The organism is Pseudomonas sp. B16(2017) (assembly GCF_002113205.1).
Classification (GTDB): Bacteria; Pseudomonadota; Gammaproteobacteria; order Pseudomonadales; family Pseudomonadaceae; genus Aquipseudomonas; species Aquipseudomonas pharyngis.
In genome coordinates this window covers 453,238-510,908 of sequence record NZ_NEKA01000001.1, presented here as the reverse complement: position 1 = coordinate 510,908, position 57,671 = coordinate 453,238, and the positions used below count along the sequence as shown (strand labels likewise).

Annotated in this window: 52 protein-coding genes (2 of these 52 only partly in view); 36 read left to right on the top strand and 16 right to left on the bottom strand. The window is 59.5% G+C overall.

The features are described 5' to 3' along the window. The 4 genes from glyQ to CAG25_RS02355 all read left to right on the top strand — a co-directional run. Positions 1–38: the end of a glycine--tRNA ligase subunit alpha gene (gene glyQ, locus CAG25_RS02370; protein ID WP_003187265.1), read on the top strand. The gene continues 916 nt to the left of window position 1, outside the view; only the last 38 of its 954 coding nucleotides appear in the window; the start codon falls outside the window, past its left edge; it ends in the stop codon at positions 36–38. Continuing rightward, positions 35–2,089: a glycine--tRNA ligase subunit beta gene (gene glyS / locus CAG25_RS02365; protein ID WP_085612486.1), complete on the top strand. Its 2,055-nt coding sequence runs from the start codon at positions 35–37 to the stop codon at positions 2,087–2,089. Before glyQ ends, glyS begins: the two co-directional genes overlap by 4 nt. A gap of 4 nt (positions 2,090–2,093) precedes the next feature. Then, complete coding sequence (gmhB, locus tag CAG25_RS02360; RefSeq protein WP_164872121.1) at positions 2,094–2,633, top strand: D-glycero-beta-D-manno-heptose 1,7-bisphosphate 7-phosphatase; 540 nt, start codon at positions 2,094–2,096, stop codon at positions 2,631–2,633. An 82-nt stretch (positions 2,634–2,715) separates the two neighbouring features. Next, on the top strand, positions 2,716–3,495 hold the full coding sequence (locus CAG25_RS02355) for a 1-acyl-sn-glycerol-3-phosphate acyltransferase (RefSeq protein ID WP_064592402.1): 780 nt from the start codon (positions 2,716–2,718) through the stop codon (positions 3,493–3,495). Between the two features lie 157 nt (positions 3,496–3,652). Here the strand turns inward: CAG25_RS02355 and CAG25_RS02350 are convergent, their stop codons facing one another. After that, entirely contained in the window at positions 3,653–5,194 is a 1,542-nt protein-coding gene (locus CAG25_RS02350) for a HAMP domain-containing sensor histidine kinase (RefSeq protein ID WP_085612484.1), read from the bottom strand. Between the two features lie 166 nt (positions 5,195–5,360). On the opposite strand from CAG25_RS02350, the gene CAG25_RS02345 reads away from it, so the two are divergent. Next, on the top strand, positions 5,361–6,077 hold the full coding sequence (locus CAG25_RS02345; protein WP_085612483.1) for a response regulator transcription factor: 717 nt from the start codon (positions 5,361–5,363) through the stop codon (positions 6,075–6,077). 63 nt (positions 6,078–6,140) lie between these two features. Here CAG25_RS02345 and gyrB read toward each other — a convergent pair whose 3' ends face one another. Genes gyrB through dnaA form a run of 4 tightly spaced genes read right to left on the bottom strand, consistent with a single transcriptional unit; the run spans position 6,141 to position 12,348 of the window. Beyond that, positions 6,141–8,558: a DNA topoisomerase (ATP-hydrolyzing) subunit B gene (gene gyrB, locus CAG25_RS02340; protein WP_011331734.1), complete on the bottom strand. Its 2,418-nt coding sequence runs from the start codon at positions 8,556–8,558 to the stop codon at positions 6,141–6,143. A gap of 5 nt (positions 8,559–8,563) precedes the next feature. Beyond that, positions 8,564–9,667 (bottom strand): DNA replication/repair protein RecF, encoded by a 1,104-nt coding sequence (recF, locus tag CAG25_RS02335; protein ID WP_085612482.1) that lies wholly within the window; start codon positions 9,665–9,667, stop codon positions 8,564–8,566. A gap of 14 nt (positions 9,668–9,681) precedes the next feature. After that, positions 9,682–10,785 (bottom strand): DNA polymerase III subunit beta, encoded by a 1,104-nt coding sequence (gene dnaN, locus CAG25_RS02330; protein ID WP_011331733.1) that lies wholly within the window; start codon positions 10,783–10,785, stop codon positions 9,682–9,684. A gap of 39 nt (positions 10,786–10,824) precedes the next feature. Continuing rightward, complete coding sequence (dnaA, locus tag CAG25_RS02325) at positions 10,825–12,348, bottom strand: chromosomal replication initiator protein DnaA (RefSeq protein ID WP_085612481.1); 1,524 nt, start codon at positions 12,346–12,348, stop codon at positions 10,825–10,827. Between the two features lie 567 nt (positions 12,349–12,915). On the opposite strand from dnaA, the gene rpmH reads away from it, so the two are divergent. From rpmH to mnmE, 5 genes are all read left to right on the top strand, one after another. Continuing rightward, a complete protein-coding gene (rpmH, locus tag CAG25_RS02320; RefSeq protein ID WP_003213577.1) occupies positions 12,916–13,050 on the top strand; it encodes a 50S ribosomal protein L34 in 135 nt (44 codons plus the stop codon). Positions 13,051–13,066: 16 nt separating this feature from the next. Then, positions 13,067–13,468, top strand: a complete 402-nt coding sequence (rnpA, locus tag CAG25_RS02315) for a ribonuclease P protein component (RefSeq protein WP_218191696.1) — start codon at positions 13,067–13,069, stop codon at positions 13,466–13,468. Beyond that, positions 13,461–13,706: a membrane protein insertion efficiency factor YidD gene (gene yidD / locus CAG25_RS02310; protein ID WP_010465488.1), complete on the top strand. Its 246-nt coding sequence runs from the start codon at positions 13,461–13,463 to the stop codon at positions 13,704–13,706. The genes rnpA and yidD overlap by 8 nt, the downstream gene beginning before the upstream one ends. A 2-nt stretch (positions 13,707–13,708) precedes the next feature. Further along, positions 13,709–15,391, top strand: coding sequence for a membrane protein insertase YidC (gene yidC / locus CAG25_RS02305; RefSeq protein WP_085612479.1), 1,683 nt, complete (start codon positions 13,709–13,711; stop codon positions 15,389–15,391). 81 nt (positions 15,392–15,472) lie between these two features. Further along, positions 15,473–16,843: a tRNA uridine-5-carboxymethylaminomethyl(34) synthesis GTPase MnmE gene (mnmE, locus tag CAG25_RS02300; RefSeq protein ID WP_085612478.1), complete on the top strand. Its 1,371-nt coding sequence runs from the start codon at positions 15,473–15,475 to the stop codon at positions 16,841–16,843. A 43-nt stretch (positions 16,844–16,886) separates the two neighbouring features. Here mnmE and CAG25_RS02295 read toward each other — a convergent pair whose 3' ends face one another. From CAG25_RS02295 to CAG25_RS02285, 3 genes are all read right to left on the bottom strand, one after another. Continuing rightward, positions 16,887–19,322: a TonB-dependent siderophore receptor gene (locus CAG25_RS02295; RefSeq protein WP_085612477.1), complete on the bottom strand. Its 2,436-nt coding sequence runs from the start codon at positions 19,320–19,322 to the stop codon at positions 16,887–16,889. Between the two features lie 120 nt (positions 19,323–19,442). Beyond that, on the bottom strand, positions 19,443–20,390 hold the full coding sequence (locus CAG25_RS02290) for a FecR domain-containing protein (protein ID WP_085612476.1): 948 nt from the start codon (positions 20,388–20,390) through the stop codon (positions 19,443–19,445). Continuing rightward, positions 20,390–20,896, bottom strand: a complete 507-nt coding sequence (locus CAG25_RS02285; RefSeq protein WP_085612475.1) for a sigma-70 family RNA polymerase sigma factor — start codon at positions 20,894–20,896, stop codon at positions 20,390–20,392. The genes CAG25_RS02290 and CAG25_RS02285 overlap by 1 nt, the downstream gene beginning before the upstream one ends. Positions 20,897–21,467: 571 nt before the next feature. Here CAG25_RS02285 and mnmG point away from each other — a divergent pair. From mnmG to CAG25_RS02180, 20 genes are all read left to right on the top strand, one after another. Then, positions 21,468–23,366: a tRNA uridine-5-carboxymethylaminomethyl(34) synthesis enzyme MnmG gene (gene mnmG, locus CAG25_RS02275; RefSeq protein ID WP_085612473.1), complete on the top strand. Its 1,899-nt coding sequence runs from the start codon at positions 21,468–21,470 to the stop codon at positions 23,364–23,366. After that, positions 23,363–24,007: a 16S rRNA (guanine(527)-N(7))-methyltransferase RsmG gene (gene rsmG / locus CAG25_RS02270; protein WP_007911906.1), complete on the top strand. Its 645-nt coding sequence runs from the start codon at positions 23,363–23,365 to the stop codon at positions 24,005–24,007. Before mnmG ends, rsmG begins: the two co-directional genes overlap by 4 nt. 18 nt (positions 24,008–24,025) lie before the next feature. Continuing rightward, positions 24,026–24,823 carry a ParA family protein gene (locus CAG25_RS02265; protein ID WP_007954142.1) on the top strand — a complete coding sequence of 266 codons (798 nt, stop codon included), beginning with the start codon at positions 24,026–24,028 and terminating at the stop codon, positions 24,821–24,823. A 9-nt stretch (positions 24,824–24,832) separates the two neighbouring features. Beyond that, the gene (locus tag CAG25_RS02260; protein ID WP_064600630.1) at positions 24,833–25,705 is read left to right on the top strand and encodes a ParB/RepB/Spo0J family partition protein; all 873 of its coding nucleotides are present in this window, start codon (positions 24,833–24,835) and stop codon (positions 25,703–25,705) included. Between the two features lie 148 nt (positions 25,706–25,853). After that, positions 25,854–26,261: a F0F1 ATP synthase subunit I gene (locus CAG25_RS02255; protein WP_003229783.1), complete on the top strand. Its 408-nt coding sequence runs from the start codon at positions 25,854–25,856 to the stop codon at positions 26,259–26,261. Between the two features lie 16 nt (positions 26,262–26,277). Further along, a complete protein-coding gene (gene atpB, locus CAG25_RS02250) occupies positions 26,278–27,147 on the top strand; it encodes a F0F1 ATP synthase subunit A (protein WP_042607991.1) in 870 nt (289 codons plus the stop codon). Positions 27,148–27,281: 134 nt separating this feature from the next. Next, on the top strand, positions 27,282–27,539 hold the full coding sequence (atpE, locus tag CAG25_RS02245) for a F0F1 ATP synthase subunit C (RefSeq protein ID WP_003097235.1): 258 nt from the start codon (positions 27,282–27,284) through the stop codon (positions 27,537–27,539). Between the two features lie 57 nt (positions 27,540–27,596). Continuing rightward, entirely contained in the window at positions 27,597–28,067 is a 471-nt protein-coding gene (locus CAG25_RS02240; protein ID WP_007954149.1) for a F0F1 ATP synthase subunit B, read from the top strand. A 12-nt stretch (positions 28,068–28,079) separates the two neighbouring features. Continuing rightward, positions 28,080–28,616, top strand: coding sequence for a F0F1 ATP synthase subunit delta (locus CAG25_RS02235; RefSeq protein WP_007911956.1), 537 nt, complete (start codon positions 28,080–28,082; stop codon positions 28,614–28,616). 21 nt (positions 28,617–28,637) lie between these two features. Continuing rightward, positions 28,638–30,182, top strand: coding sequence for a F0F1 ATP synthase subunit alpha (gene atpA, locus CAG25_RS02230; RefSeq protein ID WP_039764983.1), 1,545 nt, complete (start codon positions 28,638–28,640; stop codon positions 30,180–30,182). Between the two features lie 50 nt (positions 30,183–30,232). Beyond that, complete coding sequence (gene atpG, locus CAG25_RS02225) at positions 30,233–31,093, top strand: F0F1 ATP synthase subunit gamma (protein ID WP_007954161.1); 861 nt, start codon at positions 30,233–30,235, stop codon at positions 31,091–31,093. Positions 31,094–31,120: 27 nt separating this feature from the next. Beyond that, complete coding sequence (gene atpD / locus CAG25_RS02220; RefSeq protein ID WP_007954162.1) at positions 31,121–32,497, top strand: F0F1 ATP synthase subunit beta; 1,377 nt, start codon at positions 31,121–31,123, stop codon at positions 32,495–32,497. 45 nt (positions 32,498–32,542) lie between these two features. After that, positions 32,543–32,968, top strand: a complete 426-nt coding sequence (locus tag CAG25_RS02215; RefSeq protein WP_007954164.1) for a F0F1 ATP synthase subunit epsilon — start codon at positions 32,543–32,545, stop codon at positions 32,966–32,968. A 118-nt stretch (positions 32,969–33,086) separates the two neighbouring features. Further along, positions 33,087–34,454 (top strand): bifunctional UDP-N-acetylglucosamine diphosphorylase/glucosamine-1-phosphate N-acetyltransferase GlmU, encoded by a 1,368-nt coding sequence (gene glmU / locus CAG25_RS02210; protein WP_085612472.1) that lies wholly within the window; start codon positions 33,087–33,089, stop codon positions 34,452–34,454. 130 nt (positions 34,455–34,584) lie between these two features. Then, positions 34,585–35,361, top strand: coding sequence for a DeoR/GlpR family DNA-binding transcription regulator (locus CAG25_RS02205; protein ID WP_085612471.1), 777 nt, complete (start codon positions 34,585–34,587; stop codon positions 35,359–35,361). A gap of 2 nt (positions 35,362–35,363) precedes the next feature. Beyond that, entirely contained in the window at positions 35,364–37,196 is a 1,833-nt protein-coding gene (glmS, locus tag CAG25_RS02200) for a glutamine--fructose-6-phosphate transaminase (isomerizing) (protein WP_085612470.1), read from the top strand. A gap of 199 nt (positions 37,197–37,395) precedes the next feature. Continuing rightward, positions 37,396–38,595, top strand: a complete 1,200-nt coding sequence (locus CAG25_RS02195) for a Fic family protein (RefSeq protein WP_256575387.1) — start codon at positions 37,396–37,398, stop codon at positions 38,593–38,595. Between the two features lie 10 nt (positions 38,596–38,605). Beyond that, positions 38,606–39,532: a LysR family transcriptional regulator gene (locus CAG25_RS02190; RefSeq protein WP_085612469.1), complete on the top strand. Its 927-nt coding sequence runs from the start codon at positions 38,606–38,608 to the stop codon at positions 39,530–39,532. Positions 39,533–39,636: 104 nt separating this feature from the next. Next, on the top strand, positions 39,637–40,263 hold the full coding sequence (locus tag CAG25_RS02185) for a glutathione S-transferase family protein (protein ID WP_085612468.1): 627 nt from the start codon (positions 39,637–39,639) through the stop codon (positions 40,261–40,263). A 38-nt stretch (positions 40,264–40,301) separates the two neighbouring features. Further along, positions 40,302–42,332: a pyridoxamine 5'-phosphate oxidase family protein gene (locus tag CAG25_RS02180; RefSeq protein WP_085612467.1), complete on the top strand. Its 2,031-nt coding sequence runs from the start codon at positions 40,302–40,304 to the stop codon at positions 42,330–42,332. A 4-nt stretch (positions 42,333–42,336) separates the two neighbouring features. Here CAG25_RS02180 and CAG25_RS02175 read toward each other — a convergent pair whose 3' ends face one another. From CAG25_RS02175 to CAG25_RS02140, 8 genes are read right to left on the bottom strand one after another with little or no spacing between them, the layout of a single operon-like run. Next, positions 42,337–43,467, bottom strand: a complete 1,131-nt coding sequence (locus tag CAG25_RS02175; protein WP_064600616.1) for a glycosyltransferase family 4 protein — start codon at positions 43,465–43,467, stop codon at positions 42,337–42,339. Further along, on the bottom strand, positions 43,468–44,598 hold the full coding sequence (locus CAG25_RS02170) for a glycosyltransferase family 1 protein (RefSeq protein WP_085612524.1): 1,131 nt from the start codon (positions 44,596–44,598) through the stop codon (positions 43,468–43,470). Continuing rightward, positions 44,582–45,949, bottom strand: a complete 1,368-nt coding sequence (locus CAG25_RS02165; protein WP_085612466.1) for a glycosyltransferase family 1 protein — start codon at positions 45,947–45,949, stop codon at positions 44,582–44,584. The genes CAG25_RS02170 and CAG25_RS02165 overlap by 17 nt, the downstream gene beginning before the upstream one ends. Continuing rightward, entirely contained in the window at positions 45,946–47,196 is a 1,251-nt protein-coding gene (locus CAG25_RS02160; protein ID WP_085612465.1) for an ABC transporter ATP-binding protein, read from the bottom strand. Before CAG25_RS02160 ends, CAG25_RS02165 begins: the two co-directional genes overlap by 4 nt. After that, positions 47,196–47,993, bottom strand: coding sequence for an ABC transporter permease (locus CAG25_RS02155; protein ID WP_085612464.1), 798 nt, complete (start codon positions 47,991–47,993; stop codon positions 47,196–47,198). The genes CAG25_RS02160 and CAG25_RS02155 overlap by 1 nt, the downstream gene beginning before the upstream one ends. Further along, positions 47,994–49,436, bottom strand: a complete 1,443-nt coding sequence (locus tag CAG25_RS02150) for a mannose-1-phosphate guanylyltransferase/mannose-6-phosphate isomerase (RefSeq protein ID WP_085612463.1) — start codon at positions 49,434–49,436, stop codon at positions 47,994–47,996. 3 nt (positions 49,437–49,439) lie between these two features. After that, complete coding sequence (gmd, locus tag CAG25_RS02145) at positions 49,440–50,411, bottom strand: GDP-mannose 4,6-dehydratase (protein ID WP_039765008.1); 972 nt, start codon at positions 50,409–50,411, stop codon at positions 49,440–49,442. After that, positions 50,408–51,322 (bottom strand): GDP-mannose 4,6-dehydratase, encoded by a 915-nt coding sequence (locus CAG25_RS02140; protein ID WP_085612462.1) that lies wholly within the window; start codon positions 51,320–51,322, stop codon positions 50,408–50,410. The genes gmd and CAG25_RS02140 overlap by 4 nt, the downstream gene beginning before the upstream one ends. A gap of 426 nt (positions 51,323–51,748) precedes the next feature. On the opposite strand from CAG25_RS02140, the gene CAG25_RS02135 reads away from it, so the two are divergent. The 6 genes in view from CAG25_RS02135 to CAG25_RS02110 are tightly spaced (at most 48 nt apart) and all read left to right on the top strand, a layout consistent with a single transcriptional unit that may run on beyond the window. After that, positions 51,749–53,296 (top strand): glycosyltransferase, encoded by a 1,548-nt coding sequence (locus CAG25_RS02135; RefSeq protein WP_256575386.1) that lies wholly within the window; start codon positions 51,749–51,751, stop codon positions 53,294–53,296. After that, positions 53,290–54,594, top strand: coding sequence for a glycosyltransferase (locus tag CAG25_RS02130; protein WP_085612460.1), 1,305 nt, complete (start codon positions 53,290–53,292; stop codon positions 54,592–54,594). Before CAG25_RS02135 ends, CAG25_RS02130 begins: the two co-directional genes overlap by 7 nt. Further along, complete coding sequence (locus CAG25_RS02125) at positions 54,591–55,475, top strand: class I SAM-dependent methyltransferase (protein ID WP_085612459.1); 885 nt, start codon at positions 54,591–54,593, stop codon at positions 55,473–55,475. Before CAG25_RS02130 ends, CAG25_RS02125 begins: the two co-directional genes overlap by 4 nt. Continuing rightward, the gene (locus CAG25_RS02120; protein WP_085612458.1) at positions 55,472–56,626 is read left to right on the top strand and encodes an acyltransferase; all 1,155 of its coding nucleotides are present in this window, start codon (positions 55,472–55,474) and stop codon (positions 56,624–56,626) included. Before CAG25_RS02125 ends, CAG25_RS02120 begins: the two co-directional genes overlap by 4 nt. Continuing rightward, a complete protein-coding gene (locus tag CAG25_RS02115; protein WP_085612457.1) occupies positions 56,620–57,438 on the top strand; it encodes a class I SAM-dependent methyltransferase in 819 nt (272 codons plus the stop codon). The genes CAG25_RS02120 and CAG25_RS02115 overlap by 7 nt, the downstream gene beginning before the upstream one ends. Before the next feature lie 48 nt (positions 57,439–57,486). Further along, positions 57,487–57,671 carry the 5' portion of a DUF3142 domain-containing protein gene (locus CAG25_RS02110; protein ID WP_085612456.1) on the top strand. The gene runs 1,009 nt beyond the window's last position, so 185 of the gene's 1,194 nt are visible here — the first part of the coding sequence; the start codon lies at positions 57,487–57,489; its stop codon lies off the right edge, out of view.

The window sequence follows — 57,671 nt, the reverse complement described above, 5'->3', positions numbered from 1 at the left end:
GTGACGAAGTACTGGCCAAGCTGGAGGCTGCACAATGAGTGCTCAAGATTTTCTGGTTGAACTGGGCACCGAAGAACTGCCACCCAAAGCCCTGAACACCCTGGCCGAAGCGTTCCTGGCCGGTATCGACAAGGGCCTGCAGGCTGCCGGCCTGAATTACGAGACCAAAACCGTTTACGCCGCGCCGCGTCGCCTGGCTGTGCTGATCACTGCGCTGGCCACCCAGCAGCCGGACCGCAGCATCAACCTCGACGGCCCGCCGCGTCAGGCCGCGTTCGATGCCGACGGCAACCCGACTCAAGCGGCACTGGGCTTTGCCAAGAAGTGCGGCGTCGAGCTGAGCGAAATCGACCAGAGCGGTCCGAAACTGCGCTACAGCCAGAACATCGCCGGCAAGCCGACTGCAAGTCTGCTGCCGACCATCGTCGAAGACTCGCTGAACGACCTGCCGATCCCGAAACGCATGCGTTGGGGGGCGCGCAAGGAAGAGTTCGTGCGTCCGACCCAGTGGCTGGTGATGCTGCTCGGCGATCAGGTCATCGACTGCACGATCCTCGCGCAGAAGGCTGGCCGTGAATCCCGTGGCCACCGTTTCCACCACCCGCAAAGCGTGCGCATCGGTTCGCCGGCGAGCTACCTGGCCGACCTGCGTGCCGCCTACGTACTGGCCGACGCCAACGAGCGTCGCGAAATCATCAGCAAACGCACCGAAGAGCTGGCGACCCGTCAGGAAGGCACCGCGATCGTGCCTCCTGCGTTGCTCGACGAAGTGACCGCGCTGGTCGAGTGGCCGGTGCCGCTGGTTTGCTCGTTCGAGGAGCGTTTCCTCGACGTGCCGCAGGAAGCGCTGATCACCACCATGCAGGACAACCAGAAGTACTTCTGCCTGCTCGATGCCGACGGCAAGTTGCTGCCACGTTTCATCACCGTGGCCAACATCGAATCCAAAGACCCGCAGCAGATCATCGCCGGTAACGAGAAGGTGGTTCGCCCACGCCTCACCGACGCCGAGTTCTTCTTCAAGCAGGACAAGAAGCAGAAGCTCGAAGCGTTCAACGATCGCCTGCAGAACGTGGTGTTCCAGGAAAAACTCGGCAGCGTCTACGACAAGGCCGAGCGTGTCTCGAAACTGGCGGCGTACATCGCCGCACGCATCGGCGGCAACGCTTCGTGGGCTGCCCGTGCTGGCCTGCTGTCGAAGTGCGACCTGGCGACCGAAATGGTCGGCGAGTTCCCGGAGATGCAAGGTGTCGCCGGCTACTACTACGCCCTCAATGACGGCGAGCCGGAAGACGTCGCCCTGGCGCTGAACGAGCAGTACATGCCGCGCGGTGCCGGCGCTGAACTGCCTGCCACCCTGACCGGTGCGGCCGTGGCCATCGCCGACAAGCTCGACACCCTGGTCGGCATCTTCGGCATCGGCATGCTGCCGACCGGCAGCAAAGACCCGTATGCCCTGCGCCGTGCGGCACTGGGCGTGCTGCGGATCCTGATCGAGAAACAACTGGATCTGGACCTGAACGACGCCGTGGCATTCGCCGTGAATGCCTTCGGTGCCAAGGTCAAGGCTGCCGGCCTGAACGACGCGGTGCTGGAATTCATCTTCGACCGTCTGCGTGCGCGTTACGAAGACGAAGGCGTGGATGTCGCCACCTACCTGTCGGTGCGTGCCCTGAAGCCGGGTTCGGCGCTGGACTTCGACCAGCGTGTGCAAGCGGTTCAGGCCTTCCGCAAACTGCCGGAAGCGGCAGCACTGGCGGCGGTGAACAAGCGCGTATCGAACCTGTTGAGCAAGGTGGAAGGCTCGGTGCCGACCGAAGTCCAGGCCAAATACTTCGACAATGCCAACGAGTTCTCGCTGTACTCGGCGATCCAGCAAGCGGACCAGGCTGTACAGCCAATGGCTGCGGCGCGTCAGTACAACGAATCGCTGGCACGCCTGGCTGCACTGCGCGAGCCGGTGGACGCGTTCTTCGACGCGGTGATGGTCAATGCCGACGACGCCAATGTGCGGGCCAACCGTTACGCGCTGCTGGCGCGTCTGCGGGGCCTGTTCCTGGGCGTTGCCGACATTTCGCTGCTGGGTTGAGGGATTGCTGTTGAAACTGCTGATTCTCGATCGGGACGGAGTGATCAATTACGACTCCGATGCTTACATCAAGTCGGTGGAGGAGTGGATTCCGCTCCCCGGCTCGATCGAAGCGATTGCGCAGTTGAGCAAGGCCGGCTGGACGGTGGCGGTCGCCACCAACCAGTCGGGCATTGCTCGCGGCTACTACGACCTCGCCACCCTCGATGCCATGCACGCGCGCCTGCGCGAACTGGTGGCGGAGCAGGGCGGTGAAGTCGGGCTGATCGTGTATTGCCCGCATGGGCCGGATGAGGGTTGCGATTGTCGCAAGCCGAAACCGGGGATGTTGAAAACCATCGCACAGCATTACAACGTCGCGCTGACGAATGTCTGGTTCGTCGGCGACAGCCTTGGTGACCTGGAGGCCGCCAAAGCCGTCGATTCACAGCCCGTTTTGGTAAAGACCGGGAAAGGCGAAAAGACTCAGGCCAAGACCTTGCCGGTGGGCACCCTGATTTTTGACGATCTCGCGGCGATTGCCGCAGAACTTATCCACAACTAGAGTGCTTCTGAAGTTCCTGACCAGGGATTGATCGGGAGTGCGCTTGAACAGTCGGGCATTGCCCGTAACGGTAAACGTCGCCATGTCGATACTGCAGGCCATCAGAATCTTCCTCTTTTACCTGCTGCTGGGTACCACCGCTCTGCTGTGGTGCAGCCTGAGCTTTTTTATCGCGCCCTTTCTGCCGTTCAAGGCGCGCTATCGTTTCATCAACGTGTACTGGTGCCGTTGCGCCTTGTGGTTGACCAAGGTGTTCCTCGGTATCCGTTACGAAGTCAAAGGCGCGGAAAACGTGCCTGACCGGCCCTGCGTGATTCAATCGAACCACCAGAGCACCTGGGAGACGTTCTTTCTCTCCGCTTATTTCTCGCCCTTGAGCCAAGTGCTCAAGCGCGAACTGCTGTACGTGCCGTTCTTCGGCTGGGCCATGGCCATGCTGCGACCGATCGCGATTGACCGCGACAACCCGAAAGCCGCCCTCAAGCAGGTGGCGGCGAAAGGTGACGAGCTGCTCAAGGACGATGTCTGGGTGCTGATTTTCCCTGAAGGTACTCGCGTTCCCCATGGCACCATCGGCAAGTTCTCCCGCAGTGGCAGCGCATTGGCGGTGAATGCGGCGCTTCCGGTACTGCCGATTGCACACAATGCCGGCAAGTTCTGGCCGAAAATCGGTTGGGGTAAAAAGCAGGGTGTGATCACCGTGGTCATCGGTGAGCCGATGTACGCCGAGGGCAGTGGCCCGCGCGCCATCGCCGATCTGAATGACCGGGTGCAGGCGTGGAACGAGAAAACGCAACGAGAAATGGGCTCGCTGCCTCCGGCCCCTCAGGCACCGGCTGCGAACGATCAGATCGCTGTCTGAGATTTGTGGATAACCTGTGTACGGTGTGTTCGCAAAATCCCGAATTATCGAATTAACTTACTGATTTACTTATATATTTCCGAAGCTGATAAAACACCGTAAAAGGTGCATAAGTTTTTTTCGGAAGTAAGGAAACCGGCTGATATAGCCGGTTTTTTTATGCCTGCTCTTCAGCGATCAGTGGCAGTTCCAGACGGAACGTCGTGCCTTGATCGACCACACTCAGGCATTCGATCCGACCGCCGTGGTGATCGACCACGGCTTTGACCATCGACAGCCCAAGCCCCACGCCATCGATACCCTGCGCAGAGGAAAACCGCCGGTACTGGCTGAACAGGTCAGGCAGTTCTTCTGCAGCGATGCCTTTGCCTTGATCGGACAGCTCACAACGCAGCCAGTCGTTGTCGCAACTGACACGCAGATTCACTGTGGATCCGGCCGGGCTGTACTTGATCGCATTTTCCAGCAGGTTGAACAGTGCGCGGGTCAACAAGCCTTGATCGGCCAGAATCAGACGCTCCTGTGATTGTTCGTCCATGTCGCTCAAGAGCTCGATGCGTTTTTGCTGAGCGATGGGCAACGCCTGATCCAGAACGTCCATGACCAGCATCCCGAACAGGCTCGGTTGAAACTGATACGCCTCGGATTCGGCCCGGGCCAGCAGAACGAAGCCATCGGTGAGCTCCAGCGCCCGACGTACCTGGCGTTCAATCTGTTCGAACAGCGGCGAATCCGTTCCCGCCTGATGCCGGTGCACATCGAGCAGGGCGAGAATCGCCGAATGGGGCGCGCGCAGGTCATGGGACAGGAAGCGCAGCAACACACCGCGCTGTTCCTCGGCGGCGCGTTCGGCGCTGAGGTCAGTGAGGCTCAGCAGCCAACCGATCGGCAGGTCGCCATCAACCGGTAACAATGCGGCGCGTTCCAGGCGCAGGCTACGTTCCTTGTGGTCACGAAACTCCAGCAGAGGCAGCTCGGAGAGCGGCGGGCGCGACTCTGTGGACAACTCCGGATAGCCCAGACTCGCCAGTTGATCGAGAACATCCTCGCCCACCAGATTGTGATCGAACAGGCTGCGGGCCTTGCGGTTGCCCAACAAGACTTGACCCCGTGGATCGCTGATCAGGGTCGCGACCGGCAGATACTCCAGCCCGTCGGCAATGAATCGGCGGGTATCACGGGTACGGCTCATGGCTTGCTCAAGCGCCATGATCTGCCCCTGCAAGCGGTCGGCGCTGGGAAACTGCGCCCGACGCCGTTCGGGAAAGACTTTCGGTTCACTGTCCAGCCGCGCCAGCTCCCAGCCGAAGTAGGTCAGCACCACACTCAGGCGTCGCCAGTTCCAGATCAGATAGCCGAACAGCATGCCCAGCACCGCAGGCGTGGGTGACCACCAACGCCGCATTTCAGCCAGGCCTGCACTGGTCAGTAGCACACAGGCCATCCCGCCCAATGTCAGCCAGAGTGCCAGGCGCGGGCGCCACAGCAGCAACCCAAGTACGCACGCGACCAAGGCAACTGAAAGTCCCGCGCCCATCAACGGCGCCGGATCATCCAAATTGATCTGCGCACGCCAGGAAAGCAGTGCAGTCAGCGGCAACAGCACTAGACTTATCCACACCCACTCGCGCACCAGTTGCCGGAACAAACGCTGAACCTGGCTGGGTACGCGGCTTTCGTGTCGGCGGTGGTTATTCATGGGGAACAGGGCAGGGCGGGTTGAATGGTTTCATAGGCGGCCGGTCTGAGGACGTAGACCCGAAGAATCATAGCGGCTCACCCCACGGCGTGCCGCTTACTTTCACTGCATGGAGTGAGCCGATCCGGTCGGCACCCATTGCCCGAGCGACAAGGAACCACCGCGTATGCGCGTTGCGATACTGGACGATGAACCCGCCGAACTGCGCCGGGTCGAGCAGACCCTGCAACAAATGGCCGAGGCCGGAGGACAGCCCTGGTCACTGCACAGCTTCGAAAGCGGTGAAGACCTGCTGCGACAGTTGCGCCGGGAAACCTTCGACCTGCTGATCCTCGACTGGCAATTGCCCGACCTCACCGGCCTGGCGCTGCTGCGCTGGACCCGCGAACACATGGAAGCCCCGCCAGCCGCCATCATGCTCACCAGCCGCGATGGTGAGAGCGATATCGTCCAGGCCCTGAATGCGGGTGCCGACGATTATGTCAGCAAGCCGTTTCGGCCCAATGAACTGAAGGCGCGCGTGGCGGCGGTATTGCGCCGGCACAGCCTGCAACGAAGCGCACCGACCGAGGTTCTGCGTTTCAACGACCTGGTGTTCGACGACGCCGAACTGACCGTCACCCGCGATGGAAAACCGATCGTCATGACCGAGCGCGAGTATCGTCTCGCTCATTGCCTGTTCAGCAACCTCGGCCGACCGCTTTCACGGGATTACCTTTACGAACGATTCTGGCCCCACGAAGAAATGTCCACGTCGCGACCGCTGGACACGCATATCTATCGCCTGCGCAACAAGCTCGGGTTGACGGCGGATCGGGGTTGGCAGTTGTTGACGATTTATGGGTATGGGTATCGGTTGGAGAGTGTGGCGGCAGGGGAGTGAATCGCAGGCAATAAAAAAAGGCCAACGCTGGTGCGTTGGCCTTTTCGTTGGTGCTGACCGGGATCAGAAGTCCAGGTTGGACACCGCCAGGGCATTGCTCTCGATGAAGTCACGGCGAGGTTCGACCGCATCACCCATCAGGGTGTTGAAGATCTGGTCTGCGCCAATGGCGTCTTCGATAGTGACTTTCAGCATGCGGCGCACGCTTGGGTCCATGGTGGTTTCCCACAGCTGATCCGGGTTCATTTCACCCAGACCTTTGTATCGCTGGATGGTGTGGCGCTTGGTGCTTTCGGCCATCAGCCAGTCCAGGGCTTCCTTGAACTCGGTGACCGCTTTCTTGCGCTCGCCGCGCTGGATGTACGCGCCTTCGTCGAGCAGGGTGCTCAGTTGAGCGCCGAGGGTGACGACGGTCTTGTAGTCGTTGCTGCCGAAGAAATCGCGGTTGAAGGTGACGTAGTTCGACAGGCCGTGGGAGATCAGTTCGACCTCTGGCAGCCACACGCCACGCTCGCGGTCTTCACGCAGGCTGGCCTTGTAGACCAGGCCCGACTTCTCGACGGTGCGCAGACGGACTTCGTACTGGGCCAGCCAGTCCTGCATCTTTGCGTGATCGCCGAGCATTTCCAGGCTGACGGCCGGCAGGTAGATGAAGTGCTCGGTCAGCTCCTGCGGGTACAGGCGCGACAGACGCTTGAGGGTCTTCATCACCATGCGGAAGTCATTCACCAGACGTTCCAGCGCTTCACCGGAAATGCCCGGGGCGTCTTCGTTCAGGTGCAGGCTCGCATCTTCCAGGGCCGACTGCGTCATGTACTCTTCCATGGCGTCGTCGTCTTTGATGTATTGCTCTTGCTTGCCTTTCTTGACTTTGTACAGCGGCGGCTGGGCGATGTAGATGTAGCCGCGCTCGATCAGCTCAGGCAACTGACGGAAGAAGAAGGTCAGCAGCAGGGTACGGATGTGCGAACCGTCGACGTCAGCATCGGTCATGATGATGATGTTGTGATAGCGCAGCTTGTCGATGTTGTACTCTTCGCGACCGATGCCGCAGCCCAGCGCGGTGATCAGGGTGCCCACTTCCTGGGACGAGATCATCTTGTCGAAACGGGCTTTCTCGACGTTGAGGATCTTGCCCTTCAGCGGCAGGATGGCCTGAGTCTTGCGGTTACGTCCCTGCTTGGCAGAGCCGCCCGCGGAGTCACCTTCCACGAGGTACAGTTCGGACAGCGCCGGGTCTTTTTCCTGGCAGTCAGCGAGCTTGCCCGGCAGGCCGGCGATGTCCAGCGCGCCTTTGCGGCGGGTCATCTCACGAGCCTTGCGCGCGGCTTCACGGGCACGGGCAGCGTCGATCATCTTGCCGACGACCAGTTTGGCTTCGTTCGGGTTTTCCAGCAGGAAGTCGGAGAAGTACTTGCCCATTTCCTGTTCAACCGCGGTCTTCACTTCGGAAGACACCAGCTTGTCTTTGGTCTGGGAGCTGAACTTCGGATCCGGCACCTTCACCGAGATGATCGCGGTCAGGCCTTCACGGGCATCGTCACCGGTGGTGGCGACTTTGTGCTTCTTCGCCAGACCTTCCTGCTCGATGTAGTTGTTCAGGTTACGCGTCAGTGCGGAACGGAAGCCCACCAGGTGGGTGCCGCCGTCGCGCTGTGGAATGTTGTTGGTGAAGCACAACAGGTTCTCGTTGAAGCTGTCGTTCCACTGCAGGGCGATTTCCACGCCGATGCCGTCTTCACGCTGGATGTTGAAGTGGAACACCTGGTTGACCGCAGTCTTGTTGGTGTTCAGGTATTCAACGAACGCACGCAGGCCGCCTTCGTATTTGAACAGCTCTTCCTTGCCGCTGCGTTCGTCCTTGAGGACGATGCCGACACCGGAGTTGAGGAAGGACAGTTCACGAATGCGCTTGGCCAGGATGTCCCAGCTGAAGTGAATGTTCTTGAAGGTTTCGCTGGAAGCCTTGAAGTGGATCTGGGTACCGGTGGTTTCGCTGTCGCCAACGATCGCCATTGGCGCCTGAGGTACGCCGTGGACGTAGGTCTGTTCCCAGATCTTGCCGCTGCGGCGAACGGTCAGGACCAGCTCTTCGGACAGCGCGTTCACAACCGAAACACCTACACCGTGCAAACCGCCGGATACCTTGTAGGAGTTGTCGTCGAACTTACCACCGGCGTGGAGGACGGTCATGATGACCTCGGCGGCGGAAACGCCTTCCTCTTTGTGCACGTCTACCGGGATGCCACGGCCGTTGTCTTTAACGGTGATGGACTCATCCGGGTGGATGATGATGCTGATGTCGTCGCAGTGGCCGGCGAGGGCTTCGTCGATCGAGTTGTCGACCACCTCGAACACCATGTGGTGCAGACCGCTGCCATCGTCGGTGTCACCAATGTACATACCGGGACGTTTGCGCACGGCATCCAGGCCTTTCAGCACTTTAATGCTCGATGAGTCGTACGTATTTTCTTCGCTCAATGCCTTCACTCCCGATGGTCGTGGGTCTGGGTGATACGGCCCTGTTCCACGTGGAACAGAGCGACTGGCGTTTCCGTCTGCCAGCCTTCCCTCAATAATTCGTGATCTACACAGGTGATAAAAACCTGGCAGCGTAAGTCTTCCAGCAAGCGGCACAGCGCGCGACGGTGGCTCTCGTCCAGCTCGGACGGCAAGTCATCCACCAGATAAATACACTGGCCGCGTCGGGCCTGGCTCACCAGATGCCCCTGGGCAATCCGCAACGCACAGACCACTAACTTCTGCTGACCCCGGGACAAGATGTCCGCGGCGTTGTGTGCGCCCAATCTAAGACGCAAGTCAGCCCGTTGTGGCCCGGCCTGGGTGTGACCCATCTGCTGGTCCCGTTGCACGGATCCGGCGAGTACAGCGCTCAATTCCCGGTCTTTGTCCCAGCCTCGGTAATAGCTGAGCGTCAAACCTTCGAGCTCAACCAGTTCGCTCAAGGTTTGTTCAAAGACTGGTTTCAAGGCTTTGATGTAAGCGCGGCGGTATTCATCGATTTCAGCGCTGGCCTGACACAGTTCCCTGTCCCAAACCGCTTGCGAAACGGCGTCAAGTGTACCATGCCGCAGCCAGGAGTTTCTCTGGCGCAAGGCCTTCTGCAAACGCTGCCAAGTGGCCATGAACCGCGGTTCAACGTGGAACACGCCCCAGTCGAGAAACTGCCGGCGAATCTTCGGCGCACCTTCCAGCAGGCGGAAGCTGTCGGGGTTGATCAACTGCAGCGGCAGGATCTCCGCCAGTTGAGCGGCGCTACGGGCATTCTGGCCGTCAATGCGAATCTGGAACTCGCCCTGACGGTCGCGAGATATCCCCAATGCGCTGTGGCCCCCCTCAGCGAGTTCGACTTGGCCGAATACAGTGCAGGCGAGTTGCTCATACTGGATGACCGGCAACAGCCGCGTGCTACGAAACGAACGGGCAAGCCCCAGCAGGTGAATGGCTTCCAGAACACTGGTTTTGCCGCTGCCGTTGGCGCCGTAAAGAATGTTGATTCGGGGGGAGGGGGATAAGGTCACCGGGTGCAGATTGCGCACCGCGGTGACCGAAACGCGACTTAGCGACATCCAGAGTCAGCTGATTACAGACGCATCGGCATGACAACGTAAGCCGAATCGTCGTTGTCGGACTCTTGCACCAGCGCACTGCTGTTGGAGTCGGACAGGATCAGACGAACCTGCTCGGTGGTCATCACGCCCAGCACGTCGAGCAGATAGCTGACGTTGAAGCCGATTTCCAGGGAGCCGCCGTTGTATTCCACGCCCACTTCTTCTTCCGCTTCTTCCTGCTCCGGGTTGTTGGCCTGGATCTTCAACTGACCGCTGGCCAGTTGCAGACGGATACCGCGGTACTTCTCGTTGGACAGAATCGCGGTACGGCTGAACGCTTCACGCAGCGCCTGACGATCGCCCAGTACCAACTTGTCGCCGCCTTTCGGCAGAACACGCTCGTAGTCCGGGAACTTGCCGTCGACCAGCTTCGAGGTGAAGGTGAATTCGCCGGTGGTCGCGCGGATGTGGTGCTGGCCCAGCACGATGCTGACATTGCCATCCGGCTCGGTGAGCAGACGTGCCAGTTCGAGAATACCTTTACGCGGCACAATCACCTGATGGCGATCCTGCTGACCGATGTCGGCTTGCATCGAGCACATGGCCAGACGGTGACCGTCGGTGGCCACGGCACGGATCACACCGGTCGACACTTCCAGCAACATACCGTTGAGGTAATAACGCACGTCCTGCTGGGCCATGGCGAAACTGGTGCGTTCGATCAGGCGACGCAACTTGCTCTGTTCCAGGCTGGTGGTCAGCGAACCCGGGCCTTCTTCCACAGTCGGGAAGTCGTTGGCCGGCAGGGTCGACAGGGTGAAACGGCTACGGCCGGCTTTCACCACCAGCTTCTGCTCGTCGACCTTGATGTCGATCAGCGCATCGTTCGGCAGGCTCTTGCAGATGTCCATCAGCTTGCGCGCTGGCACGGTGATGGAACCGGTTTCAGCCGGCTCCTCGAGTTGCACGCGACCGACCAGCTCGACTTCCAGGTCGGTACCGGTCAGCGACAGTTGCTGGCCATCGACAACCAGCAGCACGTTGGACAGTACCGGCAAGGTCTGTCGGCGCTCGACGACGCCTGCGACCAGTTGCAGGGGTTTCAACAGGGCTTCGCGTTGAATGGTGAAATGCATGGTCTAGTCCCTTGCCTTAATAAGCTGCGCTGGTGTTCATCAAGTGGTCAGTGTACGCAGCAGGTTCTTGTAGTCCTCGCGGATGTCCGCGTCGGATTCCTTAAGTTCGTTGATCTTGCGGCAGGCGTGCAACACGGTCGTGTGGTCGCGACCGCCAAACACATCGCCGATTTCCGGCAGGCTGTGGTTGGTCAGTTCCTTGGACAATGCCATGGCCACCTGCCGCGGACGAGCGACCGAACGCGAGCGGCGTTTGGACAGCAAGTCGGAGATCTTGATCTTGTAGTACTCGGCGACGGTGCGCTGAATGTTATCCACAGAGACCAGTTTGTCCTGCAGCGCCAACAGGTCTTTCAGGGATTCGCGAATCAACTCGATGGTGATGTCGCGGCCCATGAAGTGCGAGTGGGCGATCACGCGTTTCAGCGCGCCTTCCAGCTCACGGACGTTGGAGCGAATGCGCTGGGCAATGAAGAACGCCGCATCGTGTGGCAACTCGACTTTGGCCTGGTCGGCCTTCTTCATCAAGATCGCTACGCGGGTTTCCAGCTCCGGCGGCTCGACGGCAACCGTCAGGCCCCAGCCGAAGCGGGATTTAAGGCGCTCTTCAAGGCCTTCGATTTCTTTCGGGTAGCGGTCACTGGTGAGAATGACCTGCTGGCCACCTTCAAGCAGGGCGTTGAAAGTGTGGAAAAACTCTTCCTGGGAACGTTCCTTGCGGGCGAAGAACTGAATGTCGTCGATCAGCAGGGCGTCCACCGAACGGTAGAAACGCTTGAACTCGTTGATCGCGTTCAGCTGCAGCGCCTTGACCATGTCGGCCACGAAACGCTCGGAATGCAGGTACACGACCTTGGCATTCGGGTTCTTCTTTAATAGATGGTTGCCCACCGCGTGCATCAAGTGCGTCTTACCCAGACCCACGCCCCCATAAAGGAAGAGCGGGTTGTAGCCGTGCTTCGGGTTGTCTGCCACCTGCCAGGCCGCCGCACGGGCGAGCTGGTTGGATTTACCTTCGACGAAGTTTTCAAAGGTGAAGGTGCGATTCAGATAGCTGGTGTGTTTGAGCGCGCCTTCGACCTGCACAGTGCGCTGTTCGGCACGAACCGGGGCCTGTTGCGAAGCGGCACCGGCCATCGGATCGAAGCTGTCACGGGACGGCTCTTCACTGATTTCTTCGGTTTTCTGTGTCGAGCGCTTGGTCGGTGCAGGCGTTGGAGCTGGCGCTGGAACGCTGGCCGGCGCGGCATTGGCGTGAGCCTGAGACACTTGCGCAGCAGCCAATGGCGCATTCGGTGCGGCACGCGGCGCTGAACTGCGTTTGCTGCCTATTAACAAGGAGAGCGACGGTGCCAGACCGTTGCCATGCTCATCCAGCAGTTCAAGGACGCGCCCCAGGTACTTTTCGTTGACCCAGTCCAGAACAAAACGGTTCGGTGCGTAGACGCGCAACTCGTCGCCTTCGGCTTCGACCTGTAGTGGACGGATCCAGGTGTTGAATTGTTGGGCAGGCAGCTCTTCGCGCAAAAGCTCCACGCACTGCTGCCAAAGTTCCACTGACACGGATATCCCCTAAGTTGAAAGCCGGTGAGGCAAAAACAAGCGGCCATTGTAGCGGCCAGTCGTCCACTTATCCACATGCAGGTTGCCCGGTGGACATGATTTATCAATGCGTTAAACGAGAAAAAGGCGACCGACGGTGTGTGCATAAGCTCTGTGGATAACCCTATCTGAGCACACTGGACAACTGGGGGCGAAACTCGGTGGATAACCAGCCTGTGGATAACAACCCATTCCACACACAGGTTATCCGACAGCGCAGCACAGGCTGAACACGGTTTTCCACTGTAGTTGTCATTCTCTGTACATCGCTTGAAACAAGGCCTCGAGCCAGTTATCCACAGAAAGTGGGGTTCCTAGCTTTTACAAGCTTTACAGAAAAGCTTTAAATAATTCCCTTCTTTATTTTTATCTCTGGCAAACGGGTAATCAGGTCCTGGACGCTCTGAAGATCTATTTATAAGGAAACGTTGGTTGGAAATTGACCTATTGGCTTGCTTTCTCTAGAATCCCCGGTCTCTTAAAACGGGGGCCATTCCGGCCCGTTGTGGACGAACCAGGTAACACGACATGAAACGTACTTTCCAACCAAGCACTATCAAACGCGCTCGTACCCACGGTTTCCGTGCTCGCATGGCTACCAAGAACGGTCGTGCCGTACTGTCGCGTCGTCGCGCCAAAGGCCGCGCACGTCTGGCAGTTTGATAATCCGGCACTGGAGGTGAGTCAGGACTTCAGTCGGGAAAAGCGTCTGCTTACACCCCGGCATTTCAAGGCAGTCTTTGACTCCCCTACCGGCAAGGTTCCGGGGAAAAATCTCCTGCTCCTTGCGCGCAACAACGATCTCGATCACCCCCGTCTCGGGCTGGTTATCGGGAAAAAGAGCGTCAAGCTCTCCGTCGAGCGCAATCGCCTCAAACGTCTTATGCGCGAATCGTTTCGCCTGCACCAGGATTCACTGGTCGGCTGGGACATCGTTATCGTCGCGCGCAAAGGTTTGGGTGACGTAGAAAACCCCGAATTGATTCAGCATTTCGGCAAACTCTGGAAACGTCTGGCACGCAACAAGCCGGCACCAGCAGTCAAAACCGAAACTGTAGGGGTAGACAGTACAGATGCGTAAACTGGCACTCGTTCCGATCCAGTTTTATCGCTACGCCATTAGTCCCCTGATGGCCAGTCACTGTCGTTTCTACCCCAGTTGTTCTTGCTACGCGTATGAAGCCATCGAAAATCATGGCCTTCTGCGCGGTGGCTGGCTGACCTTTCGTCGTTTAGGTCGCTGTCATCCGTGGAATCCCGGTGGTTATGACCCGGTTCCACCTATCCCTACCTCCCGTTCTTCTTCGATGGCCGAGTAATCATGGATATCAAACGCACGATCCTGATCGTCGCCCTGGCAATCGTGTCCTACGTCATGGTCCTTAAATGGAACCAGGACTATGGCCAGGCTGCCCTGCCGACTCAGAATGTTGCTTCCAGTACGACTACATCCGGTTTGCCGGACACCGCCACTGGCAATAACGCTGCCGCCAGTGACGATATTCCGCGCGCCGCAAGCGATACCAGCGCACCTGCCGAAACGCCGGTCGCCGTCAGCAAGGATCTGATCCAGATCAAGACCGACGTGCTCGATCTCGCGATCGATCCACAAGGTGGTGATGTTGCTCAGTTGACCTTGCCGCTGTATCCACGTCGTCAGGATCGTCCGGACGTTCCGTTCCAGCTGTTCGACAACGGTGGCGAACGTACCTATCTGGCACAGAGCGGTCTGATTGGCACCAATGGTCCGGATGCAAACCCGGCCGGTCGCCCGATCTACTCTTCGGAGAAGAAGACTTATCAACTGGCTGAAGGTCAGGACCAACTGGTCGTCGACCTGAAATTCAGCAAGGACGGCGTCAATTACATCAAGCGTTTCACTCTGAAACGTGGCCTGTATGACGTGACCGTGACCTATCTGATCGACAACCAGAGCGCTCAGCCCTGGTCCGGTTCGATGTTCGCCCAGCTGAAACGCGATGCCAGCGCCGATCCTTCGTCGACCACTGCTACCGGTACCGCGACTTACCTGGGCGCCGCCCTGTGGACAAGTTCCGAGCCGTACAAGAAAGTGTCCATGAAGGACATGGACAAAGCTCAGCTCAAGGAAACCGTCACCGGTGGTTGGGTAGCCTGGCTGCAACACTACTTCGTGACTGCATGGGTTGCTCCGAAGGGCGAAAACAACATCGTCCAGACCCGTAAAGACAGCAAAGGCAACTACATCATCGGTTACACCGGTCCTTCGTTGACCGCTGCACCGGGTGCGAAAGTCGAGACCAGCGCTGTTCTGTACGCCGGTCCGAAGAGCCAGGCTGTGCTGAAAGAGTTGTCCCCAGGTCTGGAACTGACTGTCGACTACGGCATTCTGTGGTTCATTGCCCAGCCAATCTTCTGGCTGCTGCAACATATCCACAGCATCGTCGGCAACTGGGGCTGGTCGATCATCTTCCTGACCATGCTGATCAAAGGGATTTTCTTTCCTCTGTCGGCCGCCAGTTACAAGTCGATGGCCCGCATGCGCGCCGTGGCTCCGAAGCTGGCTGCACTGAAAGAGCAACATGGCGATGACCGGCAGAAAATGTCGCAAGCCATGATGGAGCTGTACAAGAAAGAGAAGATCAATCCGTTGGGTGGCTGCTTGCCGATCCTGGTGCAGATGCCGGTTTTCCTTTCCCTGTATTGGGTTTTGCTGGAAAGCGTGGAAATGCGCCAGGCGCCATTCATGCTGTGGATTACCGACCTGTCGATCAAGGATCCGTTCTTCATCCTGCCGATCATCATGGGCGCGACCATGTTCATCCAGCAGCGTCTGAACCCTACACCTCCGGATCCGATGCAGGCCAAGGTGATGAAAATGATGCCGATCATCTTCACCTTCTTCTTCCTGTGGTTCCCGGCGGGTCTGGTGCTGTACTGGGTTGTGAACAACTGCCTGTCGATTGCCCAACAGTGGTACATCACGCGTAAGATCGAAGCGGCGACGAAAAAAGCCGAGGCGTAACTTACTCTGTGGATAACACCACTCAAAACGCCCCCTAGTGGGGCGTTTTGCTATCTGCCATTTTTGTCTGGATACCGGTTTATGAGCGCACCTCGTGAAACCATCGCAGCTGTCGCCACCGCCCAAGGCCGTGGTGGTGTGGGCATCGTTCGAATTTCCGGGCCGCTGGCCAGCGTTGCTGCCAAAGCCATCAGCGGCCGTGAACTGAAACCACGATTTGCCCACTACGGCCCGTTCTTAACTGACGATCAACAGGTGCTGGATGAAGGTCTGGCGCTGTATTTCCCCGGGCCGAACTCGTTCACCGGCGAGGACGTACTGGAACTGCAGGGCCACGGCGGCCCGATCGTCCTCGACATGTTGCTCAAGCGATGCCTGGAACTGGGCTGCCGTCTGGCCCGTCCCGGAGAATTCAGCGAAAGAGCATTCCTCAATGACAAACTCGACCTGGCTCAGGCCGAGGCCATCGCCGACCTGATCGAAGCCAGTTCTGCACAGGCCGCGCGCAATGCCTTGCGCTCCTTGCAAGGTGCATTTTCCCAACGTGTGCATAACCTCACCGAACAGCTCATCGGCCTGCGGATCTATGTAGAAGCGGCTATCGATTTCCCGGAAGAAGAAATCGACTTCCTCGCCGACGGCCACGTGCTAAGCATGCTCGACAAGGTTCGTAACGAGTTATCCACCGTATTGCGCGAAGCCGGGCAGGGCGCGTTGCTGCGTGACGGCATGACCGTGGTGATCGCCGGTCGTCCGAATGCCGGCAAATCCAGCCTGCTCAACGCTCTGGCCGGTCGTGAAGCCGCGATCGTGACCGAAATCGCCGGCACTACCCGGGATATCCTGCGCGAACATATCCACATCGACGGCATGCCGCTGCACGTTGTGGACACCGCTGGTCTGCGCGATACCGATGACCATGTGGAAAAGATCGGCGTTGAACGAGCATTGAAAGCCATTGGCGAGGCTGACCGAGTGCTGCTGGTCGTCGACGCCACTGCGCCAGAGGCCGCTGATCCGTTCGCCTTGTGGCCCGAATTCCTCGAAACCCGGCCGGATCCGGCGAAAGTCACATTGATCCGGAACAAAGCCGATCTGACTGGCGAAGCCATTGCCCTGGAAGTCAGTGAGGATGGCCATGTGACGATCAGCCTGAGCGCCAAGTCTGCAGGTGAAGGTCTGGACCTGCTACGTGATCACCTCAAAGCCTGCATGGGCTATGAACAAACATCGGAAAGCAGCTTCAGCGCACGCCGCCGGCACCTGGAAGCCCTGCGTCATGCCAGTGATGCCTTGGAACATGGACGTGCCCAATTGACGTTGGCGGGTGCTGGCGAATTGCTCGCTGAGGATTTGCGTCAGGCCCAGCATTCTCTGGGTGAAATCACCGGGGCCTTCAGTTCCGATGATCTGCTGGGAAGGATCTTTTCCAGCTTCTGTATCGGCAAATGATAAAAGGGGCTGTGGACATTTTATCCACAGCCCCTTTTTCGTCTTACCAGTTATAAGAAACCGTACCGAGCAAGGTGCGGTCCTCGCCCCAGTAACAGCGGCCGGCATCGTTGCATCCAGACACATATTCCTTGTCGAACAGGTTCTTCGCGTTCAGGTCGACGCTCCAGTGCGTGTCGATCTGATAACCGATCGCCGCATCCACCAACGTCACATCGCCGGCGTCCAGCTTTCCGTATAGCGAAGGCGAGGTGTAGGCGAACGCACTGTCGAAGTAACGCACACCACCTCCTACGTACAATCCTTTCAGATCGCCATCAAGGAAGCGGTATTTGGCCCAGACCGAGGCCTGATTACGCGGCACGCCCGTCATCTGGTGGCCTTTGACCAATGATGTCGTCGCGTCTTTGGTGATTCGGGCGTCGGTATAGGTGTAGGCCGCAGTGACATTCAGGTTCTGTGTCAGATTGCTGTTGAGTTCAAGTTCTGCACCTTTGGAACGGCTTTCGCCCACCTGACGGTAACTCGACGTCGTGGCATCGAAGTAGGTGTCGTCCTTTTTGCGCAGGTCATACACCGACGCCGTGAATGCGGTGTCCCAGCCGATCGGTTCGTACTTGAGACCCACTTCGTACTGGCTGCTGGTGATCGGATCGAGAGGCGCGCCGGCGTTGGAGATCTGTTGCACCGGCACGAACGAGGTGGAATAGCTGACATACGGCGTCATACCGTTGTCGAACTGGTACATCACTCCGCCCTGATAGGTGAACTTCTTGTCCTCGGAACTGATGTCGCTGGAGCGGGCCACCTTGTCGCGGAAATCACTGTCGACCCAGTCCTGACGACCACCGAGCAGGAACAGCCAGCGGTCGTATTTGCTCTGGATCTGTGCATAAACACCTTTCATCTGTTGTTCGAGCAAGGTGTTTTGCACCGCGATCGGCGTGGTCGGATCGCGCAGGTAGACGGGGTTATACACATCAATCGACCCGACCAGCCCTGCATTCCAGTCCTGATTGAAGGAGGTACGATCATAGCTGGCGCCGACCAGCACCGTATTCTCCAGGCCACCGACCTGGAATTTGCCCTCCAGTTGGTTATCCAGCGAGTACACCATCGACTTATTGAAGCGATCGTAGGCGGTCATGTTCAGACGTGTGCCGAACCCGGCGTTGTTAAGGTTGCCCGGCCAGGTCTCATGTCGGGTGATGCGCGACTGCATGTAGCGAGAGTTCTGACGGAACTGCCAGTCATCGTTGAACGAGTGGCTGAATTCGTAGCCAGTGCTCCACGTTTCCCTTTCGAAGGTGTTCCAGTCCGGGTCTCCGAGCATGGTGCCTTTGGATAACTTGCCGTTGGGGTTTGTCAGCAAAGTCCCGGCGGCCGGAAGGCCAAGTTCCATGTTGGTGTGATCCTTCTGGTAGTTGGCCAGCAAGGTCAGGGTATTGAAGTCGTCAAAATTCAGGGTCAGGGATGGTGCAACGTAGATCCGGTCATCGGGGACATGATCGGTCTGGGTGTCCGATTTACGTCCGAGCATCACCACCCGCCCGAGAATGTTGCCGCTGTCGTTGAGCGGACCGGATACATCGACGCCGACCTGCCGGCGATTGTTCGAGCCATAGCTCAGTTGCACTTCACCCTGGGGTACAGCGGTTGGACGTTTGCTCACCAGATTCACCAGCCCGCCCGGTGCGTTCTCCCCATAAAGCAGCGAAGAAGGACCTCGGAAAATCTCCACTCGCTCAAGGCCATAAGGCTCGGTGCTGGTGTCATACCGGTTGCCCTGTACGCGTAGTCCATCACGCAACAGACCGTAGCCGTAATCGGTGGCGTTGAAACCGCGAATGTAGAACAGATCCCCCGCCAGACTGTCGCCGGCGGCAAACGGTGGGGCAAAGATCCCCGGTACGTAGCCAAGTACTTCGGTGAGTGTCTGTGATTTCTGATCCTTCATGCGTTGGGCGGTTACGACTGACACCGAACGTGGTGTTTGCGACAACGGCGTACTGGTTTTCGTACCGACCCGACTGTTCTGTGCCTTGTAACCGACGTCGTCGGCGTAATCCAGGTTCATCGGGTTGGCCAACTGACCATTGATATTGGTCGGTGCCAGCTCCAGCGAATCGCCGTTTGGCAGTGCCTGCAGAATGTAGCTGCCCGGCGCCTGTGGCACGGCTTGCAATCCCGACCCCTGCAGCAGTTGGGCAAACCCTTGTTCCACGCTGAAGTTGCCGTTCAGCCCGGCGCTGCGCAAACGGCTGGTCTGTTGCGGCGAGAACGACAGAATCACATTCGCGGCCGAGGCGAACTGGCTCAGGGCGGTATCGAGCGGTCCCGCAGCAATGGCGTACCGCTGAGCTGCTGTTGCAGCGAAGGCGTCATCGGTGATGACCAGGCAGGACGCAGCACTGGTCATCAGTAAGCTGTAGGCAATGCAGTGGTGGGAAAAACGCTGACGGAACGTGGGAAGACGCATGTGTGGATAAGCCCTGAAAGTGGCAAAGAGCCGCGTTTATCGCGATTACCTGTAGGGCCGGGTCAGGGCAAAAAAAGATAACCCTTGTGTTCAATTATTTTTCCCCAGGTATTTTTTCGCTCAGGCGTCCTGACTGATCGAAACCCAGTAACGGGTGAAGTAGCGGACCTTGATCGGCAAGGACGCCTGAAGATTGGCCAGCACTGCGTCGGTGGAGTCGAGACGAAAGGTGCCGGAAACCCGAAGATCCCGGGCACGGGTATCGCAATGCAAAACACCGCTGCGATAGCGCCCCAACTCGTCGATCACCTCGCCCAACCGGGCATTGAGCACAATCAACTGACCGTTGGTCCACGCTACTTCCGAGGATTTGAAAGGATGAATCAACCCGATGTGCCGACTATCAAAGTCGGCGCCTTCGCCCGCCTTCAGGATGATTGCGGTTGTCGACAGATCGGCCGGCTGGACGCTGACCCGGTCTTCCAGCACACCCACACGGGTAGAAACCGACAACTGATGTACAGAGAATCGGGTACCCAGCGCTTGAATCCGGCCATTGCGGGTTTCGACGAAAAAAGGCCGTTGATCACCGAGCTTGCCGGTTTGAATCAGGATCTCTCCAGAGCGTAAACGGATCAGTCGCTGGGCTGCGTCAAAAGACACATCAATCGCTGTGCCGGTATTGAGCTGAATCTGGCTGCCATCGGCCAATGTAATGTTGCGGCGCTGGCCGACGCCGGTTTTATAGTCGGCCCAGACATCGCCAAGGGAGGTACGCTGCTGAACATTCCAGCCAACGAAACCAGTTCCTGCGGCGAGCAACAACAACTTCAGTACCTGGCGCCGTTGCTGGCCGGTATTCAGCGCACGACGTTTCAAATCCTGCGGCAGGGTGCCGAGGTGACGCTGTAGTTGTTCCATCTGATTCCACGCCGCCAGATGCGCTGGATCACTATCTATCCACAGTTGCCAGGCTTTCTGTTCGGTGAGGGTCGGCGGGTCGGCTTGAAACTGCACGTACCAACTGGCGGCGGTTTCGAAAACCTTGCGGCTGGGTGCGATGGCCATCAACGCTGCGCCATGATCAGGGCACATTCCGTCAAAGCGCGGATCATGTGCTTCTTCACTGTTGTCAGCGACACCTTCAACTGCACGGCGATCTGTTGATAAGTCAGCCCATCGATCTGCGAAAGCATGAAGATCCGCTGGGTTCGTGCGCCAAGACCGGCCAAGGCTTTATCCACAGCAACCAGGGTTTCGATGATCAGCGCCTTGTCTTCTTCGCTGATGGCCGTGGCTTCAGGTCTGGCGGCGAGGGTCTGCAAATACGCGGCCTCGATCGCGCGTCTTCTATACCGGTCAATGACCAGGCCGCGTGCAACGGTGGCCAGATAATCCCGAGGTTCGCGAATCTGAGCCGCATTGCGGGCGGCCAGGATCCGCACAAACGTGTCATGCGCGACATCGGCCGCATCGCAGGCGTCATGCAATTTTCCCTTCAGCCATCCATATAGCCACGAATGGTGTTGCTCGTAGATTTGCTCGATCGCAGCGTTATGGGCGGGTAGGGACATGAGAGCAACTGGCGAGTTAATGATAATGGCTATTATTAGCCTCTGTTACGTTCTCTCACAATAGCCCTGGCACTTCCCTCCATCAGCTTCTCCGCCGTCATTTGCCCCCGGACAGGCGCTTTCATGACGCCCTGAAAAAGCCGTTTCGTCGATTTTCTGTGGATTAAGCCCTGTGAATAACTGCCGCTAAGGGCAGTTGATAACAGGGCCTGAAAACTGAACATAACTGCCGCTGTGGATAACCAGCTCATTCATCCACAGGCTTACACCGGTTATCCAAGGGCCTCATGGCGACATGGCCACAGGGTTTTAAATCTCTGTACACATCGAAAATAAAGGCCTGTGTAAATCTATCCACAGATATCATGGGCAGTAAGAATAAGCTTTAAAACAAAGGTTTTATAAATTTCTCTCTTTTTTATTCTTTTATCCGCGAGTTCTCCACAGCTGGTTAAATTTTGTGCAAAGGGTTCTTTAGGAAGGGCGAAGTCCCTATACTTGCCGACCAGGTCCAGAAACCTGATCTCAAACTATTCCTGAATTACCTACTTAAGCAGGCACGAGGTGCGTGGTGGATTTCCCTTCCCGTTTTGAAGTGATCGTCATCGGCGGCGGTCATGCCGGTACCGAGGCAGCACTGGCCTCAGCACGCATGGGTGCAAAAACCCTTCTGCTGACGCACAACGTGGAAACCCTCGGTGCCATGAGTTGCAACCCGGCCATCGGCGGCATTGGCAAAAGCCACCTGGTCAAGGAAATCGACGCCCTCGGCGGCGCGATGGCCATGGCTACCGATAAGGGCGGCATCCAGTTTCGCGTATTGAACAGCCGCAAAGGCCCTGCCGTACGGGCGACCCGTGCGCAAGCGGACCGTATTCTGTACAAGGCCGCTGTCCGCGAAATTCTGGAAAACCAGCCGAACCTGTGGATATTTCAACAAGCCGCTGACGACCTGATCGTCGAGCAGGAACAGGTACGCGGTGTTGTCACCCAAATGGGTCTGCGTTTCTTTGCCGATTCCGTGGTATTGACCACCGGTACGTTCCTCGGCGGACTTATCCACATCGGTTTGCAGAATTTCTCCGGCGGTCGTGCTGGTGATCCACCGTCGATCGCCCTGGCGCATCGTCTGCGTGAACTGCCGCTGCGCGTCGGTCGCCTGAAGACCGGTACGCCACCACGTATCGACGGCAAGTCTGTGGATTTCTCGGTGATGACCGAGCAGCCAGGCGATACGCCGATCCCGGTGATGTCGTTCATGGGCAACAAGGACCAGCATCCACGGCAAGTCAGTTGCTGGATTACCCACACCAACGCCCGCACCCACGAAATCATTGCCGCGAACCTCGACCGTTCGCCGATGTATTCCGCTGCAGGCGAAATCGAGGGCGTCGGTCCGCGTTATTGCCCGTCGATCGAAGACAAGATCCACCGCTTTGCCGACAAGGAAAGCCATCAGGTGTTCATCGAGCCGGAAGGCCTGACCACCCATGAGCTGTATCCGAACGGGATATCCACAAGCCTGCCGTTCGACGTGCAATTGCAGATCGTGCAATCGATCCGCGGCATGGAAAACGCGCACATCGTGCGTCCGGGTTATGCGATCGAGTACGACTACTTCGATCCGCGCGACCTGAAGTACAGTCTGGAAACCAAAGTCATCGGCGGTCTTTTCTTCGCTGGCCAGATCAACGGCACCACCGGTTACGAAGAAGCCGGCGCCCAGGGTTTGCTGGCTGGTGCGAACGCTGCACTGCGTGCGAAAGGCAAAGAAGCCTGGTGTCCGCGTCGCGATGAAGCCTACATCGGGGTATTGGTCGACGACCTGATCACCCTCGGTACTCAAGAGCCGTACCGCATGTTCACTTCCCGTGCCGAGTACCGCCTGATCCTGCGTGAGGACAACGCCGACCTGCGTCTGACCGAAAAAGGTCGCGAGCTGGGTCTGGTCGATGACGCGCGTTGGGCGGCGTTCTGCAAGAAACGCGAAAGCATCGAACTCGAAGAGCAACGCCTTAAAAGCACCTGGGTTCGCCCGGGCACCCCGCAGGGCGATGCGATTGCCGAAAAATTCGGCACGCCGCTGACTCACGAATACAACTTGCTCAATCTCTTGAGCCGTCCGGAAATCGACTACGCTGGTCTGGTCGAAGTGACCGGGCAGGGCGCCGAAGATCCACAGGTCGCCGAACAGGTCGAGATCAAGACCAAGTACGCCGGTTACATCGATCGTCAACAGGACGAAATCGCCCGTCTGCGCGCCAGTGAAGACACGAAACTGCCTGTGGATATCGATTACACCAACATTTCCGGTCTCTCCAAGGAGATCCAGAGCAAGCTGGGTGCCACGCGTCCCGAGACGCTGGGCCAGGCTTCGCGGATCCCCGGTGTGACCCCGGCAGCGATCTCGCTGTTGATGATTCATTTGAAAAAACGCGGCGCGGGCCGTCAGTTGGAGCAAAGCGCTTGAGTTCTAAGGTCACTTCGCAACACGCCGAAGAGTTATCCACAGGAGCCCGCGAGCTCGGTGTCAATCTCACTGAAACCCAGCACGAACTGCTGCTGGGTTATCTGGCCCTGTTGATCAAATGGAACCAGGCCTACAACCTGACTGCCGTTCGCGATCCGGACGAAATGGTCTCCCGCCACTTGCTCGATAGCCTCAGCGTAATGTCGTTCATCGAAAATGGGCGCTGGCTGGATGTCGGCAGCGGCGGCGGAATGCCAGGGATCCCTCTGGCGATCCTGTATCCGGACTCGCAGGTGACCTGTCTGGACAGCAACGGCAAGAAAACCCGCTTCCTGACCCAGGTCAAACTCGAACTCAAACTGGATAACCTGCAAGTTATCCACAGTCGCGTCGAAGCCTTCCAGCCTGCACAGCCGTTCAACGGGATCATTTCCCGGGCGTTCAGCAGCATGGAGAACTTCACCAACTGGACTCGCCACCTCGGCGACGCCGATACGCGCTGGCTGGCAATGAAGGGCGTCCATCCGGCGGATGAGCTGGTAGCATTGCCGGCAGACTTCAAACTCGATAGCGAACACGCCCTGGCCGTACCCGGTTGCCAAGGCCAACGCCATCTGCTGATACTGCGCCGCACGGCATGATTGGGAACACAAGCAAGAATGGCTAAGGTATTCGCGATAGCGAACCAGAAGGGTGGTGTGGGCAAGACCACCACCTGCATCAACCTCGCAGCATCCCTGGTCGCGACCAAGCGCCGGGTGCTGTTGATCGATCTCGATCCACAGGGCAACGCCACCATGGGTAGCGGTGTGGATAAGCATGGCCTGGAAAACTCGGTCTACGACCTGCTGATCGGCGAATGCGATCTGGCCCAGGCGATGCACTACTCCGAACATGGCGGTTATCAACTGCTGCCGGCCAACCGTGACCTGACGGCGGCCGAAGTGGTGCTGCTGGAAATGCAGATGAAGGAAAGCCGTCTGCGCAGCGCGCTGGCGCCGATCCGCGAGAACTACGATTACATTCTGATCGACTGCCCGCCGTCACTGTCGATGCTCACACTGAACGCACTGGTCGCCGCTGACGGGGTCATTATCCCCATGCAGTGCGAGTACTTTGCGCTCGAAGGTCTGAGCGACCTTGTGGATAACATCAAGCGCATCGCTGAACTGCTGAACCCGAACCTGAAAGTCGAAGGCCTGTTGCGGACCATGTACGACCCGCGCCTGAGCCTGATGAACGACGTTTCGGCCCAGCTCAAGGAACACTTCGGCGATCAGCTGTACGACACGGTGATCCCGCGCAACATTCGTCTGGCCGAAGCACCGAGCTACGGCATGCCGGCGCTGGCCTACGACAAGCAATCGCGTGGCGCGCTGGCCTATCTGGCCCTGGCGGGCGAGATGGTTCGCCGTCAGCGCAAAAATTCACGCATCGCCGCTGCCCAGCCAACTTAAGGAATCCCCATGGCCGTCAAGAAACGAGGTCTCGGACGAGGACTGGATGCGCTGTTGAGCGGTCCGACTGTCAGCTCGCTGGAAGAACAAGCGGCGCAGGCTGACAGCCGCGAGTTGCAGCACCTGCCGCTGGACCTGCTGCAGCGCGGCAAGTATCAGCCACGCCGGGACATGGATCCGCAGGCGCTGGAAGAGCTGGCGCAGTCGATCAAGGCCCAGGGCGTGATGCAACCGATCGTGGTTCGCCCGATTGGTGGTGGTCGTTTTGAAATCATTGCCGGCGAACGTCGCTGGCGCGCGAGTCAACAAGCCGGGCAGGAAACCATCCCGGCGATGGTGCGTGATGTGCCGGATGAAACGGCAATCGCCATTGCGCTGATCGAGAACATCCAGCGCGAAGACCTGAACCCGATTGAAGAGGCGGTAGCCCTGCAGCGCTTGCAGCAGGAATTCCAGCTCACTCAGCAACAGGTTGCCGAGGCTGTGGGTAAGTCCCGCGTCACCGTGGCCAACCTGTTGCGCCTGATTGCGCTGCCGGAAGTCATCAAGACCATGCTGTCCCATGGCGACCTGGAGATGGGTCATGCCCGTGCATTGCTTGGTCTGCCGGACAATCAGCAGGTGGAAGGGGCGCGACATGTTGTCGCACGCGGTCTCACCGTGCGCCAAACTGAGGCACTTGTTCGCCAATGGTTGAGTGGCAAACCGGAGCCGGTCGAACCGTCCAAACCCGACCCGGATATCGCCCGCCTCGAACAGCGTCTGGCCGAGCGCCTGGGCTCTGCGGTGCAGATCCGCCACGGGAAGAAGGGCAAGGGGCAGCTGGTGATCGGTTACAACTCCCTCGATGAGCTTCAAGGTGTGCTCGCACACATCCGCTGAAACAATTCCTCTTGTAGCGCGCAGTCGGAAATCACTACCTGACAGTTGAATAGGGGCAGAACCGCCCCTATACTCTGCGCGCATTTTGTCGGCACAAATTATGCCAAGTTATTGAATTTCGGCAGCCGGCCATTGGAGAGCAATAGTGATGGAAACCCGCAAGCCAAACCGCCTGCCGTTCCATCGCCTGGCGGTTTTTCCGGTGTTAATGGCTCAATTTGTCATTTTGCTCATTGCCGCTTTGGCGCTCTGGCAATGGCACGGAGTCGTTGCCGGATACTCGGGACTTTGCGGAGGCCTGATAGCCTTGCTGCCCAATGTTTATTTCGCTCACAAGGCATTTCGGTTTTCCGGCGCCCGAGCAGCCCAGTCCATCGTCCGGTCTTTCTATGCCGGCGAGGCAGGCAAACTGATTTTGACGGCAGTGCTGTTTGCACTGGTGTTTGCAGGTGTGAAGCCACTGGCGCCGATCGCTGTATTCGGCGCCTTCGTGCTGACTCAGTCGGTCAGCTGGTTCGCTCCCCTGCTGATGAGAACAAGACTTTCGAGACCTTAGGGCGTTTGAGGCAACCATGGCAGAAACAACCGCTTCGGGCTATATCCAGCACCACTTGCAGAACCTGACCTTCGGTCAGCTACCCAACGGCGGCTGGGGCTTTGCCCACACCGCAGCAGAAGCCAAGGAAATGGGCTTCTGGGCTTTCCACGTCGATACTCTCGGCTGGTCGGTCGCGCTGGGTCTGATTTTCGTTCTTCTTTTCCGCATGGCGGCCAAGAAGGCGACTTCCGGTCAGCCGGGTGCACTGCAGAACTTCGTTGAAGTCCTGGTCGAATTCGTCGATGGCAGCGTGAAAGACAGCTTCCATGGCCGTAGCCCGGTGATTGCACCGCTGGCACTGACCATCTTCGTCTGGGTGTTCCTGATGAACGCCGTCGACCTGGTACCGGTCGACTGGATTCCTCAGCTGGCCATCCTGATCTCCGGCGATCACCACATCCCGTTCCGCGCCGTGTCGACGACCGACCCGAACGCGACCCTGGGCATGGCGTTCTCGGTTTTCGCACTGATCATTTTCTATAGCATCAAGGTCAAGGGCATCGGCGGTTTCATCGGCGAACTGACCCTGCACCCGTTCGGCAGCAAGAACATCTTCGTTCAGGCCCTGCTGATCCCGGTGAACTTCCTGCTGGAATTCGTGACCCTGATCGCCAAACCGATCTCTCTGGCTCTGCGTCTGTTCGGCAACATGTATGCCGGCGAGCTGGTGTTCATCCTGATCGCTGTGATGTTCGGCAGCGGCCTGCTCTGGCTCAGCGGCCTGGGCGTTGTCCTGCAGTGGGCGTGGGCTGTGTTCCACATCCTGATCATTACCCTGCAGGCGTTCATCTTCATGATGCTGACCATCGTCTACCTGTCGATGGCGCACGAAGAAAACCATTAAGACCAGTCTCGACTAGTCTGATGTCCTTCCCGGTCAAACGGGAAGGGGCTCCTCACGGGGCACCATGAAACGATTTGTTTTACCGCTTTAATCTAAAAAACCTAAACCATACGACGTAAAAGTCGGGAGGAAAGATGGAAACTGTAGTTGGTCTAACCGCTATCGCTGTTGCACTGTTGATCGGCCTGGGCGCACTGGGTACCGCAATTGGTTTCGGCCTGCTGGGCGGCAAGTTCCTGGAAGGCGCAGCGCGTCAGCCAGAAATGGTTCCAATGCTGCAAGTTAAAATGTTCATCGTTGCCGGTCTGCTCGACGCCGTAACCATGATCGGTGTTGGTATCGCTCTGTTCTTCACCTTTGCGAACCCGTTCGTTGGTCAGATCGCTGGCTAATCATTCGGATCTCCGAGTGATTTGGTGTGATGGACAACGTAACTGCGAGGTGTTGGCGTGAACATTAATGCGACCCTGATTGGCCAGTCCGTTGCGTTCCTGATTTTTGTACTGTTCTGCATGAAGTTCGTATGGCCTCCGGTCATCGCGGCTCTGCACGAACGTCAAAAGAAGATCGCTGATGGTCTGGACGCTGCCAGCCGTGCAGCTCGCGACCTGGAGTTGGCCCAAGAGAAAGCGGGTCAGCAACTGCGCGAAGCGAAAGCTCAGGCAGCTGAAATCATCGAGCAAGCCAAGAAACGCGGTAACCAGATTGTCGAAGAGGCCGTTGAAAAGGCCCGCGTCGACGCTGACCGTGTGAAGGTTCAGGCTCAAGCCGAGATCGAACAGGAACTGAACAGTGTCAAAGACAAGCTGCGCGCCCAAGTGGGCTTGCTGGCTGTCGGCGGCGCCGAGAAGATCCTGGGTGCCACAATCGATCAAAACGCGCACGCAGAGCTGGTTAACCAACTGGCTGCTGAAATCTAAGCGAGGGCGATCATGGCAGAACTGACCACGTTGGCCCGACCTTACGCTAAGGCGGCCTTCGAGCACGCTCAGGCCCACCAGCAACTGGCCAATTGGTCAGCCATGCTCGGCCTGGCAGCAGCGGTGTCGCAAGACGACACCATGCAGCGCGTGCTCAAGGCCCCGCGACTGACGAGCGCAGAAAAGGCCGCCACGTTCATTGACGTGTGCGGCGACAAGTTTGATGCCAAGGCACAGAACTTCATCAATGTCGTTGCCGAAAACGACCGTCTCCCGCTTCTGCCGGAGATCGCCGCTCTTTTCGACCTGTACAAGGCCGAGCAAGAGAAATCGGTAGACGTTGAAGTGACCAGTGCTTTTGCATTGAACCAAGAACAGCAAGACAAACTCGCCAAGGTTCTCAGTGCACGACTCAACCGGGAAGTGCGCCTGCAAGTTGCGGAGGATGCTGCCCTTATAGGTGGTGTCGTTATCCGCGCCGGCGACCTGGTTATCGATGGCTCGATTCGCGGCAAAATCGCGAAACTTGCCGAAGCATTGAAATCTTGAGTTTGAAGGGGCAGCAGAGCAATGCAGCAACTCAATCCTTCCGAAATAAGTGAAATTATCAAGGGCCGCATCGAAAAGCTCGATGTGACCTCCCAAGCCCGTAACGAAGGCACTGTCGTCAGCGTATCTGACGGTATCGTGCGGATTCACGGTCTGGCCGACGTCATGTACGGCGAGATGATCGAGTTTCCGGGCGGCGTCTACGGTATGGCCCTCAACCTGGAGCAAGACTCCGTAGGTGCCGTTGTACTGGGCGCATACACCAGTCTGGCTGAAGGCATGAGCGCCAAGTGCACCGGCCGCATCCTCGAAGTTCCGGTTGGTAAGGAACTGCTGGGTCGCGTTGTCGACGCACTGGGTAACCCTGTTGACGGCAAAGGTCCACTGGGCAACACCGAGACCGACGCGGTCGAGAAAGTTGCTCCGGGCGTGATCTGGCGTAAGTCGGTAGACCAGCCTGTACAGACTGGCTACAAGGCTGTCGATGCCATGATCCCTGTCGGCCGTGGCCAGCGTGAGCTGATCATCGGTGACCGTCAGATCGGTAAAACCGCTCTGGCGATCGACGCGATCATCAACCAGAAAGACAGCGGCATTTTCTGCGTCTACGTGGCAATCGGTCAGAAGCAATCGACCATCGCCAACGTGGTTCGCAAGCTGGAAGAAAACGGTGCACTGGCTAACACCATCATCGTTGCAGCGAGCGCTTCGGAATCTGCAGCACTGCAATTCCTGGCTCCGTACTCCGGTTGCACCATGGGTGAATTCTTCCGCGACCGCGGTGAAGACGCGCTGATCGTTTATGACGATCTGTCCAAGCAAGCAGTGGCTTACCGCCAGATTTCCCTGCTGCTGCGCCGTCCACCAGGCCGTGAAGCTTACCCAGGCGACGTGTTCTATCTCCACTCCCGTCTGCTGGAGCGCGCATCCCGCGTTTCGGAAGAGTACGTAGAGAAGTTCACCAACGGCGCAGTGACCGGCAAAACCGGTTCCCTGACCGCACTTCCGATCATCGAAACCCAGGCTGGCGACGTTTCAGCGTTCGTTCCGACCAACGTGATTTCCATCACCGACGGTCAGATCTTCCTGGAATCGGCCATGTTCAACTCGGGCATCCGCCCTGCAGTGAACGCCGGTGTTTCGGTATCCCGTGTGGGTGGTGCCGCTCAGACCAAGATCATCAAGAAGCTGTCCGGTGGTATCCGTACCGCTCTGGCTCAGTACCGTGAACTGGCGGCATTCGCCCAGTTCGCTTCTGACCTGGACGAAGCGACCCGCAAGCAACTTGAGCATGGTCAGCGCGTTACCGAGCTGATGAAGCAGAAGCAATACGCGCCAATGTCGATTGCCGACATGTCGCTGTCGCTGTATGCCGCTGAGCGTGGGTTCCTGACTGACATTGAAATCGCCAAGATCGGCAGCTTCGAACAAGCGCTGATCGCTTTCTTCAACCGCGATCACGCCGACTTGATGGCGAAGATCAACGTTAAAGGTGACTTCAATGACGAAATCGACGCTGGCCTGAAGGCTGGTATCGAGAAGTTCAAGGCCACCCAAACCTGGTAAGCCGCAGCGGGAGCCGCAAGGCTCCCGCTTGCTAACCTGATAGGTGTTACATGGCAGGCGCAAAAGAGATTCGCAGTAAGATTGCGAGCATCAAAAGCACGCAAAAAATTACCAGCGCCATGGAAAAAGTGGCGGTCAGCAAAATGCGCAAGGCACAAATGCGCATGGCTGCTAGCCGTCCTTATGCGGAGCGTATCCGCCAGGTAATTGGGCATCTGGCCAACGCCAACCCGGAATACCGCCACCCGTTCATGATCGATCGCGAAGTTAAACGCGTCGGTTATGTCGTCGTGAGCAGTGACCGTGGTCTGTGCGGCGGCTTGAACACCAACCTGTTCAAGGCCCTGGTCAAGGACATGGCGGTAAACCGCGAAAACGGCGTCGAGATCGATCTGTGTGTCGTTGGTAGCAAGGGTGCGGCCTTTTTCCGCAACTTCGGCGGTAACGTCGTTGCAGCTATCAGCCACCTGGGTGAAGAGCCGTCGATCAATGATCTGATCGGCAGCGTCAAGGTGATGCTGGATGCCTACCTGGACGGCCGTATTGACCGCCTGTCCGTGGTATCCAACAAGTTCATCAACACCATGACGCAACAGCCTACCGTGGAGCAGTTGATTCCATTGGTGGCGACCCCGGATCAAGAACTCAAGCACCACTGGGACTACCTCTACGAACCAGACGCCAAAGAGCTGCTTGACGGCTTGATGGTGCGTTACGTGGAGTCGCAGGTGTACCAGGCGGTGGTCGAGAACAACGCGGCTGAACAGGCTGCGCGGATGATCGCGATGAAGAACGCTACCGACAACGCCGGTGATTTGATCAGCGATTTGCAGCTGATCTACAACAAGGCGCGTCAGGCTGCGATCACCCAAGAGATCTCGGAAATCGTCGGCGGCGCTGCCGCGGTTTAACGGTTCAAATATTCAGAGGATCCAGCTATGAGTAGCGGACGTATCGTTCAAATCATCGGCGCCGTTATCGACGTGGAATTTCCACGCGACAGCGTACCGAGCATCTACGACGCCTTGAAGGTTCAAGGCGCCGAAACCACTCTGGAAGTTCAGCAGCAGCTGGGCGACGGCGTGGTTCGTACCATTGCGATGGGCTCCACCGAAGGCTTGAAGCGCGGTCTGGACGTCAACAACACTGGCGCAGCCATCTCCGTACCGGTCGGTAAAGCGACTCTGGGCCGGATCATGGACGTACTGGGCAACCCGATCGACGAAGCTGGCCCGATCGGCGAAGAAGAGCGCTGGGGTATCCACCGCGCCGCTCCTTCCTTCGCTGAACAGGCCGGTGGCAACGAGCTGCTGGAAACAGGCATCAAGGTTATCGACCTGGTTTGCCCGTTCGCCAAGGGCGGTAAAGTCGGTCTGTTCGGTGGTGCCGGTGTAGGCAAGACCGTGAACATGATGGAACTGATCCGTAACATCGCCATCGAGCACAGCGGTTATTCCGTGTTCGCCGGTGTGGGTGAGCGTACTCGTGAGGGTAACGACTTCTACCACGAGATGAAGGACTCCAACGTTCTCGACAAGGTAGCCCTGGTCTACGGTCAGATGAACGAGCCACCGGGAAACCGTCTGCGCGTAGCGCTGACCGGTCTGACCATGGCCGAGAAGTTCCGTGACGAAGGTAACGACGTTCTGCTGTTCGTCGACAACATCTATCGTTACACCCTGGCCGGTACCGAAGTATCCGCACTGTTGGGCCGTATGCCTTCGGCAGTAGGTTACCAGCCGACCCTGGCTGAAGAGATGGGCGTGCTGCAAGAGCGCATCACTTCGACCAAACAAGGTTCGATTACTTCGATCCAGGCCGTATACGTACCAGCGGACGACTTGACTGACCCGTCGCCAGCGACCACGTTTGCTCACCTGGACGCCACCGTCGTTCTGTCCCGTGACATCGCTTCCCTGGGTATCTACCCGGCGGTAGACCCACTGGACTCGACTTCGCGTCAGCTGGACCCGAACGTGATCGGCAACGATCACTACGAGACCGCTCGTGGTGTTCAGTACGTGCTGCAGCGTTACAAAGAGCTGAAGGACATCATCGCGATCCTGGGTATGGACGAGCTGTCGGAAGCCGACAAGCAGTTGGTAAACCGTGCTCGTAAGATCCAGCGCTTCTTGTCGCAGCCGTTCTTCGTGGCTGAAGTCTTCACCGGTGCTTCGGGTAAATACGTTTCCCTGAAAGACACCATTGCTGGCTTCAAAGGCATCCTCAACGGTGACTACGACCACCTGCCAGAACAAGCGTTCTACATGGTCGGCGGCATCGAAGAAGCGATCGAGAAAGCCAAGAAACTGTAATCCAGGCGCCCGGCAACGGGCGCTAATTTAGGTTGAGGCAATCAGATGGCTATGACAGTCCATTGCGACATCGTCAGCGCGGAAGGAGAAATCTTTTCCGGCCTGGTCGAGATGGTGATTGCGCACGGTGCTCTGGGTGATCTTGGTATCGCTCTGGGCCACGCGCCGCTGATCACTAATCTGAAGCCAGGTCCGATCCGCCTGATCAAGCAAGGCGGGGAAGCCGAGGTGTTCTACATCTCCGGTGGTTTCCTCGAGGTTCAGCCGAACATGGTCAAGGTGCTTGCCGATACCGTGCAACGTGCCGCCGACCTGGATGAAGCTCAGGCTCAAGCAGCTCTCAAGGCTGCCGAAGCTGCTCTGCATGAGAAGAGCGCAGATTTCGACTACGGAGCTGCGTCCGCACGTCTGGCCGAGGCTGCAGCTCAGCTGCGCACCGTCCAGCAGATCCGCAAGAAGTTTGGCGGTTGATCCGTCAGCCACTTCTTGTGCGATTGATAAAAAAGGGTAGCCTCGGCTACCCTTTTTTCTTTTCAGAATTCTACAAACCCGGTCGCAGTTGCTGACCACCCAGGATTGGTAGCCAGTCATGTCTCTTGAAATCGTTATCCTCGCGGCCGGTCAAGGCACCCGCATGCGTTCCGCGCTGCCAAAAGTGCTGCATCCGATTGCCGGCGATTCCATGCTTGGCCATGTTATCCACAGCGCCCGTCAACTTGATCCACAGCGCATTCATGTCGTCATCGGCCATGGCGCCGATGTAGTGCGCGAGCGTCTGGCCGCTGACGATCTGAATTTCGTATTGCAGGACAAGCAGCTGGGCACCGGCCACGCCACGGCCCAGGCTGTTCCTTTCATCACCGCCGATACCGTACTGATTCTCTACGGCGATGTGCCGTTGATCGAAGTCGAGACCCTGCAACGTCTGCTCAAGCACGTTGTACCCGGGCAGATGGGCTTGCTCACCGTCGAGCTGGACGATCCGACCGGTTATGGCCGCATCGTGCGCGATGCCGACGGCAAGGTTGCCGCCATCGTCGAACACAAGGACGCCAGCGAAGCGCAACGGGCGATCACTGAAGGCAACACCGGCATCCTGGCAGTGCCGGCCAATCGTCTGGCGGACTGGATGAGTCGCCTGTCGAACAACAACGCTCAGGGCGAGTACTACCTGACCGACGTGATCGAGATGGCGGTCAGCGATGGCCTGACCGTCGCCACCGAACAACCTCACGATCCGATGGAAGTGCAGGGCGCCAACGATCGCAAACAGCTCTCCGAGCTGGAGCGTCATTACCAATTGCGTGCCGGTCGCCGTTTGATGGCTCAGGGTGTCACCCTGCGTGACCCGGCGCGCTTTGATGTACGTGGCGAAGTGACCGTGGGGCGCGATGTGCTGATCGACATCAACGTGATTCTCGAAGGCAAGGTTGTCATAGAGGACGACGTGGTGATCGGCCCGAACTGCGTGATCAAGGACAGCACCCTGCGCAAGGGCGTGGTGGTCAAGGCCAACAGTCACATCGAAGGCGCGGTGCTGGGCGAAGGCAGCGATGCCGGCCCGTTTGCCCGTCTGCGTCCGGGCACTGTGCTGGAAGCCCGCGCCCATGTGGGTAACTTCGTCGAGTTGAAAAACGCGCGCATGGGCGAAGGCGCCAAGGCCGGGCACCTCACTTACCTGGGCGACGCCGAGATCGGTGCGCGAACCAACATCGGCGCCGGTACCATTACCTGCAACTACGACGGCGCCAACAAGTGGAAAACCGTGTTGGGTGAAGACGTGTTCATCGGTTCCAACAATTCGCTGGTGGCGCCTGTGGATATCTCTGCCGGTGCAACCACCGCTGCCGGTTCGACCATCACCCAGAATGTGGATAACGCGCAATTGGCTGTTGGCCGCGCACGCCAGAAGAACATCGATGGCTGGAAGCGGCCGGAGAAGATCAAGAAGAGCTGAGTTATCCACAAAGCTCGAATCACAAAAAGACCGCCGCCAGCGGTCTTTTTTTTGGGGCGCCAGCTTGACGATTCGCAGCTGATAGGTTTTGATTGCTTCCGTTATCTTTCGAATCGAAACTTAATTAGCCATGTCGAAACGCAACACACCTCAGCGCCGTCACAACATTCTGGCTTTGCTCAATGAGCAGGGCGAGGTGAGTGTGGATGAACTGGCCAAGCGCTTCGAAACTTCGGAAGTTACGATTCGCAAGGATCTCGCCGTCCTTGAAAGTCATGGCTTGCTGCTGCGTCGCTATGGTGGTGCGATCACCATGCCGCAGGAACTGGTGGCGGACACGAGCCTCAACGTTTCCAAATACAAACAGGCGATCGCCCGCGCTGCGGTTACACGCATCCGCGAGCACGCCCGCATCATCATCGATAGCGGCAGCACTACCGCCGCCATGATTCCCGAGCTCGGCCAACAGCCAGGCCTGGTGGTGATGACCAACTCCCTGCACGTAGCCAACGCCCTGAGCGAACTTGAACACGAGCCTGTGCTGTTGATGACCGGCGGAACCTGGGATCCGCACTCGGAATCCTTTCAGGGCCAGGTCGCCGAGCAGGTACTACGCTCTTACGACTTCGACCAGTTGTTTATCGGTGCCGATGGCATCGACCTGGTGCGTGGCACCACCACCTTCAATGAATTGCTCGGCCTGAGCCGGGTGATGGCGGAAGTGGCGCGGGAAGTGATCGTGATGGTCGAGGCCGACAAGATCGGCCGCAAGATCCCCAACCTGGAGCTGCCCTGGAGCAGCGTCCATACCCTAATTACCGATGATCGCCTGCCTCTGGATGCGCGCGATCAGATTCAGGCGCGCGGTATCAACTTGATTTGCGCGACTGTCAGTCAGGAGAAATAAGCATGTGTGGAATCGTCGGTGCGGTAGCTGAACGTAACATCACCGCCATTCTGGTCGAAGGCCTCAAACGCCTCGAATACCGGGGCTATGACAGTGCCGGTGTGGCGGTGTACACCAATGACGGCATTCTGGAACGCACTCGTCGTGTGGGCAAGGTCAGCGAACTCGACGCGGCGCTGGCCGAACATCCGCTGGTTGGCCGTCTCGGTATTGCCCACACCCGCTGGGCCACCCATGGTGCGCCGAGCGAGCGCAATGCCCACCCGCATTTCTCCGGTGACGTCGCTGTCGTGCACAACGGCATCATCGAAAACCATGAGGCGCTGCGTGAACAACTGAAAGCACTGGGCTACGTGTTCACCTCGGACACCGACACCGAAGTCATCGCTCACCTGCTGACCGAAAAACTCAAGTCGTTGCCAGACCTCGCCGACGCGCTGAAGGCTGCGGTCAAGGAGCTGCATGGCGCTTACGGTCTGGTGGTTATCCACGCAAAGCAACCGGATCGACTCGTTGCTGCTCGAAGCGGCAGCCCGCTGGTGATCGGTCTGGGCCTGGGCGAAAACTTCCTCGCTTCCGATCAACTGGCCCTGCGTCAGGTCACCGACCGTTTCATGTACCTGGAAGAGGGCGATATCGCCGAAATCCAGCGCGACAAGGTGCAGATCTGGGACGTGACCGGCAAAGCCGTCGAGCGCCAGACCGTCCAGTACACCGATGGCGCCGAAGCCGCCGACAAAGGCGAGTTCCGTCACTACATGCTCAAGGAAATCCACGAGCAGCCATCCGTGGTGCAGCGCACCCTGGAAGGTCGGTTGAGTGCGGACCAGGTGCTGGTGCAGGCGTTTGGCCCGCAAGCGGCCGAATTGTTCGCCAAAGTGCGCAACGTGCAGATCGTGGCGTGTGGCACCAGCTATCACGCCGGCATGGTTGCCCGTTACTGGCTCGAAGAGCTGGCCGGCATTCCGTGCCAGGTCGAAGTCGCCAGCGAGTTCCGCTACCGCAAGGTGGTGGTGCAGCCGGACACCCTGTTCGTCACCATCTCCCAGTCCGGCGAAACCGCCGACACCCTGGCCGCCCTGCGCAACGCCAAGGAACTGGGCTTCCTCGCAAGTCTGGCGATCTGCAACGTCGGCATCAGCTCGCTGGTGCGCGAGTCCGACCTGACCCTGCTGACCCAGGCTGGTCGTGAAATCGGCGTGGCCTCGACCAAGGCGTTCACTACGCAGTTGGTCGGTCTGCTGCTGCTGACCCTGTCTCTGGGTCAGGTGCGCGGTACTTTGGGCAAAGGCGTTGAAGCCACGCTGGTCGAAGAACTGCGTCGCCTGCCAACCCGTCTGGGCGAAGCCCTGGCGATGGACAGCACCGTGGAAAAAATCGCAGAGCTGTTCGCCGAGAAGAACCACACCCTGTTCCTGGGCCGTGGCGCGCAATTCCCGGTAGCGATGGAAGGGGCCTTGAAGCTCAAGGAAATCTCGTACATCCACGCTGAAGCCTATCCAGCCGGTGAACTGAAACATGGCCCGCTGGCGCTTGTGGATAACGACATGCCGGTCGTGACAGTCGCACCGAACAACGAACTGCTGGAGAAGCTCAAGTCCAACCTGCAGGAAGTCCGCGCCCGCGGTGGCGAACTGGTCGTGTTCGCCGACGAAAAGGCCGGGATGACCAACGGCGAAGGCACACACGTGGTGCAGATGCCTCACATCCACGACATCCTGTCGCCGATCCTCTACACCATTCCGCTGCAACTGCTGTCGTATTACGTTGCTGTGCTCAAGGGCACGGACGTTGACCAGCCGCGTAACCTGGCGAAGTCGGTGACGGTGGAGTGATGGGTTGCACAAGAGCGCGAGTTATTCGCGCTCTTGTGCATAACACAGATACACAGCAGTAAATTCCTACAGTAAATCCGCAAACAAATCCGCTAACTACACCCATTCATGAAATCTCCTACATTACTCAAGGCTAGGTAAATAAAGGCTTTGAGCGTAATCTTGAATTCGCAAAAAAATCCGCGATTCTGGAGATTTTATGAGTGCTGAATCTGTCTTGGGAAACCATTGGCTCGAGCCGCTGATGCCGGTATTTCCAAGTGAAATATTGCAACTGGCCGAGCAAGTGCCCTTCCAGGCTGGAAAACTCAGCGCTATGGTTTCTCCCCCCATGCTGCAACGGGTCGGCGGTCTACTGCGTGTCACCAGCAGTTTCTACAGCAACTTGATAGAAGGTCAGTTCACGGAGCCTGTGACGCTTGCTCCGACAGCTCCAAAACGTCACCGCAAAGAGCTCACAGAGCTGGCTATGACGCACATCGGCACGCAGCAGGCATTCGAACGAGCGCTGACTATGCACAAGGACCTGTCATGGGAAACCCTGTTCAGTTCGGCATTCGTTGCGCGCCTGCACAAGCGTCTGTTTCTCGGTGCTGGCGACGAGCAGCTGAGTCTGAGTGACGGGAGTCAACTGGTGCCTGGTCAGTTACGGGATGTGGCGGGTCAGGAAGTGCTCGTTGGCAATCACGCGGCCCCCCCCTGCCAATCCGTATCGCCCATGCTTAACCGAATGCAGCAGATATACGGTCGTTTGCCGGACGCACGGAGTCGACTGCTTGCCGTCATGGCTTATCACCATCGATTGGCGTGGGTGCATCCTTTCGTTGACGGAAATGGACGGACAGTCAGGCTGGTGACGCATCTCCAGTTGCAGAAACTCGGGTTGGTTTCGCCGCTCTGGTCCTTATCCCGCGGGCTTGCTCGACAGCAAGCGTCCTATTACGCCCGACTGGCAAACGCCGACAAGCCGCGTCGTGGGGATCTGGATGGTCGTGGTCAACTGACGCAAGCCGGTTTGTTCGAATTTGTCGGGTTCATGCTGGAAACTTGTCTCGACCAGATGCGTTACACAGAGCAGGCGTTGAACATCTCCAATATGCGCGAAAGGTTGCAAACCATTTTTGCTTGGGACGAGCGGATCAAACGGGCGGGGATCAAGCTGGAAACCGCACGGGCCTTGCATGTTCTGCTGACGCAAGGCACGTTGAGCCGCGCGGATTTCAAGATCTTCACGGGATTGTCCGATCGGGTGGCAACGGATCAATTGAAAAGTCTCGTACAGTTGGGGCTGGTCGAAAGTGCAACGCCCAAGGCGCGTGATCTCTATCCGGGATTGCCGATCTGGTTTGCTCAACTGCTGTTCCCGGACTTGCATCAGCGGATAAACGCCGCGGTTTAGGAGTTAAACAGTGGATCGCTTCCAGGAAATGCAGGTTTTCGCCATCGTCGCCCAGGAGCAGGGCTTCTCCGCTGCCGCGCGGCGCCTGGGTTTGTCGGCAGCCAGCGTGACCCGGGCGGTGGCCGCGCTGGAGCAGCGGATCGGCACGCAGTTGTTGATCCGTACCACCCGCAGCGTGCATTTGAGCGAAGCCGGTCTGCGTTTCCTGGAAGACTGTCGGAGAATTCTCGCCGAGGTGCAGGAAGCGGAGGATTCCGCTGCCGGCAGTCATACCCAGCCCCGTGGGCAGTTGACGGTGACGGCGCCGGTTTTATTCGGTGAACAATTCGTCACGCCGGTGATGGCGCGTTATCTGACGCAATACCCGGACGTTTCCATCAACGCCCTGTTGCTCGACCGCGTGGTAAGCATGGTCGAGGAGGGCATCGACGTCGCGGTGCGTATCGGCGAGTTGCCGGACAGCAATCAGCATGCGATCCGGGTCGGTGAGGTACGGCGGGTGATTTGCGGCTCGCCGGAATACTTCGCGGTCCATGGTCGGCCTGCCCATCCACAGGCATTGGCAGGGGCGCCGGTGGTGGCGACATCGGCCATCGGTCAACAGCGCAGTTGGCCATTCATGGAACACGGTGAACTCATCGGCGTAAAACCGGAACCGCGTCTGGTGGTCACGGCCAATCAGGCTGCGATCACGGCGGCGTCGCTGGGCCTGGGGCTGACCCGGGTGCTGTCTTATCAGGTGGCCGGCAAGGTCGCCTCCGGCGAACTGGAAATCGTCCTCGCCGAGTTCGAACTGCCTGCGTTGCCGATCCATGTGGTGTATCAGGGCGGACGCAAGGCGCCGGCGCGGGTGCGCAGTTTTGTCGACTTCATGGTGAACGCATTGCGTGAGCATCCCGCCTTGAAAAATGCCGCTTTATTTCATCCAGAGAAATAATGGATTGCGTTTGCTGGTAATTCTGTTGTTTTCACGATAGGTGGAAGATGGCTCCCACGGCCGCCGTCCACCCTGAACGGCGCCTTCATCCAGCGGAGTCGACCATGCAAGCGATCAAACTCTACAACTTCCCGCGTTCCGGCCACGCCCATCGCGTCGAACTGATGTTGTCACTGTTGCAACTGCCGACCGAGCTGATCTTTGTCGATCTGGCCAAGGGCGAGCATAAACAGGCGCCATACCTGGCTATCAACAGCTTTGGTCAGGTTCCGGCCATTGATGACAATGGCGTGGTACTCGCCGACTCCAACGCGATTCTCGTCTACCTGGCACAGAAATACGGTAATGGTCGCTGGCTGCCAAGCGATCCGGTCGGCGCCGCGCATGTGCAGCGCTGGTTGTCCGCTGCCGCCGGGCCGATTGCTTTCGGCCCTGCCGCCGCCCGCCTGATCACGGTGTTCGGGGCGAAGTTCAACGCCGAGGAAGTCATCACCCGTGCGCACAATTTTCTCAAGGTGATGGACCTGGAACTGGGCAAAACCCCGTATTTGGCAGGTACTGAGCCGACCATCGCTGACGTGGCGGCCTACAGCTACATTGCCCACGCACCGGAAGGCAATGTGTCGCTGGACGACTACGCTAACGTTCGCGCCTGGCTTTCGCGCATTGAGGCGCTGCCCGGTTTTGTCGGCATGCCGCGCACCGTTGCCGGCCTGCAAACCACCGTCTGACATTCAATCTGTGCCGATGGCGCAGGGGAGAGACCGTGATGGAACATTCACCGTGGCACGCTGGCGAGCAACAGTTGCAGGCCCATGTCGGCGTTGCCGAGCGCATGGCGGAATTCGGTCGTAAGGTGATTCGCACCTGGATGCCGGATCAGCACCGCCAGTTCTATCAGCAATTGCCTTTCATGCTGTACGGCGCGGTGGATGCCGAAGGTCGCCCCTGGGCCAGTGTGCTGGAGGGGGAGCCGGGCTTTGCTCACTCTCCCGAGCCGACGCAACTGCAGTTCGCCAGTCTGCCGGCTGCCGATGACCCGGCGCAGTTGCAGGCCGGTGCCGCGATCGGCCTGCTTGGTATCGAACTGCACACCCGCCGGCGCAATCGGCTCAATGGCCACATCGATAATCTTGACGCGAACGGCTTCGGGCTGACGGTGGATCAATCGTTCGGCAACTGCCCGCAATACATTCAATTGCGTCAGTTTCAGCGGGTGCCGCTGACCGATCCGCAGACCCGCAAAGCCGAACACCGTGACAGCCTCGATGACGCCGCCATTGCGCTGGTCGAAAGCGCCGATACTTTCTTCGTCGCCAGTTATGTCGATGTTGATGGCGAGCGTTCGGTGGATGTTTCCCACCGCGGCGGTCAGCCCGGTTTTGTGCGGATCGAGGGTAATCGCCTGACGATCCCTGATTTTGCCGGCAACCTGCACTTCAACACGCTGGGCAATCTGCTGCTCAATCCCTTGGCCGGCTTGCTGTTCATCGACTTTTCCACAGGCGATGTGTTGCAGCTCAGCGGTCGCACCGAGATCATTCTCGAGGCGCCGCAGATCGAGGCCTTCCAGGGCGCCGAACGCCTGTGGACTTTCGAGGTGGAAAAACTGGTTCGGCGTCCGGCAGCGCTGGCTCTTCGCTGGCGCTTCGACGGCATGTCACCCACCAGCCTGCTGACCGGCAACTGGGCCCAGGCCGATGCACGGTTGCAGGCCAAGGCATTGGGGGACAGCTGGCGGCCGTTGCGCGTGGCAAAAGTCGAAATGGAAAGCCGTCACATCCGCTCGATTTATCTGGAGCCGGACGATGGCGCAGGACTGCCGGTGTTTCTCGCCGGGCAGCATCTGCCGCTGCGGTTCACTCTCGATGGCGAGGTGCACATCCGTACCTACAGCCTGTCCGGCGCGCCGTCGGACGATTTTTTCCGGATCAGCGTCAAGCGCGAAGGACGGGTGTCGACGCACCTGCATGAGCAGATTCGCGTGGGCGATGTGCTGGAGGCGCGCTTGCCTCAAGGGCATTTCACGGTCGCGGCGCTGGAGCGTCGTCCACTGGTGCTGTTGGCGGCCGGCGTCGGCATTACGCCGCTGCTGTCGATGCTGCGTGAGGTGGTGTATCAGGGCCTGCGGACCCGGCGGATTCGTCCGACCCTGTTTGTTCAGAGTTCCCGCAGCCTCGCCGACCAGCCGTTCCGCGCAGAGGTGGATCGGTTGCTGGAGGATGCCGGTGATGCCGTGAAAGTGTTGCGAGTGCTAAGTCAGCCGGAAGACGATCTGGTCGAAGGAAAAGACTTCGACCTGCGTGGCCGTATCGATGGCGATCTGTTGCGCAATCTGCTGACCGACGAGGACTTCGATCAGGTCGACTTCGTGCTCTGCGGTCCCGGCGGTTTTACCCAAGGTATTTATGACATCTTGCGCGAACTGGATGTGCGGGACGGGCAGATCCATGCCGAAACCTTCGGCCCTTCGACCCTCAAGCGCCAGGCCGATCCGGACGCGATCGTGATGGAACAACCGCCGGCTGCGACCACGTCGGTGCCGGTGGTGTTCGAACGTTCAGCCAAGGAAGCGCGCTGGCAGCCCGATGGCGGCAGTTTGCTGGAGCTGGCGGAAAGTCGCGGCCTGCGTCCGGAATTCAGTTGTCGCGGGGGTTCGTGCGGCACCTGCAGGACGCGGCTGATCAGCGGCGCGGTGAATTATCCACAGCCTCCGGCAGAAGTGCCGGAGGAGGGGCAGGTGCTGATTTGCTGCGCGGTGCCGGCGCAGAGTGCCCAGCCGCTGGTGCTGGATCTGTAACGGATCAGGCGTAGGACAACGCCTTTTCCTCCAGCAGCTCCTGATACAGCTCGGTCCACTTGCGGCCCATTTCATCGGCTGTGAATAACTGCCGATAGCGGGCTTCAGCCTTGAGGCCCATTTCGGCGGCGCGGGCCGGGTTTTCCCACAGGGTGCGCATCGCTTCGCGAAATGCCGGTGGATGACTCGGTGGCACCACCAGTCCGGTTTCGTTGTGGATGTTGATGTAGCTGGTGCCGGTGCCGATTTCGCTGGAGATCATCGGTTTGCCGTACATCGCGCCTTCGAGCAGCGAAATGCCGAACGCTTCCGAGCGCAGGTGCGATGGGAAGACGATGGCGTAGCTCAGTTGCAGCAGGGCGACCTTGTCTTCATCGCTCAGCCGCCCGAGGAAATGAATGTTGCGCAGACCCAGGGCCGCGGCCTGGGCGTGCAGTTCCTGCTCCAGCGGGCCGGCGCCGACGATCACCACCGGATAGTCCACGTCTTTCAAGGCTTCGAGCAGGATGTGCAGGCCTTTGTAATAGCGCATCACCCCGACGAACAGGAAAAACTTGTCCCCAAGCTGCTGACGCCAGCGGTTCATGCGCTCGACGTCAGGCTGTGGATAACCGGCCTTGTTCAAGCCATAGGGGATGACGCGAGTCTTGTCCTGGAATTGCTGCAACACATCACTGGTGTGCAGATAGTTTGGCGAAGCCGCGACAATCCGGTCGGCGCTGGCGAGAAAGCGGTTCATCAGCGGGCGATAGAGTTTGAGCAGGTGCTTCTGGCGAATGATGTCCGAGTGATAGGTCACCACCGTCGGTTTGTTCACGCCGCTGGCAAAATGCACGAGATCCATGAACGGCCACGGGAAGTGGTAGTTGATTACGTCGGCTTCGGCGGCCAGTTCACGAAACTGCTTGAACACGCTCCAGGAAAAACCCGTGGAGGCGAACTGGATATCCAGTTTGGCCCGATGCACTTCATGCTGGCCGAGACGCACCACCGCAGGTTCTGGATTGGCGCTGAGGGTCAGCACCTGGCCTTCGATGCCGTGCTGGGCGCCACTTTCGCAGAGTTGAAAGATCACTTGCTCGATACCGCCGACCGAGTCCGGCAGGTACGTCTTGAAGAAATGAAGAACTCGCATTCAACCTCCCATGGCCTGGTGGTAGGCGCCGGCCGTGGCCTGCGCGCAACGCTTCCAGGAAAAAAGCCGTGCCTGTTGCAATCCGGCTTCCCGGCATGCCTGCCAGTGCGCTTGATCATCGATCAGTCGGCTCATCGCATCACGCAAGCCGTCTGCATCTTCAGCTTCAATATAGTTGCCGGCGTCGCCCGCCACTTCCGGCATGGCCGAAGAGCGGGTGATTACCACTGGCGTGCCGCTGGCCATCGCTTCCAGCACCGGCAGGCCGAAACCTTCATACAGCGACGGAAAAATCAGCGCCCGGGCGCCGGCCAGCAATTGCGCGACTTGCTCATCGGGCAGGTAGCCGAGCAGGCACACGTGCCCGCAAGCCAGCGCCTGATTCAATTCATCACTGAACTGGTCGCGCTGCCAGCCGGCCATGCCGACGATCAACAGCGGGAAACGCTGGCGCACCCGATCTGGCAACAGCGCGTGGGCGCGCAGGGCCAGGTTCAGGTTCTTGCGCGGTTCCAGGGTGCCGACGCAGAGGAAGTACTCCCGGTACTCGACCGCATGGGCCTTGAGCACCGCATCGATGTCTTGTGGATCGCGCGGCCTGAAACGCTCGGCGACACCCAGCGGCGCGACCACGAAGCGCTCGGCAGGCAGTCCGAAATACTCCCGGGCCTCGTCAGCGATGGCTTGCGAGTCGGTCAGAATGATCCGCGCCTGGCGTACGCCTTCGGTGAGCCGGCGCTCGATTTCCCGCAGCCGCGCCGGCGGCTGGGTCTCGGGGAAATGCAGGTGCGTGAGATCGTGCAGGGTAATCACGGTCGGGCCATCGAAGGCCAGCGGCCACAGGCTCGGTTCGTGGTACAGATCGACCGGTTGCGCCGGGCCCTGATCGAAGCGTTTCTGCTCCAGCCAGCGGCGCGCCTGATAGGCGCCGGGGATCTGCCGCAGCAGCGGCGTCAGGCGCGAATAACCGGGCATCGCTGCTTCCGGCAGTTGCGAACTCCAGCCCCAGCCATGGAACAGCGCCAGCTCGATATCGGTTTCAGCGTGCAAGGCATTCACCAGTTCGGCCACGTAATGGCCGATGCCGGTGCGCGGTGCCTGGAGGATGCGGGCGTTAAGGGCTATGCGCATGTTGCCTCGCTGGCACCTGAGGCGCCTCCAGCACATGGCGCGCGGTACGCTCGGCCAGTTGCGCGCTGGCTTCCCGCCAGCCGATCCATTGCCAGTCACTCACATCGCGAGCGGCGGGGAATCGACCGCTGCGCTCAAAGCTCTGCACCAGATCGGCGAGGCTTTGCGGCGATTGCAGATCGAAATACGCCATGAACTCACCGCCGATTTCGCGAAACACCGGGATATCGCTGCCCATCGCCGGCAGTCCGCGTTGCATGGCTTCCACCAGCGGCAGACCAAAGCCTTCGACGAACGACGGAAACACCAGCGCACTGGCATGGGCGTAGGCGTGTTCGAGGCTGGTATCGCTCAAGTCATTGAACATGAACAGCCGTCGGTTCAGCTCCGGATGATGGCGAATCCGGGCCAGCAGCGCGTCGCACTTCCAGCCGATGCGCCCGGCGATGCACAACCGGGCGTTCGAGCCGTTCGCCCAGGCATGGTCGAAGGCATCCAGCAGATAGTCGTGGTTCTTGCGCGGTTCGATGGTGCTGACCATCAGGAACACCGGCTCCGGTGTGGCGAACAGCCGTTCCAGGCGCGGTTCGACGGCGGCTTCGACGCTCTGCAGATCCAGCTCCGAACCGAGGTGAAAGTAGTCGAACCAACGTTTGCCGACTTGTGCCGAACCAAGGCGACGTTGCAGTTCTGCACGCAGCTGATCGCGCACAGTGGCGGAGATGGCCATGAAACCGTCGGCATTACGGGCGATCCAGTCGAACCACTCTCTGTACACCTCGACCAGCCGCGTGTCGTAGAACTGCGGGTGGGACAGGGGAATCAGATCGTAGATCACCGCAACGATGCCCAGGCCTTCCTGTTTGAGGCGCTCGGCATGCAGGAAAAAGTCCGAATGCCAGGACGAATCCAGCAGCACCAGATGATCGCCAGTCTGGTGTTGCAGTGGTTCGCAGCGTTGAGGCAATTGATAGCGATTGACCTGCTCGACCAGCCGCAGCGGTATTCCGAATGCACCGAACGAGGTCAGGCGATAGCCGACGTACAACAGGCGTCGTACCAGTTTTGTGCGGCAACCGGTATCCAGCCGCTGATGCAGTTGCCAGAAACGATGGGCCAGCCGCTCCAGGCGTTCGCCAAACGTGACGATGGCATTGAACAGCGGCGAATCCAGCGGCGCCAGACGCTTCACTCGGTACAACTGGCCCTTGAGCAGAACCACCGGCACGCATTCGACGCCTTCGGCGCTCGGCGGCAGCTGTTTGATGACGTTGCGCACCACCCGCTGAATCCCTGAATTGACCTTCGGGTGTTTGAACACGTGGGTGCATTCAACCAGCAGGCGGGTCATGGCGCGCGCTCCGCGAGGCTGTGCGCGTGGCGGGTGATCGAGGTGCTGGCGCCCAGCCAGGAACAGCCGACGAAATCTTCCTGACGGTTGTTGATCACGTGGAACACCAGGCCGTAGTCACGCCATTCGAAGTTGCGGTCCAGGTGCGAGTCCAGTCGCGACAGGCTCAGGGCCACGGAGTAATTGCCCTTGCCCAGGCCCATGACGAAGGCGAAGCGATAGGTGATGCGTTCACCCGCACGCAGGTCTTCCAGCGCCTGGTTCTGACGGTGGGTGTTGATCCCGTACATGGCCTGGCCCAGGCGATCCTTGATCATGAAGCCGAGCACCAGCCGTTCGATGTCCTGGCGAATCTCCACCTCGACTTCCAGCGTCACCGGCTGACCGACTTCGGCGGCGTCGATGGAGCGTCCGCGTTCATCGAGCAGGCGCACGCTGAGGATCCCTGCCTCGCCGGTGCCGGACACGGTGCGTACCTGGCCGCCGTCGAGCAGTTCCTGGCGCACGGTCTGGCCTTCGCGTTCGGCGAGCAGGGCGTTGTAGTAATCCATGACCGCTTCGGGCTTGTCGTGCATCACCATGTGGCCGCCTTCGAGCAGGATCGCCGAGTCGCAGATCGACTGGATCGCGGAGCGGTCGTGGGACACGATCAACAGCGTGGTGCCGGCCTTGCGGAAGCTGCGGATGCGGTCGAAGCTCTTGTGCTGGAAGTAGGCATCGCCCACCGACAGCGCTTCGTCGACGATCAGAATGTCGGGGCGGCGCGCGGTGGCGACGCTGAAGGCCAGGCGCATCTGCATGCCACTGGAGTAGGTGCGCACCGGGTGATCGATGGCCTCGCCGATTTCCGCAAAGCGTTCGATGTCCGGCATCAGGGCTTCGATGTCTTCGACCTGCATGCCCAGCAGTTGCCCGGCCATGATTGCGTTCTGTCGGCCGGTGAAGTCCGGGTGAAACCCCATGCCCAGTTCCAGCAGCGCCGCGACCCGGCCCTCGAGTTGAATCTGGCCGCAGGTCGGTTGAGTGGTGCCGGTGATCATTTTCAGCAGGGTGCTTTTGCCGGCGCCGTTGACCCCGACAATACCCACCGCTTCACCGGGAGCGATTTCAAAATTCACGTCCTGCAGCACCCAGTGCTGACGATGACGCATCGGCGAAAACGGAATCAGCCATTCGGCCAGGCGACTCCAGCGGGTGGGGTACTGCTTGTAGGCCTTGCCCAGGCCTGTGACGCGTATGTGCCCCATCAGAGTTCATCCACCATTTCGCCGACCCGCCGACGAAACAGGCGCAGGCCGATCGCGCACAGCAGCAGGCCGATCACGAAGATCGGCAGCAGCGAACTCCACACCGGCCACTGACCGTAGAGAAACAGGTTCTGGTAACTGCCGATCAGGTTGGTCAGCGGATTGAGTTGCAGCAGGCGCTGCACCCACTCGGGCAGGATGCTCAGCGGATACACGATCGGCGTCAGCCAGAACCAGAATTGCAGGCAGATGGCGAACAATTGCCCGACATCGCGAAAGAACACGTTGAGCACGCCGAGGATCATGCCCAGTCCGGCGCAGAACAGCACTTGCAGCGCCAGCAGCGGCACCAGTGCCAGCAATGCCATGCCCGGCCAGCGTCCGCTGATCAACAGAAACCCGAGGAACAGGCCGATGATGATCGCGAAGTTGATTCCGGCATTGAGCAGCACGATCACCGGCAGGCAGAGGCGCGGGAAGCTGATTTTCTTCAGCAGGTTGGCGTTTTCCAGAAACATGTTCTGGCTGCGCAGGGTGATTTCCGAGAACAGGCCCCAGGTCAGCAGCCCGGCGCACAGGTAGACGCTGTAGGCCATGCCGTCGTCCACGCCGGGCAGACGGGCGCGCATGATGTGGGAAAAGATCACCGTGTACACGATGATCATCGACAGCGGGTTGAGTACCGTCCACAGCGCGCCGAACAGCGAATTGCGATACCGCGCTTGAAACTCCCGCTTGACGCTACCGAGGATGAAACCTCGATAGTCGTGCAGCGAGCGGTACAGGGAAAGCAGCATTCACACCGTCCTGCCGTATTGGTCTTCGAAGCGGACGATGTCGTCCTCTCCCAGGTATTCGCCGCTTTGCACTTCGATGATCACCAGGTCGATCACGCCGGGGTTTTCCAGACGGTGCTTGTGACCGGCGGCAATGAACGTCGATTCGTTCTTCGCCACCAGGGTCGTGCCGCTGCCGTTGTTGGTGACCTTGGCCATGCCTTCGACCACCACCCAGTGTTCATTGCGGTGATGGTGCATCTGCAGCGACAGCTTGCCGCCGGGTTTGACCACGATGCGCTTGATCTTGAAGCGCGGGCCTTCCTCGAGCACGGTGTAGGTGCCCCACGGACGGCTGACCGTACGGTGCAGGCGATAGGCTTCGTGGGACTTGTCCTTGAGCTGCTTGGCCACGCGTCGCACATCCTGCGCACGGTCGGCATGGGCTACCAGCACGGCGTCGGCGGTGTCGATGATTATCAGGTCTTCCACACCGACGGCGGCCACCAGCCGGCCATCGCTTTGAACGAAGTTGTTGCGGCTGTCGATGAAGATCGCCTCGCCGCTGGCGCGGTTGTTATCGGCGTCGGCCGGCACCAGCGCGGCCACTGCACCCCAGGACCCAATGTCGCTCCAGTCGAAACCCGCCGGCACCACCACAACCTTTTCCGAGCGCTCCATCAGTGCGTAGTCGATGGAAATGTCGGTGATTTCGGCGAACAGCTGCGCGGACAATTCCTGTTGCAGACAACCAGCGGTTTCCACCGGTTCGCTGGCGGCCATGCAGGCGCGGGCCTGTTCCAGCAGCTCGGGGGCGTGCAGCGCCAGCTCGGCGATCACCGTTGCGGTGGAGAAACAGAACATCCCCGAATTCCACAGGAAGTTGCCGCTCTCCAGATAATGGGTGGCGGTCTGCAGGTCGGGTTTTTCCACGAATCGCTGGACTTTGGCCGCGCCCCGGTCATTCAGCGGGGCGCCGGTCTCGATGTAGCCGAATCCGGTTTCCGGTGCGGTCGGCACCACGCCAAAGGTCACCAGATAACCGTCCTTCGCCAGATTGACCGCGTGCTCGACCGCGCTTTTGAGCGCGTCTTCGTTGACGATCAAATGGTCGGCGGGCATCACCACCATGATTGCCGCATCACCGTGCAGCGCTTGCAGCGACAGCGCTGCCGCCGCGATGGCCGGGGCCGTGTTGCGCCCGGTGGGCTCGAGCAGGAAGTGCCCGCGATGCCGGGACAGGCGCGCGGCCTGATAGTGATCCTTGCTCTGGAAGTAATACTCGCGGTTGGTCACCGTGACGATGTCGCCCCAGCCATCCAGCAGCGCAGCGGCGCGCCGGTAGGTCTTGCCCAGCAGCGACTGGCCGTCGGGCAGGGTCATGAACGGCTTCGGATGGCCCTCGCGGGACACCGGCCACAAACGGGTGCCGGCACCGCCGGACAGAATCACGGGGATCAGCATGGCCTACTCCTTGGCGACGCGCTTCATGTCCGCATCCATCATCATGCGAATCAGGGTGTCGAGGTCGGTCCTGGGTTTCCAGCCGAGCACGCGCTGGGCCTTGGCCGGGTTGCCGAGCAGCACTTCGACTTCCGCCGGGCGGAAAAACGCCGGGTCGATCTTCACGTAATCCCGGTAGTTCAGGCCGACGTGATCGAAGGCGATGCGGCACATCTCGCGCACGGTGGTGGTGACGCCGGTGGCGACCACGAAATCGTCGGGCTTGTCCTGTTGCAGCATCAGCCACATCGCCTCGACGTAATCACCGGCAAAGCCCCAGTCGCGTTTGGCGTCGATGTTGCCCAGGGCCAGCTCCTGCTGTTTGCCCTGTTTGATCCGGGCGGCGGCGTCGGTGACCTTGCGGGTCACGAATTCGATGCCGCGCAGGGGCGATTCATGATTGAACAAAATGCCGCTGCTGGCGTGCAGGTTGAAGCTTTCGCGGTAGTTGACGGTGATCCAGTGGCCATAGAGTTTGGCCACACCGTAAGGACTGCGCGGGTAGAACGGGGTGTTCTCGTCCTGTTGCTCGGCCTGGATCAGACCGAACATTTCGCTGGTGGACGCCTGATAGAAACGCGTGTGCGGGCTGAACTGCCGGATCGCTTCGAGCAGGTGGGTCACGCCCAGGCCATCGACGATGCCGGTAGTCACCGGTTGGTCCCAGGAGGCCGCGACGAAGCTCTGGGCTGCCAGGTTATACACCTCGTCCGGCGCCGACTTGATCACCGCGCGCTGCACCGAGCAGGCATCGGCCATGTCGCCATCCAGGTAGACGATGTCCGCTTCGACGCCCATCTCCCGCAGGCGCCAGCGTGAATCGCTGCTGCGCCGTGCAACAAGGCCGTGAACCTTGTAACCCTTGTCGAGCAGCAGCTTGGCCAGATACGCGCCGTCCTGGCCGGTGATCCCGGTGATCAATGCACTTTTTGTCATTCTTGTTGTACTCGCTTCTCCCAGTCGGACAGGATCGCCCGCAGGGATTGTTGTGTAGTGATTTGCGGCGTCCATCCTGTGGTCCGGGCCAGCCGTTGGTGGCTGCCGCAGACGCGACGCTGATCCGCGCGGCGCATGCGTGCCGGATCCTGAACCAGTTGCAGCTTGACCTGGGCCAGGTCGCCCATCTGTTCGATGAGGCTGCGGATGCTTTGCTCATGGCCTGAGCAAATGTTGTAGACCTGTCCCGGCGTGCCTTTTTCCAGCAGGGCGAAATAGGCCGAGACTACGTCTCTGACGTCGAGGAAATCGCGGGTGACATCGATGTCGCCGACTTCCAGGCGCGGCGCTTGCAGCCCTTGCTTGATGCGGTTGATCTGCCGCGCGGCGCTGGCGATGACGAAGCTTTCCTTCTGCCCGGTGCCGATGTGGTTGAACGGCCGCGCGACCAGTACCGGCCAGCCTTCGCTCAGCCCCCATTGCAGGCTGAGGAACTCCGCCGACAGCTTGCTGACTGCATAGGGATTGCGCGGGCAGGGTGGTTGTTGTTCGGTGATCGGCAGCGCGGGTTCTTCGACCTGGCCGTAGACATCGCCCGAGCTGACATACAGGAACGTGCCCTTGAAGCCGCGGGCCTTGAGGGCCTGCAACAGGTTCAGGGTGCCGAGCAGGTTGATGTCGAAGGTTCGTGCCGGATCGCGGAACGCTTCAGGAACAAAGGTCTGGCCGGCGAGATGAATGACCGCATCGGGCAGTTGCGGCCACAGATCGATGAGGCTGTCCGGGTTTGTCAGGTCGTAGGGTGAGGCGGCAGGCAGCAGCTCCCACGACGCGTCTTCCCCCTGGAGGCGTGACTGGATGTGTTGTCCCACGAATCCACTGAGACCCGTGATGAACAGACTTTTTTTCAAACAGCGACCCCTTGGTCTTTAACTTTCACCTCTTCCCACAGGCTATAAGGGGATGTCTGTCAGACCGAGAGAAAATCCGGCCGAGACAACGGGTGAAGTCGTTGTTGTAGTTGTTTGGTTGCCAATCTGTGCCAATTGCGCAGCAATTTCAACAGGGCAAATCGTGACTGGTCAGTTCTCGTCAGAGTAGTCGGTTTTTTCTCGCCGGGCGGTTCCCGAATGCGCGACGGATGTGTTTAGAATGCCCCTCGTCGCGATCCCCGGCGGCTGCTCGCAAGGATCGTGCGACAGGGTAAAACCGACCATTAAAACAAGAACAGAGACGTGCCCGATGATGCAGGACGAACCGCGCTGATGCCGGTTCGATCCGACGCTCGGCCGTCATAGCGTGAAGCTGCCGGGATGGCGGTTGCACCGTGGGATGCCATGAATTTCATTCTCTACTCGGACGTCAACGACCGCTCCATCAGCCAGAGTCTGGGGCGTCCCGAATACAGCTACTACTTCGTGCTCAAGGCCTATCGCCCGGTGCTGGAAAGCCTGGGGCAAGTGCATGTGGTGTCCACCAGCGCCGAGGTTGATCCACTCTACCGACAACTGCTCGCCGCCGGTGAAAGCAGCGTTTTCCTGTCCTTCACGCCGCCACAAAATACCCCGACCGATCTTGAATGCCCGACGATCTGCGTGATCGCATGGGAGTTCGACTCGATCCCCGGTGAGTCATGGGACGATGATCCGCGCCACGACTGGACGCAGATGCTCGCACGACAGGGACGGGTCATCACGCTGTCGAGCCACACCGCCCGCGCGATTCGCCGCGCCATGGGCGAGGACTTTCCGGTACTCGTGCTGCCGACGCCCTTGTGGGAAAACTTCGCCGCCATTCGTGAGCAGCATGTCAGTGCGCCGATCAATCCCGGCGCGACCCTGGCCATCAAGGGCTGCATTTTCGACAGTCGCACGCTGGCGTTATCTGCCGACGATCTGTTGCCCAAGCCGCTGACTGCCGAACAACTGGCTGAAATCGAGGCACTGCGCCCGCCACCGCTGACGTTCAAACGCCGCCTGGTCATTGCCCGTCATTATCTGCGCCTGTGGATGCTGGGGGCGGGTGAAGAACGGGTGAAATACCTGCACCACTGGTACTGGGAAGGTGTGCAGGATCTGCTGTCGGATCGCACACACGCCTGGCTCGAGAAACGCCTGCCGGCCATTGCCGCTCCGCATGCGGTGGCCGTGGCCGAGCCACCGCCGCTGGATTTGCCGGACACGTCCTCGGTGGTCGAGACCACGGTGGAAGGCGTGATCTACGTGACGGTGTTCAACCCCAGGGACGGCCGCAAGAACTGGCATCATCTGGTTACCGCCTTCTGCTGGGCCTTTCGCGAAACGCCTGACGCGACGCTGGTGCTGAAGATCACGCAGAACGATCTGGCGTCCTACTACAGCGAACTGATGACCCTGCTCGCTCAACTGACACCGTTCGCCTGCCGGGTGCTGGTAATGCACGGTTATCTGGACGACGCGCAATACGCGCGGCTCTACCAGGCGGCCAGTTTTTACGTCAACGCTTCACGCTGCGAAGGCCTGTGCCTGCCGTTGATGGAGTTCATGTCCAGCGGCAAACCGGTGATCGCCCCGGATCACACGGCCATGGAAGACTACATCGACGACAGCGTGGCCTTCGTCGTGCAGTCCAGCGAAGAGCTGACGATCTGGCCCCAGGACACCCGCATCATTTACCGCACCCTGCGCTACCGGCCGGATTGGGCTTCGCTCAAAAGCGCCTATGAGAACAGCTACCGGATGGCCAAGGCGCAGCCGCAGGAATACGCGCGCATGTCTGCCGCCGCTGTCGAACGCATGCACGACTACTGCGCGTTTGCTCCGGTGCAGCGGCGCATGGCGGACTTTTTCGGCCTCGTGCCGCTGGCTGCCGATGCCGCCCCCGTGACGGACAACGCCTCATGCTGATCATCATTCATTCGGAAACCAACCAGCACACCATCGCGCAAAACCTCGGTCGCTCGGAGTACAGCTATTACTTCGTCCTCAAGGAATACCGGCCGGTACTCGAGCGTCTTGGGCGTGTGGTGGAAGTCGTCGACCCGGCGCGCGAAGTCGATGCGCTGTACCTGGAGTGCCTAGCCCGTGGCGAGCCGTGCGTGTTCCTGTCGTTCTCGCCGCCGCACCGCACGCCGATCCACCTGGCGTGCCCGACGCTGCCGGTGTTCGCCTGGGAATTCAGCACCATCCCCAACGAACCCTTCGACAACGAGCCGCGCAATGACTGGCGCACGGTGCTCCGGGCCTGCGGCGCGGCGATCACCCATTCCAGCTACACGGTCAACGCCGTGCGCGAGGCCATGGGCGCCGATTACCCGATCGTCGCGGTGCCGGCGCCGGTCTGGGATCGCTTCGCGGCCCGTAGCGCGCAGCTTCAGGGCCAGCCCTCGACAGGGCCGGTGCGCCTGACGATCAAGGGGCTGGTCGCCGACAGTCGTCAGCTCGATCTCGACGCGTTCGGCCCGAAACACCTGCGCCGTGGCCAGGGTATCGATTTCCAGGCACCGGTGCGCGAGCAAGAGTTGCTACTGGAGGGGGTCGTCTATACCTCGGTATTCAATCCCGGTGACGGACGCAAGAACTGGGAAGACATGCTCAGCGCCTTCTGTGTGACGTTTCGCGAGGTCGAAGACGCAACGCTGGTGCTCAAGCTCACGCACCACGATGCCGAAGAAGCGCTCAGCGACATTCTTCATCATCTGTACAAGAACCAGTCCTACCGCTGTCGCATCGTGCTGATTTACGGCTACCTCGCGGACGCGGACTACGAGCGTCTGGTGCAGGCCACCCGTTACGTGGTCAACACGTCCTACGGCGAGGGCCAGTGCCTGCCGCTGATGGAATTCATGTCCTGCGGCAAGCCGGCCGTGGCGCCGCGCACCACGGCGATGATCGATTATCTGAGCACCGACAACGCGTTCCTGGTCGAGTCCACCGATGAACTCACCGCCTGGCCTCACGATCCGCGCAAGGCGTTCCGCACGTTGCGCTACATGACCAACTGGGCGTCGGTCTGTGTGGCCTATCGCGACAGCTATGAGGTGGCGAAGAACGATCCCGGGCGCTATGCGCAGATGTCGGCGCAGGCCGTTGCCAGCCTGCAGGCGTTCTGCAGTCAGGCGGTGGCCGAGCAGCGGTTGCGCGATTTTCTCGCTCAGGTACACGAGCACCGTGGTGCCGCTGCAACGGAAGCCACGGGCACATGATCCGCGCATTGCTGAAGCGTTTGCGTCCGGTTGTGCACCCGGCGCCGGTATCCGTGCCTGAACCGGTTGCCGCGGGCGTGTCGCCCAGGGATGTGGGTCTGCATGACGCCATGCTCGACGGCTGGTTTCACGGCGACAGTGGTGAGTTGCTCAAGGGCTTTGTCATTGACGCGGACGACACCCTGCTCGACGTGGGGTGTGGCGAGGGCGTGGCAACATTGTTCGCCGTGCGCCAGGGCGCCTCGGTGATCTTCACCGACAGCGAGCACGACAAGGTGCGCGACCTCGCTCGACAAGTCGAAGCGCAGAGCCGCAAGGCCAGTCTCGGTCTGGTCAGCAACAGCCTGCCATTGCCGCTGAGCGACGGCTGTGCGAGCAAGGTCGTGTGCATGGAAGTGCTGGAACACATCGATCATCCCGAGCCGTTCATGGCCGAGCTGGTACGCATGGGCCGTCCCGGTGCGCTGTACCTGCTCAGTGTGCCGGCGCCGGTGGGCGAGCATTTGCAGCAGGGCATTGCCCCGGCGGGTTATTACCAGTCACCCAATCATGTGCAGATCTTCACCCCGGAGCGCTTCGCGGCATTGGTTGAGGATGCCGGTCTGGTGATTGAGCATCGTCAGGCCACGGGATTTTTCTGGGTCATGGGCATGATCTTTTTCTGGGCCAGCGAACGGGCTGCAGGACGTGACCTGGGCGGTGCCGTGCGCGACCGGATCCAGGCGCCGTATCCACCGTTGATGGAGAGTTGGGCCAGAACCTGGCAGGACTTGCTGGCGCAGCCCGATGGATTGGCGATCAAGCAGATGCTCGACCGGTTCATGCCCAAGAGTCAGGTGATCATCGCCCGCAAACCGCTCGATGCAGGACGTGTGTCATGAGCGGCAAGCGGATCATGGACATTGAAGTCCTGCGCGCTGTCGCGGTACTCGGCGTGCTGTTTCATCACTTGCAAGGCAGCCTGTTCACCGACCCGGTGCCGCTGCTTGAAAGGATCCATGCCTGGGCGCAGCCATGGTGGGGCGTTGACCTGTTTTTTGCGATCTCCGGGTTTGTCATCGCCCGCAGCCTGATCCCGGCGCTGCGCGGTTGCAGCAATCGCCAGGAATACTGGGAGCAGACGCGCAATTTCTGGCTGCGTCGGGCGTTTCGTCTGTTGCCCTCGGCCTGGCTGTGGCTGGCGTTGATGCTGCTGGCGTGCGTGTTTCTGAATCGATCAGGCGCGTTCGGGACCTGGTCCGCCAACGTTCAGGCCACGTTGGCCGGGGTGCTGCAGTACGCCAATTTCCGCTTTGCCGATGCGTTCTTTCATTACGAATACGGCAGCAGTTTTGTCTACTGGAGCCTGGCGCTGGAGGAGCAGTTCTACCTGTTGTTCCCGCTTGTGATCATGCTGTGCCGCAAGTATCTGGTGTGGGCATTGCTGGCGCTGGTGGCGGTGCAATTGTTCACGGTGCGCACGCCGCTGCTGATGGTGATTCGTACCGATGCGCTGGCGCTGGGTGTGCTGTTGGCCATGTGGAGCGTGCAGCCGGGTTATCGCCGTTGGGAGCCGGTATTCCTGCGGCGGCCATGGGCCGGAGTATTCGCGCTGATCGGCCTCGGAGCGCTGCTGAGCTTCATGGCCACCGACCGTTTCACCTTCGCCGGTTACCGCATCGGGTCGATCGCCGTGCTCAGCGCCGTGCTGGTGTGGATTGCTTCATACGACCGCAATTACCTGCTGCCGGCCGGTGGCCTGCAACGGCTGATGGCCTGGATCGGCAGCCGCTCCTACGGCATTTACCTGATTCACATCCCGGCCTATCAACTGGTGCGAGAACTGATCTTTCGTTTGCAGGGCGCCGGCCTACCGAGCCCGGCGGGACAACCGATCCTGACACTGCTGATTGCCGGTGGCCTGATCGTGCTGCTCAGCGAACTCAATTACCGCTTGATCGAAATGCCCATGCGCAATCGAGGCGCCACGCTGGTGAAACGCCTCGCCACCTCGCGAACCGTCGTCTCGTCCCCTGGAGCCACCTCATGCTGAGCCTTCTGAAAAAACTCACGGCGGCTCCGGCCCCCGCACACGCTGTCGCACCGGTAGCCGACAAGGTCGACCCTTACATGCTCGGCCTGCACGATGCGATGCTCAGCGGCTGGTTCAACCAGCAAACCGGTGAGCTGTTCAAAGGCTTCCCGGTGACCGCCGATGACACCTTGCTCGACGTTGGCTGTGGCGACGGTGGCAACGTGCATTTCTGCGGCATGCGCGGGGCGAAGATCATCATCGCCGACATTGACGGCGCCAAGGTCGAGGCTACCCGCCAGCGCCTGAGCGATACCCCGGCGCGCAGCGTCGAATGCCATGTGACCGACTGCAATCCGCTGCCGATCGCCGATGGAACGGCCACTCGCGTGGTGTCCACTGAAGTCATCGAGCACGTCGACGACCCGGCGCAGTTCCTTGCCGAACTGGTGCGCGTCGGTCAGTCGGGCGCGCTGTATTTGCTGAGCGTGCCGCACCCCAGCTCCGAAGACCTGCAAAAAGACATCGCCGCGCCGGAGTATTTCCAGAAGCCCAACCACATTCGCATCATCAGCGAAGAACAGTTCAAGGCGATGGTCAGCGAGGCGGGACTCGAGATCATCAGCCACAGTCAGTACGGCTTTTACTGGTCGATGTGGATGATGCTGTTCTGGGAAGCGAAGGTCGAGTTCAGCAACCCGGATCATCCGCTGCTCAACCATTGGGCCGATACCTGGCAAGCGGTGCTCGACTCGCCGCGCGGCGCGCAGATCAAGCAGGCGCTGGATGCGGTGGTGGCGAAAAGTCAGGTCATCATTGCCCGCAAGCCCTGAACGCTTTTGTGTAACCTTGCAGCCTGATGTCTCAGGGATCTGCAAGGTATGCGCTTTATCATCGGGTGGTCCGCCCTGGTGGCTGTGTTGTTGCTGTGTGCTTGTGAGCGACAGGACGCAGTGCCACTCGATCAGCAACTTTACGTCTGGCAACGGCAATGGACGCCGGCCCATGAGCTTGCCCTGAATGACAGTCGCAACGACTTTTCGACGTTGCGGGTCTTGGCGTTGCA

Bases quoted from the DNA above. Each gene is read 5' to 3' on its own strand.
- CAG25_RS02160 (WP_085612465.1), bottom strand. From the start codon at position 47,196: ATGGGGCACATACGCGTCACAGGCCTGGGCAAGGCCTACAAGCAGTAC.
- atpD (WP_007954162.1), top strand. From the start codon at position 31,121: ATGAGTAGCGGACGTATCGTTCAAATCATCGGCGCCGTTATCGACGTG.
- CAG25_RS02155 (WP_085612464.1), bottom strand. From the start codon at position 47,993: ATGCTGCTTTCCCTGTACCGCTCGCTGCACGACTATCGAGGTTTCATC.
- CAG25_RS02215 (WP_007954164.1), top strand. From the start codon at position 32,543: ATGGCTATGACAGTCCATTGCGACATCGTCAGCGCGGAAGGAGAAATC.
- glyS (WP_085612486.1), top strand. From the start codon at position 35: ATGAGTGCTCAAGATTTTCTGGTTGAACTGGGCACCGAAGAACTGCCA.
- CAG25_RS02180 (WP_085612467.1), top strand. From the start codon at position 40,302: ATGGAACATTCACCGTGGCACGCTGGCGAGCAACAGTTGCAGGCCCAT.
- atpG (WP_007954161.1), top strand. From the start codon at position 30,233: ATGGCAGGCGCAAAAGAGATTCGCAGTAAGATTGCGAGCATCAAAAGC.
- yidD (WP_010465488.1), top strand. From the start codon at position 13,461: ATGCGTAAACTGGCACTCGTTCCGATCCAGTTTTATCGCTACGCCATT.
- CAG25_RS02235 (WP_007911956.1), top strand. From the start codon at position 28,080: ATGGCAGAACTGACCACGTTGGCCCGACCTTACGCTAAGGCGGCCTTC.
- CAG25_RS02205 (WP_085612471.1), top strand. From the start codon at position 34,585: ATGTCGAAACGCAACACACCTCAGCGCCGTCACAACATTCTGGCTTTG.
- atpB (WP_042607991.1), top strand. From the start codon at position 26,278: ATGGCAGAAACAACCGCTTCGGGCTATATCCAGCACCACTTGCAGAAC.
- glmU (WP_085612472.1), top strand. From the start codon at position 33,087: ATGTCTCTTGAAATCGTTATCCTCGCGGCCGGTCAAGGCACCCGCATG.
- CAG25_RS02265 (WP_007954142.1), top strand. From the start codon at position 24,026: ATGGCTAAGGTATTCGCGATAGCGAACCAGAAGGGTGGTGTGGGCAAG.
- CAG25_RS02125 (WP_085612459.1), top strand. From the start codon at position 54,591: ATGATCCGCGCATTGCTGAAGCGTTTGCGTCCGGTTGTGCACCCGGCG.
- mnmE (WP_085612478.1), top strand. From the start codon at position 15,473: ATGAGCGCACCTCGTGAAACCATCGCAGCTGTCGCCACCGCCCAAGGC.
- CAG25_RS02150 (WP_085612463.1), bottom strand. From the start codon at position 49,436: ATGCTGATCCCCGTGATTCTGTCCGGCGGTGCCGGCACCCGTTTGTGG.
- atpE (WP_003097235.1), top strand. From the start codon at position 27,282: ATGGAAACTGTAGTTGGTCTAACCGCTATCGCTGTTGCACTGTTGATC.
- CAG25_RS02170 (WP_085612524.1), bottom strand. From the start codon at position 44,598: ATGCGCATAGCCCTTAACGCCCGCATCCTCCAGGCACCGCGCACCGGC.
- glmS (WP_085612470.1), top strand. From the start codon at position 35,364: ATGTGTGGAATCGTCGGTGCGGTAGCTGAACGTAACATCACCGCCATT.
- CAG25_RS02290 (WP_085612476.1), bottom strand. From the start codon at position 20,390: ATGGCCATCGCACCCAGCCGCAAGGTTTTCGAAACCGCCGCCAGTTGG.
- CAG25_RS02195 (WP_256575387.1), top strand. From the start codon at position 37,396: ATGAGTGCTGAATCTGTCTTGGGAAACCATTGGCTCGAGCCGCTGATG.
- CAG25_RS02285 (WP_085612475.1), bottom strand. From the start codon at position 20,896: ATGTCCCTACCCGCCCATAACGCTGCGATCGAGCAAATCTACGAGCAA.
- CAG25_RS02345 (WP_085612483.1), top strand. From the start codon at position 5,361: ATGCGCGTTGCGATACTGGACGATGAACCCGCCGAACTGCGCCGGGTC.
- recF (WP_085612482.1), bottom strand. From the start codon at position 9,667: ATGTCGCTAAGTCGCGTTTCGGTCACCGCGGTGCGCAATCTGCACCCG.
- CAG25_RS02185 (WP_085612468.1), top strand. From the start codon at position 39,637: ATGCAAGCGATCAAACTCTACAACTTCCCGCGTTCCGGCCACGCCCAT.
- rpmH (WP_003213577.1), top strand. From the start codon at position 12,916: ATGAAACGTACTTTCCAACCAAGCACTATCAAACGCGCTCGTACCCAC.
- CAG25_RS02165 (WP_085612466.1), bottom strand. From the start codon at position 45,949: ATGACCCGCCTGCTGGTTGAATGCACCCACGTGTTCAAACACCCGAAG.
- CAG25_RS02350 (WP_085612484.1), bottom strand. From the start codon at position 5,194: ATGAATAACCACCGCCGACACGAAAGCCGCGTACCCAGCCAGGTTCAG.
- CAG25_RS02260 (WP_064600630.1), top strand. From the start codon at position 24,833: ATGGCCGTCAAGAAACGAGGTCTCGGACGAGGACTGGATGCGCTGTTG.
- CAG25_RS02130 (WP_085612460.1), top strand. From the start codon at position 53,290: ATGCTGATCATCATTCATTCGGAAACCAACCAGCACACCATCGCGCAA.
- CAG25_RS02255 (WP_003229783.1), top strand. From the start codon at position 25,854: ATGGAAACCCGCAAGCCAAACCGCCTGCCGTTCCATCGCCTGGCGGTT.
- dnaN (WP_011331733.1), bottom strand. From the start codon at position 10,785: ATGCATTTCACCATTCAACGCGAAGCCCTGTTGAAACCCCTGCAACTG.
- CAG25_RS02135 (WP_256575386.1), top strand. From the start codon at position 51,749: ATGAATTTCATTCTCTACTCGGACGTCAACGACCGCTCCATCAGCCAG.
- yidC (WP_085612479.1), top strand. From the start codon at position 13,709: ATGGATATCAAACGCACGATCCTGATCGTCGCCCTGGCAATCGTGTCC.
- CAG25_RS02115 (WP_085612457.1), top strand. From the start codon at position 56,620: ATGCTGAGCCTTCTGAAAAAACTCACGGCGGCTCCGGCCCCCGCACAC.
- atpA (WP_039764983.1), top strand. From the start codon at position 28,638: ATGCAGCAACTCAATCCTTCCGAAATAAGTGAAATTATCAAGGGCCGC.
- CAG25_RS02355 (WP_064592402.1), top strand. From the start codon at position 2,716: ATGTCGATACTGCAGGCCATCAGAATCTTCCTCTTTTACCTGCTGCTG.
- CAG25_RS02295 (WP_085612477.1), bottom strand. From the start codon at position 19,322: ATGCGTCTTCCCACGTTCCGTCAGCGTTTTTCCCACCACTGCATTGCC.
- CAG25_RS02175 (WP_064600616.1), bottom strand. From the start codon at position 43,467: ATGCGAGTTCTTCATTTCTTCAAGACGTACCTGCCGGACTCGGTCGGC.
- CAG25_RS02120 (WP_085612458.1), top strand. From the start codon at position 55,472: ATGAGCGGCAAGCGGATCATGGACATTGAAGTCCTGCGCGCTGTCGCG.
- gmd (WP_039765008.1), bottom strand. From the start codon at position 50,411: ATGACAAAAAGTGCATTGATCACCGGGATCACCGGCCAGGACGGCGCG.